We start from the raw sequence: 57,671 nt of genomic DNA, 5'->3' as shown, positions 1-57,671 counted from the left end.
CTCTTTCATTGTCCGATGTTGTATGCTGATCGGTAAAGAAAGATTAAGGCTGAGTTGCCGTACGTTGTGGGCTGGCATGAATGTTCGACTGCGACATTCTTAGATGAAAAAAGCATAGCAATACTATTTATCATAAAAGGATCAAAATACATGACGCGTGTCGTTTCATATAATATCCTCGCTGGAGGCTATAGTCTAAGAGAAAATGGTGCGAAAAGAACCGAGCAACTATTAAAGATCATTCGCTCGGCTAATCCTGAGGTGGTGGCTATAGCTGAGGGGATTAACCCTCAGATGGGCGGTTCGATGGTAGTACAAGAACTGGCCGATGAGTTGGGTATGCAGTTGATTAAGGGTGGTGAAACAGGGAGTAGCCGGGATTACCAGACGGCGTTGATGACGAGTTTGCCTGTAGTTTCCGTCCGTAATCATGCTCGTCCCGGTATTCTGGCGCGTCCTCTCCTGGAAGTATGTGTAGAGGAGAAAGATGGCCAGCAGCTGACAATCTTTGTCATCCATCTATCTGCGTCCTTTAATCGGCGTCGGGCCGGTGGTCATATTCGGATGCGTGAGATGCAGGAGATTCTGCGTATTATGGCTCCGTTGCGTGCCGAGGGGAAGCCACATATGCTGATGGGTGACTTTAACTCTTTGGCCCCGAAGGATGCTTTTACGGCCAGCGCGTTGCTACGCTATGTGGTGCGGCTGGATACGCGGCGTAAGAATATTACCCTCAATGATGGCCATCCCCATCTCAACTCGGTCGTGCCACGAAAACTACGTGTCTTGAATCCTGTATTACGCTTTGTAGCCCAGAGCGATCTCCTCTGTAAGCTGTTTGATCTGGCGGCCTACTTCTACGCGCCGCGCGGCTGTATCCAGCTCCTCAATGAAGAATACACCGACTGTTTCCGCTATCTACATCCTCTCGAACAGGGCTTCACCTGTCCCGCCGGGGCTCCGGCTGGTCGGATCGACTATATCTTTGCCGATTCAGTCATGGCTAAACGCTTATCTACGTGTCGCGTGTTAGTCAGTGGCGAAGATGGTTTTCCCGGGGATCACGCGAGCGACCATCTGGCCTTGACCGCCGAGTTTGGGGCCGGTGTTATCTCGCAGGTTCCACCAACCCCTCCCGTTGATAATGCCGTTTCACGCCCATAACTCAGAACATGATGTAAGCACATAAAAGCGCGGCCCGCATAAAAAAAATTCTTTACGCGGGCCACGCTTTTGTCTATGTCACTAATACCTCTATTTGACAGCGGTTAAATCCAGGGCGGCCATGTATTGTGTCTCTACATAGGTCTGGCTTGCACCAGCCGAGCCTGGTGTGGATTTTGGCGAGGTATCTGGTGGGATGGTGCGTCCCTTGTAGGAATAGTCAGCCAGCTGCTTTAGTTGTAGCGCGGCTGCATGATTTTTCGCATCGGTCAGGTTGGTGGCTTTAAGGAGCTGGACATCATTGTCGCGCATCTTTTGTAGCCACTGGCGTAGGTCGGTCAGGCCAGCTTTCGCATTCTGGATACGCATCTGCAGATTCGCATTGTTGCCTGCGTTGGCCTTCAACGCATCCAGATGTTTGTCCAGAATATCTATATAGCCTGGTTGATTGGGTGACGAGAGCAGGCCAATGGGTGTTTTGATCTGGCCAGGAAGAGTATTTGGCAGGTCTCCACTGCTTCGCGCATAATTAGAGCCATCGATCAGCTCGATGATACGTGTAGCCTGACGCTTGACCAGTCCATAATCCTTGGTTTGATCCAATGAATCGACAATACTGGCGGCCTTATCATTCAAGGATTTGATGGTTTCAAACATATTGCTGACTGCCGACTGCCCCTTTGGAAGTCCTGGTGTGGAGTCAAGAATATTTTGGATTTCAGGCAGTGTGGCTTGCGCAAAGGCTGCCCGATAGACAACTTTTTTGCCGGGCGTCGTTGGATTGTTACCAGTGTCTTCAAGGGTGATCTGGATACCGCTGGTATAGTTAATCAAATTAGTATGGTTGGCGTCTCCAGCATACATAAAATCTATCTGTTTATTTTGAGCTTGCATTGCGCCCAGGGGCACAAATTTTTGTGTATTTGTCTGTAGCCAGGCATAATAGACTTTTCCTTGAGCAGGATCAGGAATATCCTTCATGGTAATACGTAGCTGATCGTTACGGCCAAGAGCATCATCTTGAAAGAAGACGATGCCCGGTCCCTGGGGCGTGGGTAGCGGGTTTTTTGTGGTTACGGCTGGAGCTGGCTGTCCGGCCTTATCATTTGGTTTGAGTGCATTGCTGAGACCTATACTGGCAGCTATAACTGCTATGAGCACGAGAGCTGCAATGAGTATAAAATATTTGTTTTTATAGACCGCTGGCCTGGTCGGAGGTGGGACCGCTAAAGGCGGTGGCGTTTGTGGTATCTGTGGAGCGGCCTGTTGTTGATATGCCCTATATGCCGCAGGATCTGGTTGTTGTGGATATGGCCTGACTGGTTCAGCCTGAACGTAATCGGGTCTGACCTGACTCTGCTGCGTTGCGGATAAGTCCGGACTGGATGGTGTTGATGGTAGCGAAAATTGCAATCCGGGTTTGTCTGGTCCTACCACAGGTATACGCGTGAGGGATGTCTGCCGAAGCTGGAATTGTTTGCCAGATGCGCCAGACAACGGTCCCGAGGTTGCTCCAGATGGTGGTACTGATGCCGGCCCGGACTGTGGAAAGCCACTTGCCGGTGCTGTGGATGGTAGCGAGGCTGGACCTGGGTTCTTTTGGATGGTAACCGAGGATAATGGACCCGAGTTTGGAAAGACGGCGGCAGCCGAGACATTAGGATTGGCATTGAGCGAGATCGGCTGCTCCTGTCCAGCCTGCGATTGTTGGCGCGTTGCCATGTCAATTAATGGCCGCATAAACACCGGTGATGCTGGTGTTAGCGGCTGAGAAACGCCCAGGATAGATTGCTGGTTGTTCTGAGCTGGATTGGATGATGTCTGTGCTTGCTGGCTCCGCGTGGCGATCTGTCGCACCGCTGGATGGGTTGGTTGTACCGAACAGGCTTCCGCAATGGCATAGGCAAATTGGGCCCCTTCACTAAAACGTGCTCCGGGATCCTTTGATAGTGCTCGTAAGATGACCTGGGCCAGGTCAGGGGGAATATTGGCATTCAGTAGTGTCGGCGGTGTGGGTAATGTATTGATATGTTGTGATATAACCGCAAACGAATTATCACCACGGAATGGAGTAGCCCCGGTACATAGTTCATAGAGAATAATGCCCAGAGCGTAAATATCACTCTCTTTTTTCGCCGACTGACCTTGAGCCTGCTCAGGAGATAAATAATGAGGAGCTCCAAGATAGCTATCATTGCCGGCAATCTGGGTGATGCCTACATCAGTGAGCATGGGCTCACCGGCGTTAAAGCGCGTGCGCTGCTGTTTATTGAGCAGAATATTGCTGGGCTTGATATCGCCATGGGCGATCCCTTGCTGATGGATATAATCCACCACGGCTCCCAGGCAAGAGAAAAGATACACGATATCTGTGGTTGCTGGAAAGATACCGCGCTGGGCTGTTGCTTTCAAATAATCGCTAATTGTGTATCCTTCAATGTAATCCATTACAATGAAGGTCGTTGTCTCACGGGCCTCATTGGGACGTGAAACTCTAGCATCATAGACGCTGACCAGATTGTCATGGCGCAGGTTTGTTATGGCCTTGCCACCATTGGTCAGACGATTCAAGAAATTCGGATCCGCTTGTAAGTCATTATGTAATATTTTAACCGCAACATCGCGACGTTGGGCCAGATCATGTGCTTTCCAAACTTCTCCTACATGTCCATTGCCAATTTGCTGTAAGAGCTCATACTGTCCAATGCGGCGTGGAGATGTGCTCATGGCCTCCTCCTGTTCACCGACAAATTTTTTATCGGCCAAGTCTGTACTATCCCATTGCTACCATAACAGAGTTAAAGCCGACACTCAATTGTTTAGGATATCTATCCTACACACGCCGCTTGATCCCTGTCGCTAAAAATTAAGTACTGGACAGATCCTGTTTTCTTATCTGTATGTACCGCTACTACTATACTACGTGTTGGCATTGATAGGTAGTAGGCAGAGCAAAAGAGCAGGTCTTGCGCCCAATACTTTTCGGTTAGGGGGAGCCTGACTCTATGGTGTGGAGTCGTGTACGTGGAGTGAGCGCCACACGCGAGGCCCAATACATCTCATGTAGCAACCTTTCAGACCCAACGTGGTCATGCTCAGGAACCTTCACATGGAGGGAGGTGACGGCCCACGGCCGCAAGGGGATTGCCCTACAATAATCATTTCCAGGTCATTTTATCGTAGGTTTATGGTATAAAGGTTCTCTTCATCTTTATGCAACTTAACAAGAAAAAAGACAGATGTAGGGCAATCCCCTTGCGGCCGTGGGCCGTCACCTCGCCCCACGTCAAGGTTCCTGTCGACGATCATGATCGCCGTCACCTCGCCACGTTGTTTATTTCTGAGATTGATTCTGTCTCCCTCCTTCATCTGTTACCTTGATTTGAACCATGCCAGAACATATGCTGCCTGGCTGATTTCCGTTTTTGTGGAGCTGTTTTGGAACGTGTTGTTTTAGCCACCGGCCAGGTTGTCTATGGCGGTGACAGCACCGCTATAATAGGGATTGCAGGATGTCGTTTTTAGGGAGGAGCTATGTGTGCGTTTTAGTTTACAAGATGTCAAGAAATCGGTGCAGCGACGTGGGGGCAGTCTGGGAGTCTCACTGCACTTCTTGCGCGGTGGTGAGCTTGATGAGGAGATTGCTCGTTTGATTGCTTATCATGAGCGCTTGCTTACCCAGCCTCAACGCATGTTTGCGCTGGATGAGGCGCGGGCGTATGTTGGTGAATACCGGATGGCTATTTGTTTGCTGGCAACCTTAAGTAATTGGTATAGCTGGCGACAACGTGACTGGGGCGAAGTGGTAGCTGCACTGGGTGGAAATGACGAACTGCTACAGTTGGCATCTGCGACCCATCTGCGCCTGGCTCTCTATAGCTATGTCAATGAGCACCATCATGGCTTTTTGGGCACCCAACAACGCGAACAGGTGTTGCAAGAATTCGCGGTGCGCTATGGTGTAGCGGCCCGCGACCTGGATTATCTCCTGGTGCTGGATAATGAGGATGAGGCGCTATTGACGCGGGAGGCGGCCACTCCTCCCACCGTTCAGGAGGTCGCGACCCTCTATAATCAATGGGCGTTTGAGGCGGCCCTTTTCAATGCTTCAAGTGTACACTTCGTGATAGATTATATGGCCTTCAGTCGCTCTGAGAGCATCCAGACAGCCCCTCAAACGCCCGTAGCTGGCATTGGGGCAGTCATCAAACGCCTGTGCTTTCTGGCGCGTCGTCTGGGTGTGTATTACGATTTAGAGTATGAGCAGGAATCTGCTTCAGCGTCCAGTGGACAATCTGTGCCACCTTTGTTGCATCTGACCCTCTATGGTCCACAGGATGTAACTGGTGCGCCACAGCAATATGGTTTACGGCTGGCGCGCCTGTGTCGGTTTTTATTGGGTTATGGTCAGAAGACAGGTCAGAAGAAACCACAGTTAACCGCTGGCATCGTCGAGGCTGAGGCACGGGTCCATTTCTTGCAACGCGCCTATACTTTTGCCATGGATGCCAGGGTACTACAACTTTTGCCGGCCTTGAGTGAGGCGCAACAGGGCTTAACCCCGGCTGATACTTCGTTGCTGTTTGATAGTAGTATTGAGCAGCACTTTTCAGAGGCATTTTTCTCACTGGCCAGAAATCAGGGTGTTGACGGCTGGCAACTGGAGCGCGAGCAGGAACCATTGTTGTTAGATAAAGGCATCTTTCTACCGGATTTTGCTCTTATTCGTGGCAAGCGTCGCATCTACTTTGAGATTCTGGGATTCTGGACGCCTGCGTATCGTGAGCGTAAGATTCAGAAATTACATTATTTGCGTGGCCGTAAGGATCTGGTACTGGCCATTCCAATGGAAGCAAAAGAGGCCTTTAGCGCTATCGCAGCAGATTTTCCGGTGGTCTATTATCAAGGTCAGCTTTCGGTGATGGATGTTTTGCAGGTATTGCAACAGCGCTATGATGATTTCTCAGAACGTCTGGCCCACTTAAACCTCCAGTCCATTCGTGAACAGGTTGAGCAGCAGGGATTTGTGGCAGAGCGCCAGTGCTATGCGTTGCTGAATTGTTATCGTCGTTCTGAGCTGCAGCAAGCCGCCGGACGTGTGTGTGCTGATAGTTCGACCGCCATTGCGTTTGTTCCCGGACTGGGTTTGTATCATGCGCACTGGTTAGAACAGATGCGGCAGGCTTTCCAGAACTGGTTAGAACAAAAAGGTGATCAGCGCGCTGCCTGGTCAGAAGCCCTGCAAGAATTGCGCCGCTTGTATCCCGATTTGCAGTCCTGTGAAGATGCGACACTGGAAACGCTGGTTGGTCTCTGGCCCGATGTGACTGTCCAGCGGGCCTCGATCTTTGAGGTGACCATTGAATTGCTGACCCCACAGCATGCGTCAACTCTGCCGCCGGTGCAGGTAGAAGCAACGGAATTAGAACAGGAACCACAAAAAGTAGTACGTGAGCGCCGCTCGCCAACCAAAAAACGTACCAGTCCTATACCCAAAGTAGTACAAGGAGATCTATGGGGATGACGCTCGACGGAGCCATCCCCGACGTTTTTTTATACTCCCATCCCGCCTCCCACCTGCCCTTAGCCTCGGCAAGTAAACGGCTTTTCCGGTTTTTACCGTACGTGTTTACATCTGGATTTTTGTAACTACTCAGATAGGCTATGCAGTTGCGGAAAGAGGAGGAGAAAAGGTAGACTAAGAACATGAAATCAGAAGAAGAGTTGGAGCACCTTAGAGCAGAAAACGCAGTGCTGCGACAGCAGGTCAGCGCCTTAGAGGACCTGGTGAGCATCTTGCAAGAGCAGGTGCAGCAGTTGCGCGATCAACTGGCCAAGGATAGCCATAACAGTGGACTGCCTCCCTCCTCCAATCGCTTCCAAAGACAGCCACCTAAGAGCCTGCGACAAAAGAGTGGCAAGAAGCCAGGAGGGCAACCAGGACACCAGGGCCGGCATCTGCAGATGGTGGCCGAGCCCGACGAAATCCTGGTGCATGAAGTGACACGCTGTGAGTGGTGTGGGAACGATCTTGAGGGTATGAACGCCTCTCTTGGCGAACGGAGGCAAGTGGTGGAGCTGCCCAGGAAGCGGCTGCATATCCGAGAACATCGGGTGCAAGAAAAAACGTGCCCCTCGTGTTGGTGTGTGACACGAGCCTGCTTTCCCGAGCTGGTGCGTGGCCCAGTCAGTTATGGCAGCAGCATTGGTGCCCTGGCGGTCTATCTGGTGCAGTATCAACTCTTGCCTCTGGCTCGAGCAAGTGAGCTGTTGGAGGATCTGCTGGGGGTCAGCCTCAGTGAAGCAACCATCCAAAGCCTGATCCAACGGACCGCCGCCCCGTTAGAACTGGTGGAAGAGCACCTCAAGACGGCTCTGGTGCAACAGCCGGTGATCCATCAAGATGAGACGAGCTTGTATGTTGGTGGCAAGCCACATTGGGTGCATGTGTGCAGCACCGCAACCCTGACCCATTACGGAGCGCATCGCAAACGTGGGCAAGAAGCGATGGATGCCATCGGCATTGCCCCACAGTTTACGGGAACCAGTGTGCACGATGGGTTGCTCTCCTACCAGAAGTACGGCTTCACTCATGCGGCTTGCAACGCCCATTACTTGCGCGAGCTCACCTTTATCGAGGAGCAGTATCAACATCCTTGGGCACGAAAAATGAAGGATCTGTTGCTGGCAGGCAAACGGCTAGTGCAGCACGCTCGTGAGGTGGGCCAGACGAGTTTGGACGTTTCGCTCTTGGCCCGCCTGCGCTTCCAGTATGACATGCTGGTCACTGACGGACTCTTGCTGGTTCCGGCCAGCCCCCATCGGCCCCCGAGGACCGGGGTGCAATCGTGAACACCCTGCCCGCAAGCTCTTATCACGGTTGTACACTTATCGCGAGCAAATACTGCGCTTCCTGCACGATTTTGCCGTGCCCTTTGACAACAACCAGGCCGAGCGGGATCTGCGCATGCTCAAAGTGCAACAAAAAATCTCTGGCGGCTTTCGCCACGAGAAAGGTATCGTGCTGTTTTGCCGCATCCGCAGTTACCTCTCGACCTTGCGTAAGCAGGGGTTGCCCTTGCTGGCTGCCTTAGAGCAAACGCTTCAGGGTCATCCTCTCTTGCCCGTTTTCTCCACCCCCATCTGAGTAGTTACGGATTTTTTATGGTATAGTAATTTTGTTCCAAAAGTTGTTGACAGGTTTGGTTGTTTCAGGTACTATGAAAGAGGTTAGAACAAAAGTTCCTGTCCCGGTAAAAATCTTATAGAGAGGACGGTAGCAATGTGGAGCAGAATTCGTATGTTCGTACAACCAGACGCGTGCCACCCCAACAGGGACCGGCCATCCCTGATATTTTTGATGAGGAATATGATGATATCTGGCCGACATCCCGTTTAGCGAGTAGTAGCATAAGGCGCTACACTAGCGACGTACAAATGGAGACTGGACGTCCCCATGCTGATGAACAATGGTCTGCTTACACTGAGCCTGGTTCCTCGCGCTTAACAGGAAAACATGCGGTCCCTCAGCGGCGTACCGCTACCCAACCTCCGGTTAATCGACAGCGGATCGATACCGAGGATGTTGTGCCGCAGCGTCATCAGCGGCCGCAGCGCACATCCGGCTATACACGGCTACACTGGACTGTCTATGTAGGTCTGGCCGCGATCAGTATGTTGTTGGGGTGGATGCTTGTCAGTGGGGTTGCTCACTGGTGGCAGGGTGTAGAGGACGATTGGCATTATGGTCGTCCCAGAACGTTTCAAATGGATCAAGTCGTGGGCCATAGTGACTCAGCCACCAATCCCAGTCATTTTATTGCTTTAAACCTTAATCGTCATATTCAGGTAATCGAGTTACAAGGCGGAGATGCCGCCAAATCCAGAGTATATCTAGGACCTGATCTAGTGGGGACCGATCAAGACCTTGCGCCTGTGACGCTGACCTTTAAAGATGTCAACCATGATGGTAAGGTAGATATGATCGTGAATGTGCAGGATAGTCATTTCGCTTATATCAATGACGCTGGCCAATTTCGCACTCCTCATCCAGGAGAACATGTACAGTTCTAATTCCCAAACGTAAAAAAATATCCTTCCTACATGCTGCGTGGCAGCTTCCTGACCCTTCTTTTTACTCTCTCGGTTACACAACTGGCACCAACCTATCCAACGCGTGGATGTAAGGTTGGTGCCATCTTTTGTGTTTATATACAGCGTATTATCTGACGGACTGCTCCAGAACCGCTTCTTTCGCGGACAACTCAGCATGGATTGCCTCCATTGACCTTACTTTAGGGAGCTGTGTTGGTACTGCTTTGTTCATGGCTGGGGTTGATTTTTGCTGCGGTACTACAGGTGAGATTCTTGCCTCCGCTACTGGCTCTGGAGCTCGTCTTAGTGCAAGGTATGCGAAAACGATCATCCATCCCATTAGAAAAACAAGGAGAACAGATAGTAAAAATTCAGTAGGCGTGATTGCCACTTGTATACCCACGGGCACATCCTCTTTCAAGTTGCTTCCTGGTGAAGCAAGGTTATGATTACCAATTTGTAATAAACAACAAAAGTAATGTTATGACGTATTTACTGTACAATGCTCCCACTATTTGGGCGTGCTTTATCCGCTCCTGTAAGTGGATAAAAGCGAAATAGTAAGGACATTCCGCGACCTGCGGAAAAGCTTACCAGGCTCATGTGAACCTTTTTCTGTAGAGCTATCCCTTTTGTTAGCTGAGCAATGTGCGTTGTACGCTCCTAAGGAAATGACGACATATAAATAAATAAAGTTTCAACATATACATATGTTCCCAGAAATAGGTCTCTGCTCTACATTGTTTCTCGAATGGGGGTCATTTGGCAACACAACCATACTTTCTGGCTGTTTTTGTATCTTTATGGTGTGCTATTTGGTATGTTCCTCTTCTCATTCGTATTAATAAATGTATCCCCACTTTAAGATGAATATCTGGTAATATTTCCTTGCATTTTTATGAGTATGATTTCATCTTAGTACTTTATTTAAGTTTGTTCGCGGGCAGTTCGCCCGCTACGCGGGCGGGAGGAGAGGGATGGTGGGGCACAGCCCCCGATCCCCCAGTCAAGGGGCTCGCCGCCCCTTGCATCCCCGCTTTATGGGTCGGTGCCTGTTACGCGGGCGGGAGGAGAGGGATGGTGGGGGCACAGCCCCCGATCCCCCAGTCAAGGGGCTCGCCGCCCCTTGCATCCCCGCTTTATGGGTTGGTGCCTGTTACGCGGGCGAGAGGAGAGGGATGGTGGGGGCACAGCCCTCGATCCCCCAGTCAAGGGCTCGCCGCCCCTTGCATCCCCGCTTTGCATCCGAACTGGGTCAGACCACTAGTACTATTGTATACGGACAATAAGCAATTTTTTATGGTATTCCTTACTTAGTGTTTGTTTCTCACTCTCATTGTGGAGCGTGCAGCTAGCCGCACTCGGGCCCTTTAGGGCCCACCCTTTTTTTACGTGTGGTGTCAAATGTTGCGCATCGCGCAACATTTGACACCACACGTAAAACCATTAGAGCGCCAAAGGCGCGAAAAAAACGATAATGGGGCATGGATTTCATAGGAAGCAAACATTATCTTACCCAGTGGTTGATTCCCAGGCCAATGATGGTTTGGCTCTGACAAATATAATTTATTCAGCTCTTATAAGGACTAAAATCATATGGATCATATCAATTGGCAGCGGACGCGTGACATCGTCTTAAGCATCGTTGGCCTGGGAATCATATTCTGGGCCACCTGGAGTCTGTTGGGCCAGTTTGTAGAGGCGATTGTTGTTCTTTTATTATCTATGGCTGTCGCGTTTCTGCTGACACCTCTTGTCAACTTCATTAGTAAATATGGCGTGCCGCGTGTGGTTGCGGCCGCGATTACTTATATTGTGGTGTTTGGCGCTATTATCGCTATAGCTTACCAGCTAGTTTTTTCGCTGGTGGAGCAAGTTAACACTTTTTCTGCGACCATCTCAAATTTTGCGTTTTCGTTGCCTGATACCTTCAGAAGTTCCATCCAGGCGTTAGAAAAGGTGGGGGTATCTCAAACGCAGATCCAGGCTGCGATCGGGCAGGTGCAGGGTCAGGTGTATGACTTTGCTTCATCGATACCAGGAAATGTCATTGCGCTTGTGACCAATGGTGTCAGCGTCTTTCTAAATATCCTGCTGGTAACTGTCCTGAGTTTCTATCTGACATTGGACGGGAAGCGTATTCGTGATAGTCTGGTGAGCCTCTCGCCGAAGTCCTGGCTCCCAAATGTGTTGTTGTTTGAGGATGCGCTGAGCCGGGTGGTGGGAAATTATATTCGCGGCCAATTGACGCTGGCCCTGATCATCGGAGTTGGTACCAGCGTGATCTGTCTGGTTTCGGGGCTGGGCAGTTATGCCTTGATCTGTGGCGTGCTGGCCTTTCTCTTTGAGACCATACCCATGGTTGGTCCTGCCCTGGCATCTATCACGCCAATCCTGCTCTCGCTGCTGCTGGGCGATCCAGATCTGGTGCGACGAACCTTAATTATTGTGGTCTTATTTATCATTATGCAGGCTTTAGAGAGCAATATCCTGGGTCCGCGTATTGTGGGACAGGCGGTGGGACTCCACCCTGTGGCGGCGATTCTCTCGCTACTGGTGGGTGCCAAGTTGTTTGGTGTCTTTGGGGCCTTGATTGCTACGCCGATTGTCGCGGCAGCCTGGGTTGTTGTGGCCAGCATCTATCGTTCGGCGCGAGGTGAAAGTGCCGACCAGATCCTATCGCGTAATAAGCGGGCGCCCTGGACAATACGGCGTCCGAATGCGATATTAGCGGGAGGAATAAACGAGCATACCAAGGATGAATTGCGCTCGCGTGTAAGTGTGGATGAGCGTTTAGACGATGAGCCAATGGGCTAAGTTTGGCTGCTATTTCGCCGCTGGGAGCAAATGACCCTGGTCATCTGCTCCTACCGTGTTGATAAAGCTCTATGCGTTGCCAAAGGTACGGCGCAGTTCTTCTTCGCCTTCACGATTGACCAGGGCATAAATCTCATCATTGGCTTCAAGTGTCACATCGGCATTCGGGATCACAGGCTCACCACCACGAATAATCAAGGCCAGATTACTACGGCGGGGAAGATTGATCTGATTCAGCTGTTTACCCACGACCGGTGACAATGATGGTACCACAATCTGAATGATTTCGAGTCCCGCGCGCTTAAGGTTCATTAACAGCACAAAGCGCTGGCCTGGGAGCTCGGATTCAATCAAGGAGAGAATCGCCTTGGTGGGGCTGACAGTAACATCAATGCCTAAACGTTGAAAGAGATCTTCATGTTTGGGATTATTCAGACGTGCGATCGTGCGGGCAACGCTGAAACGTTCTTTCGCCATCTGGCAGATGACCAGATTATCTTCATCCTCACCGGTTACCGCGATTACTGCGTCGGCGCGACGTGCCCCCGCCTCTTCCATGGTCCTGGCTTCACAGGCATCACCTTTCAAGACTGACTGGCCCAATTCTTCTGACAGCGTCTGAAAGCGTCCATTCTCTTTCTCTAGCAGCAAAATCTCATGACCTTGTTGGAGCAGATACCGTGTGAGGTAGTAGCCGACATCGCCACCGCCCCCGACAATAATATACATGTGTGTGCCTCTCTCCTACACTCTTATTGTATGGATGGGAAAATATATCACGCACCATTACATCTGTCTTATAAGATGTAATGGGACGTTATCATAGATAATCAAATCTCACTTTGTTTTTGTAGTGGGTGTTGTTGAAACGTTGCCAGTGAGTGCATCGGCGACCATACCTGAGATGATGGTGGTGGGGCAGATTGTCTCAAGTCCAAGACCTTTAAACGTCTGTTCTCGTAGAGGATCGTAAATGCGGCAAACAACTTTTTTTGTATTGAATATCTCTTTGGCGATCTGACTGGCCATAATATTGCGATTATCACCATTGGTGACGGCGGCAAAGGCATCTGCATCCTCTAAGCCTGCGCGTCGCAGGACCTCTTCGTCTACGCCATTACCAACAATTTTCTCCCCCGAGAATTTTGGGGGAAGGCGCTGAAAAGCGTCGCTACTACTGTCAATGACAGTTACTGTATGTCCTGCATTATCCATTTGTGCGGCAAGTGTTGCTCCAACACGGCCACAACCCAGGATCACTACTTTCACGGATAGCCTCCTATCGGTCAAAGGACCGGTTCTCAGGATAGTTAGGTTGTAACTCGAACATTATAGCATGCTAATCAATCGAGTGAGCGCGGCTAGCCATGATCGGCCTCACTATTTTGAGGGACTTTTTTTGCGTGTAGGGAGATGTTGTGTTAGCCTTATTCAAGGCATAATAATAGCGTTGTCTCTCTGTTTAGCTGATCTTTGCTAGAGTCTGTATAGATGTTCGTACTACAATAGATATACTATGAAGAAAGAGTCGAGTCGATTTTATGGTAACAGATGCTAAACCGCACGCGACACCAGATAGTTTACAGTCTGTTTTACGGGCTGTACCTGTGGATCAGCGTGAGGAGTGGGATACTTTTGTGGCGGGCCACCGCTATGGTCATTTTCTCCAGAGCTGGGATTGGGGGGAGCTGAAGGCTACGGCTGGCTGGTCTCCTTTGAGGCTGGCTTTGTATGTGGACGGTAAGATTGTGGCGGCCGCTCAAGTTTTACGCAAGACGGCCCCCCATGTTCCGCTGGCCCTGGGTCACCTGGCGTATGTTCCGCGTGGCCCTGTGCTGGATTGGTTGCAGCCAGGCTTGTGTGAGCAATTTTTTACGCAGCTGGACCGTTATTTGCGCCGGCGTGGAGCCATCGCTTTACGTTGGGAGCCAGATGTGGATCAGGAATCTCCTGAGGGCGAACTGCTGGCGCGTTTTGCCGCTGCACGTCGTGCGGGCCTGGTGCCGACGGTGCAGCCTCAGCGCACGATTGTGCTGGACCTGGAGGCTAATGAGGAGCGTTTGCTGGCCCAGATGAAGGAGAAGTGGCGCTACAATGTCCGCCTGGGCCTGCGCAAAGGTGTCCAGATTCGCGTGGCGAGCTCGCCGGCGGATGTGGAGGCATGGTATGCGCTATTGCAGACGACGGGTGAGCGTGATCAGTTTGGCATTCATAGCCTGACCTATTATCAGCAGGCATGGAAGGTGTTTGCGCCGGATGATCGCCTGCGTCTCTTGCTGGCCGAGTATGATGGTCAGTTGCTGGCTGGCATCGTGGTGGTTGTGCTAGCGGGTCAGGCTATTTATCTTTATGGAGCCTCTAGTAATGCGCAGCGGCAATTGATGCCCAATTACGTCTTGCAATGGGAAGCTATCCGTTGGGCCAAACAGCGTGGAGCGCGGCTGTACGATTTCTGGGGTATTCCAGCTACTGATGCCGAGGATGAAGCGATGGCCGGCGTCTATCGTTTCAAGCGCGGCTGGGGTGGACGTGTCGTACACTATGCTGGCGGCTATGAACATACCTATAGACCCCTCTTAATGCGAGTGGCACGTCGTTTCTTCTAAACGTCCCAGCAGCACCAACTACCACACACATTCCCCACTTCCATGCCACCTCCGATTCTGCCATAAGTCCCGCCGTAACGAGCTAGCCAGCTCATGGACAAGCGGGGATGCAAGGGGCGGCGAGCCCCTTGACTGGGGGGTGTCGGGGGGCTGTGGCCCCGGCATCTCCCCTCATCCCGCCCGCGTAGTGGGCGCAGAGCCATCACATGAAGTAGGTCAGTCCACTAACTGGACTCCCCCTGTTGTGCTTTATTGTTCAGTCGATTGGGATTACCAGACTAATCTCAATATGTATTGAGCTGTTTAGCAATTCTCCTACTTATGAAATACAGTGCATTATCTACTGAACATATGCAGAACCAGGAATGTTCATGAAAAGAAAAATTCTTTGGCCTTTTCTGATATTGTGCATCGTGACAGTGCTTGTTGGAGGTTTTACCGCGTGGAAACTCTATCCGCAATTTATGGGTCCTCCAGAGGTGACTTCAAATGCCTATATCTACTACACAATTAAAGATGCGCGTGGTTTTGTGCTGGCGCGTTCACCAAAAGGGGTGGATGGACAGCCGCTTAAAAGTCCGCAGCCGCTCATTGCGCTGGGAAACGATTTTGGGCGCGTAAGCTCTGATGCCGTCCTGACATTGCAGTTATCGCCAGATAACCGTTATGTGGTGATAGATGGCAATCGTGATCACGGTGAGCAGGTGTGGATGTATGATGTGCAAGCGGGAAAGATTACTTTTAAGCCAGAGGCGGTAATGGGTAACTTTTTGCGCTGGCTACCGGGTAGCAATGGTCACACCTTTCTGTACCGTCCTATGTTCCCACTGGGTCCTTCAGCTCCCATGGATGGGGATAGTTGGAATCCCGGCCTCTGGTCTGTCGATGCGGCTACGGGCGCGCATGCCAATATCAATATTGGTACCGCCTCAGCCAAACTGATTGATGCCGTCCCGTCGCCAGATGGCACACGGATCGTGTATTCGACTACTGAAGGACTCGGCCTGGGTAGTGATACCTATGTTATGCAGAGTGATGGGAGTCGGCGAACCCATCTATTCGCGACAACTGGACTGGAGTCGGTTGCCGGGCTATTTGCCTGGTCACCAGATGGGAAGCAGATCGCCTACGAACGTCTGGCTGATAGTCCCGCTCCCTTCCTCACCGCAGGACTCTGGAGCATGGATAGCAGCGGTGGACGCCAGCAGCGTCTGGCAAGTGTGGATGGGGGGCACGGCTATATGCCGTCCTGGTCACCAGATGGGCAGAAGTTAGCGTATGTGGTACGCATGAATACCGGGGATCATCGTGCTGATACCTCGCAGCAGGCGCTACAAAGTGCGATTGGTGTCTTTAATCTGCATACCCATCAAGCCCACCTGATCGCCACCTCAGCCCAGACGGGGCAGCAGTGGAATATTAACCCCAGCTGGTCCGCCCAAAGTGATCGCGTCATTTTTGCCGCCCTCAGTCCTGCGAATACTGTTTTAGGTGGCATGCCACGTTACTGGTCCGCCCAGCTTAATGTAGGAGCAAATGGTGAGACACAAGTTGTCCCTATCTCACCCGTACTGTCACATATAGTTGCTTCAGGCTAGGATTATGCATGCCTGGCTCGTATACATGGATTGCTCCTCCCAATTTTAGTGCTGTAGGAACTATGTCCAGATGTGTTTCCCTGGTGGAAAGAAGATAGATAGCTATGAAGTTTGTATGGTTTCGACGACAGTTCCGACTCTGGTTTTTGTTGCTGCTATTGGCTGGCTTCTCTGTCCTGATTTCATGGGAGGGAAATGTGGACTGGCTGGCCCCAACTGGTACTGTGTCGGCGGCCCCTTCTATTGTGCAGCAACGCCAGGCGTCTTCATTTATGCATCGGCCTTACTATGGTAATCGAACAATTATGCAGCGCACCGTTTCGTTTTTTGATCATGATAAGCCCTGGTATGACAATGATGGCTGGTTTGTCCGTTTTGATGGTGTAAGTGGGGGGGCCTCCGTCAATGATTGTGTGGCACGCCTGAGTTGCTATGATGGGCATAACGGCTATGATCTGGATATGGCCTTTGAGCCTGTATTGAGCGTGGCTTCAGGGCAGGTTATTCGGGCTGGCTGGTATAACTCGGTGAACCATAACTCCTCTTTTGGATTATGGGTGGCAATCGATCATGGTAATGGTCTGGTGAGTGCGTATGGCCACCTGAGCGCGGTCCTGGTGGCGGATGGTGATCGAATTGGTCCGCAATGGCAAATAGGCACGAGTGGCACAACCGGTGCTTCGACTGGTCCACACTTGCATATGTCGATCTATTACCTGCCTAACTGGCATGCTACCGATCCCTTTGGTTGGAGTGGTCGCAACCGGGATCCAAATATTGTAAGGGATCGCTACCTCTGGGTTGACCGCCCCTCCACACACACGGTTGTGCCATACCTGGGTGGAGGCCGTATATATCCCGGTGCCATTGTGATTGATGATGGTAGTGCAGGCTGGCACTCAACAGGTTACTGGCGCTCAGACTACTTCCGTACCAATATTCATGGTGACCTGCATTGGGCCACAACCGGGGGGGCACGTGCGACCGCAGTTTGGCGACCAAACATTCCAGCGGATGGCTATTATGAGGTCGGTGTTTATGTCAACGATACCCATGCCACCAGTAGCTGGGTTCCATATACCGTTTATAGTGCCAACCCCAGTAATCCCGCATTTCAGATAGCCCACACGGTTCGTGTTGATGAGTCCCATATCGGTATCTTTGGTGGGCCCTTTGGCACCGTCAACACTGGTACGCGCTGGGTGAGTATCGGAACCTACTACTTCCGCCGTGGTACGGCTGGCTGTGTAATGCTCAGCAACGCAACGGGTGAGTCGGGAACAGAGATTGCGGCAGATGCGCTCGAATTTGTACGGGCGTCCGGTGGCTATACTGTTTCTGGCAACGGCGCCTATATTGGTGGCGACCTCAATGCGCAACCATAAATATAACAGGTGTGATAGACAGTATCTTTACACCCTGAGTGTAGGATATCCCAGCACACAGAAGTTACCCGATAAGCGGCCTCTGGTTAATGGAGGCTGCTTCTCTTTATGATGGAATTACACATTCTCATAAGTATGTAGCAGATGAAGTACGTAAATACGAGAGATATTAAACCCTATTATGCGCGTTCTGTAGACTATAAATAAGTAAAAATAAGGAGTAAAAATATGGGCAGAGACAGTAAAGAACTCCATCATGCAGCGCCACTGAATGGTCCTGTCCTTTCGATAGACAGTCAGGAACCAGATCAACTACCAGCGAGTGAAGCCGCACTGGCAGTTGAGCAGGAGGACAGGCGTATGCAAGAAGTGCTGGCATCTTTAGACGTGCTGGTTACCATCCTCTTGCAGCAATATCCGTCTCCCCCTGATACCCTGGTGGTTATATCGGAGGGAGCAGAAGTGGAAGAGGTTGAGTCAACAATTATGGCCCGTTGTGTTGAGTGTATTCGGCAACATTTAACCTGTCATGCTGCGATGCTGGCTGAATTTTCGCAAGAGGCGGAGATGGTCTCTCCATTAGCTTGTTCTGGCACGACAGCTTCCTATGTACAATATTGGGCTGATAGTATCAAGCTCAACACAATCCTGCAAAATCCTGAGCAGTTTCAGTGTTTATGTGCTGGTGAGATCCTTACGCTGGAACTTACCAGTGCTGTATTGAGTGATAATCATCCCGTCCATAGGATGATTATCCCTATTCTGCGGCAAACAACCTTGATTGGACTGCTATTTTTGGATTATGGTGTGGTGCAACTACCTTTGAAGTTGTCGGAGATCGCTGTCATCAAATCGTTAAGCGGTATGCTGGCATTGGCTATGCAGCGCGACCAGGAGCAGCGTGAGCACGCGCGTATAGTCAGTACTTTACAGGCAGCGAATGTTGAACTAACGCGTATGAACACGCTCAAAAATAACTTTATCTCCACTATCAATCATGAGTTTCGCGCCGTCCTATTAGAGATGCAGAAGTGTAGCGAACTGATGCGTGATGAGACATTGAGCCTGGATAGCTTAAAGGAATTCGCTGTTGATATCCATGCAGACACCAGGCGCTTGCTCTATATGATCAATGATCTGGCCCATTTAGAGCGTATTGAAGCGGATCAGATGGATATTTGTCTGGAATGGTTAAACATAAATGTATTAATTACGGTCGTGGTCAAGCGTATCCGTGCTATGTATCCTCACCATCATATCTTGCTGCGTTTGGCCATCGCTCTTCCCATCCTGCTAGGAGATCGAGAGAAGCTGACCATCGTGATCTCGAATCTGCTCCGGAGCATGATCGAATTTACTCCTGAGGGGGGGACAATCACTATCAATAGTCAGGTCCAGGAGAATAGCGTGCATGTAAGTATCCATAATCCAGGGCCAGGTATTTCGGCGAGTGGCTTAAAGCGCATCTTTGAGCGCTGTGCTGATACAGCCGATAGAGTTGTATCAGCTATGCATGAACGAAACCAGGAACTCTCTATGGCGCAGAAAATTGTACAGATGCATGGTGGTCAGGTCTGGGCCGAGAGCAGCATCCGTAACGGCTCAACCTTCCACTTTACCATTTGCTTTGCTTGAGCATAGAACACGGCTTCAGCCCGCTATTTGCAACAACTTATCATCTTTAACCGTATTATAACCAGCAGTAGCTTAAGATATTGCTATACAATCAGAAATATAAAATCCTGAAGATCTATTGTTCATAAATAAATAAGGAGATAAAAATCATGTCTGGTAGTCGAGGCTGTGCCACAAACTCCATTCTGTTTTTAATAATCGTGTTTTTGCCAGTAATTGGCCATATCATTGAAACAGTTTTCATTCTTGAGGATGATCATTCGTCCCTTGGAAAAATACTCTGGCTGTTAATCATCTGGTGCCTGCCATTCATTGGACCATTCCTGTACCTGATCTTTGGTCAGCGTCCGGTGAATCGTAGCCGTGTCATGTTTGGCCAGGCCAGTTATGCTCCTGATGACTATCAAAATAACCCTTATCAGCGCTAATAGGGCATAGACGTCAAAAAAGGATGCTATTCATGCAAATAGAATAGTATCCTTTTTTGTGTTTTTTCTATGGTTACCTATGACTTTGAGACTAACCACTATGGCTAGATTTACGGGGAGCATTTGTAGAGAACGTAAAAATATGCTACAAAATTAGGTGAAGTTATTTGTATCAACATATAAATTGCCGCCTCTTGAAAGACAGTTAGACTACCTTCAGGTTTGGTGTGATGAAAACTATTGGATAATAGTACATCTTCCCGGAAGATGAAATACGCATGAAGTCTTTTCTCAAGAGAGATGTCTGTTCTCTGTACTAGCTAAACTGAAAGGTGCAAATATATACATGAATGTATCTATTGGGGGTGAGGGGTCCGCACAACAAACAGGTGCTGATCATTCAGTTGAGAGCAAACAAGAAGAGCCGCGTACAGTCACACCAAGAGTTGAGCCAAGAAAAAATATCGCCGTTCTTGATGGGATACGAGCCTGTGCGATCCTTCTGGTGATGTCTTTCCATGTGGACTTGAAGACGCTGAATGCTTTATGGAACCAGCCGCGCCACCTTTATGCCAGTGCTCTGGCTAATTTTGGGGCATCTGGTGTGAATCTCTTTTTTCTGTTATCTGGATTTTTGCTTTTCTTACCTTATGCGAAATCTTTGTTATTTCAAGCACCCTGGCCCTCGGCTCGTCAGTTTTATGTGAAGCGCGTCTTGCGTATTGTTCCTGCCTATTATGTAACTTTATTTGCAGTTATTCTGATTTTTGATCAATCATATTTACAACCTCGTCGTTGGAATGAACTTGGTATCTTCCTGAGTTTCTTCATGGATTCCTCCTGGCTGACATTTCGGCAACTGGATGGCCCTTTCTGGACACTGGCGATTGAGTGGCAATTTTATATGATCCTGCCCCTGCTGGCACTTGGATTCTTGCTGGTCGCAAAACGCCTACCGACGGCGCCAGCACGACGTTTGTTGGTGATGATCGGCTGTTGCGGGGTGCTTATCATCTGGGGAATGTTATTACGGGTCTGGGGTGCTTCGCCTATGGCCCAACATCCATCTGATATTGTAACCAGAGTTCTTGTTGTTTTGCTGTATGGTATTACTGGCAAATACATTGAAGAATTTGCAATTGGTATGATTATCTGTCTGTGTTGTACCTATGCCTGGCATCCTGTCTATGGAGCCCTGACGCGTCGGCGTTTTGAACGCTCAAGCCTGTTCGTTGGAGCGATTGGATTGATAATCCTCGTTTTTATGGCGATCTGGCATTTCGATTATGCCCATATGCGTGTACCTACATTCTCATTTATGGATCGATTCAATCCCGAGTATGATCTGATTAACGAATTAATCATCTCCTTTGGTTATGGTGCATTTATGTTCTCGGTTCTATTTGGTCCGCATTGGCTACAGCGTATTTTTTCGTTGAAGCCATTGATCTGGATTGGACTGATTTCTTACGGCCTGTACATGTGGCATATGCCGTTTATCACGATGTTCCGTGGGCAAGTATTGCCGCATCTGGCAATACAGGGACCGATTCGCTATTTTGCTCACTGGCTCTGGCTCCTGCTGACTGCTGTCCCGGTTGCTTTTCTGTCATATCAATTCATTGAGAAACCCGGCACCAGATTGGGCGCACGCCTGACGAAACGGATGCAAGAGAAACGCCTGGCTCGTGCTCAAAGAGCAAAGATCGTAGAACCTGGAAGTGTAGAAACGAGAAGTGTAGAAGCATAGCCGTCACAGTTTCCCATATTCTGGCGAAACTACAAAGAGCGCGCAGGAATATCTTGTTCCTGCGCGCTCTTTGTGACTTACTTATCGTAGGTGGCGTGTATTTCAAGAATGAGGTTATACTGCAATCTAGCAGTTTGAAGCCTGAGGAGGAATGGCGATGACATCGGGTTATACGCAGCGAGAAGCTGTCATTGTGGAAGCTTTACGTACACCAGTTGGTCGCCGTGGTGGACAGCTACGGGATTGGCATCCAGTTGATTTGTTAGCCCATGTATTCTCGAACCTGATTGAACGTACGCGACTAGATCCAGCTTTGATTGATGATGTGATCGTTGGTTGTGTCAGCCAGGTAGGTGAGCAGAGTCAAAATATTGCGCGTAATGCCGTACTGGCCGCCGGTTTTCCCGAATCTGTACCAGGGACGACCGTGGACCGTCAATGTGGATCCAGCCAGCAGGCGATCCATTTTGCCGCGCAAGGCGTGATCAGCGGTGCTTATGATATTGTGATCGCTGGTGGCGTCGAATCTATGACGCGTGTCCCAATGGGATCAAACGTGCAGGGGGTGGCCTCACCCTTTGGTTCGCGTATGGAACAGCGCTATGCCGGTCAACTGGTGCCTCAGGGTATCAGTGCTGAATTGATCGCTAAAAAGTGGGAATTAGATCGGACCGCGCTGGATACTTTTAGTCTGGAGAGTCATCGGCGGGCTGGCCAGGCGACCGTCGAAGGTCGCTTTTCATCTCAGATTATACCAGTACCAGTGATAGCCGCTGATGGTAGTACTGTCATGTTCGAGCGCGATGAGGGTATTCGGGTCGATAGCAGTCTGGAGAAACTGGCTAATCTCAAGCCAGCCTTTCAAGTGGATGGCGTGGTGACCGCTGGCAATTCTTCACAGATCAGTGATGGCGCGGCCGCGACCTTAATTATGGAACGTAGAACAGCCGAGCGGCTCGGCCTGCGACCACGGGCTCGCTTTATCTCCTTTGCCCTGGCCGGTGATGATCCCATTTTCATGTTGACCGCGCCTATTCCTGCTACCAGGAAAGCGCTGGATAAAGCTGGTTTGACACTAGACCAGATTGATCTTGTTGAAATCAACGAGGCCTTTGCCAGTGTGGTCCTGGCCTGGCAACATGAGTTTCAAGCCGACCTGAGCCGCGTCAATGTCAACGGTGGTGCTATTGCCCTTGGACATCCTCTTGGCGCCTCTGGTGCCCGCCTGATGGCCGTCTTGCTCCATGAGCTTGAGCGACAGGGTGGACGCTATGGCCTGCAAACTATGTGCGAGGGTGGCGGTCTCTCCAACGCCCTGATCATTGAACGCCTCACAGTCTGAGCGTATCGTATCAAATAAGCGCCACCAGATAGGTTTACTGGTGGCGCTTAATGTTAGTGTGTTGGTACTGACCAGATGGCAAGACTGGGATTTGAAAAGCTATAATGATTAATTTCTATCTGAGTACGCTCGACCTTTGAAATCGCTATATAAGCCCCATTAGGAGACCAGAGGATAGTCTGTACTTCTCCCTTGAACTTGTTATACGTCGTGATATCCTGGCCGTTCTGAGGGTCCCACAACTGTACCTGCGTATCCTGATAGGTGCTGGCAATAGATTTGCTATTGGGTGACCAGATGAGCGTAAAGCTATTTGGTCCCATCTTTCCCTTATGTGTAGCAACCTTACGACCAGTGTTGATCTCCCAGATATCGATCTGCTGATTATCTGGACTTGCGACCGCTATATCACGTCCATCAGGTGATAGCACGCTTGCTGCCTGGGCTGAGGATGGTTTCTCAAACATCTTTTTGTCATGGGCAATATCCCAGACGGTGGTCGTAATCTTGTTCTCACCGTCTCCATTTGTAAATACGATCATATAATGGCTATCCTTTGACCAGGATAGATTGCCATCTTTCTGATAGGAAATCGTGAGCGAATGGTCGACAACTTTGCCTGATTGTGTATCTAAAATCGACAGTGTGTTGCCAAAATCCCCGGCAGCCGCATAGCGACCATCAGGCGACACGCTCACTGTTTGTACAGTACTGGCGACGAGACCAGAGCCGACTAATTTTTCGGTGAGCGTATTCCAGATTTCCAGATAGCCATTCGTCGTAGCCAGGGCCAGTGTTTTGTTATCCTGTGACCAGGCAATCTTCTCAACTGTACCGTTGGTACTGGTAGGTGATTGGGCATGCAAGAACTCAATTGTAACGTGGGTACTGGTAGGTGAGAAGATTCGTTGAGCTGTTTGGGCATGCCAGATGAGCACGTTTCCCTTACCATCTATCGTCGCCATACTTTCATTATCTTTTGACCACAAAAGTATCGGACTTGAGATGCTGGTGTGGGAGCTATCTGTTTGTGGCAGATCTGCTGGTTGACTATATGGATGGCTGGCCAGTAGTTGTCCAGTTTTGCTATCCCATATATACAAACTGCCAGTTTTTTTTGTGTTTCCTGCATTTCCTGCGTCGATACCAACCCGGTATTTTCCTCCTGGAGAAACATTGCTGGTCATGATTTGACTATGATCTGCCTGCATTTGCGTTCCTGTATCAACCTCAGGATAGGTGTCCAGTTGGTGGGTTACCATATTGTAGGTGTTTAACTGATTTTGTTGAGCCGTAAAAGAGATCTGTGAACTATCTGTGCTCCATGCGATATTATCATTTAACGTTGCATCTGTGTATGTCCAGCGTGGAGTTGTGTTATCTTGAGCTGTTTGTACGCCGGGCAGATAAACGATGGCAAACCAGGATCCAAGCAGGCTAAAGAGCAAGATTGCTGCTACCAATGTGCCCAGTAGACGCCAACGCTTCTTGCTTTTGGAGACAGAACCGAGGGTGGCTTTGCCCCTGAGCGGGATAATCTCACTGTTATTGTTGGTTGTTGCTGGATTGTCCAACTCAAAACTGTTCTCTATCGCTTCCTCATCAGTACGTACATATTCTGTCCGACTCTCCGCCACTCTTTTTTGTTGTAATGTGTAGAGAGGGGGTGTCTCGTTGTAGTGTGATGCCGGTGGTGTCTGTTGTGTCAACATCTGGAGCGCGGCCTCACGAACAATGGGACTGGGATCAAATTGTGCCGCTGTGATAGGTTGCCATACTTTTTCATTATCCAGAGTACCCAGTGTAAAAATGGCAGCCTCACGGACCAATGACGATTGATCCTGTAAACAGGTCAGCAATTGTTGTACGGGTGCCTCTTCACCCCAACTTGCACAGACCTGGACGGCGGCTACACGTACTGATTCGTCCTGATCAGTGAAGGCTGGCATGAGTGCGGACACATCTTTCTTTTCACCCAATGCGTGGATGGCCTGGACCCGTGCCTGCCAGCCAGCCTGTCTTGCCTCAGCCAGTTGGAGTCGCTGTAAAAGTGTTGGTAAGAGCGTTTCAGGTGCTTTAATATGTTCTCCCATCAGCGGACCTCCCTGATATGGGTATTGAGCAACTGGTGTAAGAGTTTTGTGCCGCGATGTATATTTGACTTGACGGTGCCAACTGGCTGACCAATACGGTCAGCGATCTCGCGGGCACTACAATGCTCAAAGTAGTAGAGCTGAATAGCCGTTTGATAATTTGTGGGTAATTGTTTGATGCCCTGTTCAAGTTCCTGGCGATCTTCGTTATAGCAAGCCACTTCCTCGGGAGTAATATCAGGATCTTCCAGATAGGCTCCAAAGCTGGCCTCGGTCGTATCCAGTGAAATTGAGGGCAATCTGTTTTCACGTGCCCGCAGGTCACGCAGATAATTACTGGCTATATTGCGTGTAATTTCAAACAGCCAGGCTCCGAGTTTGAGCAATGAGATCCGCTGTGGTGGATATCCCTTGAGGGCATAATATGCGCGCTCAAGTGCAAGCAGGACAACTTCCTCAGCTGCATGAGCATTGCGTACTCGACTCAAGGCAAATGCATAGAGCCGGTCTTGATAGGCCAGCACGAGTTGTTCGAAATGCATATTGATATCTTGCGTTAACAAACGCGTGAGCATTTCATCATTATCTTCCATATCATCCTTTTAGCTGCTTGTCAATTTTTCATCATAGACAATCAGCAGCGCCATTTCTCATGATTTGTTCTAAATGGCTTATGATCTTATAGGACATAACACGGCAAGAAGCGAAAGGGTTGCAAAAGGTGATGGTGTTTTATACTCGACAAGCTTCTGGAATTAGCTGTGCTTGTTTGTTGCTTAAACTAGCGATTTCAGGGTATAGTATTCTTAATAACAATAAGTACGTGTAAGCTTGCATGCTTTTATTGTAGATGGTGTAGGAGGGGAGTCTCAGATGTTAAATCCGCAGGACAAATATACTCTAGAAGAGTATTGGAAGCTCGCTGAAACCTTTCCTGAGCGAAAATATGAGTACGTTGACGGCTATATTCGGATGATGACCGGTGGCTCTCCAGCGCATGGTCAAATTGCAGTAAACATTTCACATTTGCTGGTCTCGGCTTTGAGTTCTAGTGATTGTAATGTATATAGCTCTGATGTAGCTATACAATTAACAAATGATAAATGTTATTATCCTGACATTTCTGTGTCATGTGATCCCAGGGATTGGACCAGGAAGAAGGCTTTAGAATCTCCATCCGTTGTAGTAGAGGTGCTATCACCTACTACTGAGCGGATCGATAAAATAGAAAAACTACAAGCTTACCAGTATTATCCAACCATTCAAGAAATTTTGTTTGTGGATTCCCGTAAATGTTATGTTGAGCATCATCATCGCGTAGGTTCGTTCCAATGGTCTGTTTCACTCTATAAAAATAGAGATGATGTTGTTGCACTTTCAAGTATTGAGGTTCATTTTACTGTGCGTGAAATTTATCATAAGGTATATTTAGAGTTAGAAGAAGATTAGTTGTGTCTCCTGCCATACTCGAATCCGGTAATATGGATAGTTTGCACACCTCTACTCATGGTTGTGCCCTTGACAGTCGAGAACAGACTTGGGTATACTACTTATTAACGTAAATGATACAAAAGTAACGGCAATGTTACGAAATTTAATGCACACGTTCAAATGAACATACCATAACTGAATATTTTGCAGTAGTAACTGCTCTCATCAAGAGAGGTGGAGGGATACGGCCCTGTGAAGCCCGGCAACCCGCTTTGCAATGTAGCAAGCAGGGTGCCAATTCCGGTGAAACATGTTTTTACGTGTTTTGCAAGATGAGGGGAACAGCAATGTAGCGGCCCCCCCTGAGAGGGGCTTTTTTGTTACCTGTTTCCTGGAATCCGGTGCACTTTACAATTTAAAAAAAGAGAATTGCGTTGAAGAGGAAGAGTAAATGTATAGGGCGGCTACAGAGAGTTGACGGAGATGAGATGTCAGCACCGTACCGGCATTGAAGATGGCCTCTGAGTTGCAGGTTGAACTCCCTAGTAAGGATTAGTAGACTGAGCCGTGGGCTACGTTATAGCTGTAGTGTGATCTTGTTGCCTGGATGATGGGACATTGGGTGGCCGAGGTAGCAAAAAGATGACACTCGTAAAGGCTGATGTCGTGAGGTATCAGCAAACCAGGGTGGTACCGCGAAGACGTTTACCCCTCGCCCCTGTAGGGTGAGGGTTTTTTTTGTTCCTTTTTCCAGGAAGGAGTATACCGTGGTAGCACAATTAGAATATGTTCAGCGAGCGCAGACGCAGCAGGTACAGACAGAGAATGAAGTGTTGATATTCACTTTTGACCAACTTTTGTTGCAGCGTGGTGGGCGTCTGGGTCCGGTGACCCTGGCTTATGAGACATGGGGAGAGTTGAATGCAACTGGTGATAATGCGATTTTGATTACGCATGCTTTAACCGGTAGCTCACATGCCCACGATCCAGCCGATCCAGAGAATCCGAAGGCGGCCTGGTGGAATCCTTTGATTGGTCCTGGCAAGTATTTTGATACTTCGCGCTACTTTGTGATCTGCGCCAATGTGATCGGGGGCTGCGCTGGTAGTACGGGACCTTCTTCGAAAAATCCTTTAACTGATCGACCCTTTGGCATGCGTTTTCCCGTAATTACTATCAGGGATATGGTGCGTGCTCAACATAAATTGATCAAGCATCTAGGCGTACGGCGTCTGGCGATGGTGGCCGGTGGCTCGATTGGTGGACAGCAGGCGCTCGAGTGGGCGGTGATGTATCCACAACTGGTTGAGAAGGTGGCGGTTATCGCGGCCTCGGCTGCGGTTTCTGCCCAGGCTATCTCCTTCAATGAAGTGGCGCGCCAGTCAATTATGGCTGATCCAGCCTGGCTGTGTGGCGATTACTTGCCCGGCCATGGACCTGCTACCGGTCTTTCAATTGCGCGTATGCTCGCTATGATTACCTATCAAAGTGAAGAGTCGATGGAGATGCGCTTCTCACGCAACCCGGTCCAGCGTGAAGCGGCGACGGCTCCAACCTTTTCACCTGAACTGGGTGGTCGCTTCGATGTGGAAAATTACCTGTACTATCAGGGTGATCAGTTAGCCCGGCGCTTTGATGCCAATAGCTATCTTTACATCAGTCGGGCCATGGATCTCTATGATGTAAGTGAAGGCTACGCCTCACTTGAAGAGGCTTTAGGTCGTATTCGTAGTCAGATGATATTTGTCGGTATCCGTTCCGATTTTCTCTTTCCCGCGTCACATGTACGCTGGCTCGCCGATAAAGTACAGATGGTAGGAGGTAATGCGCGTTATGTGGAGCTAGATTCTCCACATGGTCATGATGCATTTTTGAAAGAGTGGGATCAATTAACTGAAGCTCTTCGTCAGTTCTAATTGTCATTTTCATCGTTAAAAGGGGAAATAACTCTCATGGCATTGAACAATAATCGCAGCTATGGTTTTGAAACATTATCTTTACATGCTGGACAAGAGACCGCTGATAGCGCGACTGGAGCCCGCGCAGTACCTATTTATCAGACTTCATCATATGTTTTTGATAGCCCGGAGCATGCAGCTAATTTGTTTGCGCTCAAGCAGTTTGGCAATATCTATACCCGTATTATGAATCCAACCCAGGATGCGTTTGAGCGCCGCGTGGCTGCTCTAGAGGGTGGTGTTGGCGCGCTGGCCGTCGCTTCAGGTCAGGCTGCGGAATCGCTGGCTCTCTTTAATATTGCTGGCGCGGGTGATGAGATTATTTCTTCTGCCAGTCTCTATGGCGGCACCTATAATCTTTTCCATTATACCTTTGAGAAACTGGGTATCAAGGTTCATTTCGTAGATAGCCGCGATCCAGAGAATTTCCGGCCTCTGATCAATGAGCGCACCAAGGCTATCTATGCCGAGACGGTTGGTAATCCTCGCCTGGATACGCTGGATATTCAAGCGGTGGCTGATATTGCGCATGAGCATGGCTTACCATTGATTGTGGACAATACGATTCCGACTCCCTATCTGTTGCAGCCTTTGAAGCATGGGGCCGATATTGTTGTCCATTCGGCAACCAAGTTTATTGGTGGCCACGGTACCTCAATTGGTGGTGTCATTGTTGATGGTGGTAAGTTTGACTGGGCGGCCAGCGGTCGCTTCCCCAGTCTGACTGAGCCCGATCCTTCCTATCATGGCGTACGTTATGTTGAGGCGGTAGGTCCACTGGCCTATATCATCAAAGCCCGCGTACAGCTGTTGCGTGACCTGGGTCCTGCGACGACTCCCTTCAATTCCTGGCTCTTCCTTCAGGGACTTGAGACCCTGCCACTGCGCCTGGAGCGCCATAGTCAAAATGCCCTGCGTCTCGCCGAATTCCTGGAGCAGCATCCAGCCGTTAGCTGGGTCGTGTATCCTGGTCTAAAGAGTCATCCGCAGCATGACCTGGCACAAAAATACTTCACCCATGGCGGTTACGGTGCCATCATTGGCTTTGGTATTAAAGGTGGTCTCGAAGCTGGTAAGCAGCTGATCCGCCATATTGAGCTTTTCTCACATCTGGCAAATATTGGTGATGCCAAGTCGCTGATCATCCATCCTGCCAGTACAACCCATGCCCAGTTAACACCTGAAGAACAGGTCGAAACGGGTGTAACGCCAGACTTTATCCGACTCTCGGTTGGTCTGGAGACAGTTGACGATCTGATCGATGATCTCGATCAAGCTTTGAAAGCGGCGGTCGCTGATGTTGGTGTCGCCCTGGATGTGTAGCTAAATCCTCTTTGGGACCTGTCGCCTGTTTTCTTGGTTTGAAAAGGTTACAGGTCCTGAAGTCAATCGATGAATAGTGGTGGTTTGCTATGGAACAATCTGTCTGTGTTTTGAAATTTGGTGGAACTTCAGTTGGGAATGGTGAGCGCATTCGTCGTGTGGCATCAATCATAACTGATACTTTGCATGATCCGACAACTCCGTTTCCTGTCGTGGTGGTTTCGGCGATGTCTGGGGTCACTGACCAGTTATTGCGTATTGCCCGTCACGCGTGTTCTAGTGAAGAGGAGGCCTGTGATAAAGAGCTGCTCGCGCTACGCCAGAAACATATTGAAACTGCGGCGCAGGTCACGCCGATTGGTGATGAGCGCAACACGTTGCTGCACGAGCTTGAGGCTGCATTAGCTCAGTTGAGTGAGGATGTAGGTATCTTACGTCAGGCGGCCCCCGTTGGAGATATGGTGCACCTGCGTACCGCGGCGGTCGCATCCTGGGGTGAGCGCCTCTCGATCCTGCTGGTCTCAGCGGCTACCAGAGCTCATGGTGTCAAGGCCGAACCAGTACGTAAAGAAGTTATTATTACCAGTCATCCTCCGCATGATTCCTCCCAGCCATTTGGTGTGGTTGAGGGTGCTGATCCCCTGAACGATGAGACGCGTGCCAACGCGCACACATTGATTTATCCGTTGGTGCAGGCTGGCATCGTTCCGATCGCGGCCGGATTCCTTGGACGCACAATTACGGGTTTTGTTACCACCCTCGGGCGTAATGGTTCAGATTATTCTGCCACCACGATTGGTGCCGCCCTTGATTGCGTTGATGTTTCTATCTACACAGACGTTGACGGTGTGCTGACAGCCGATCCCAGGCTGGTAGCCAACACCAGATTGTTGCCAAACCTCTCGTATGCAGAAGCGGCTCGGCTCTCATGGTTTGGAGCCAAAGTCCTGCATCCGCGTACCTTGATTCCGATTGCCCTGCGCAACATTCCAGTGCGTGTGCGTAATTCTTTCCGTCCACATATTCGTGGAACGGTTATTGGTCCGGTAGATCATACATCCAGTGGCGCGGGCGCGATCTCTACACGCCGCAAACTGGCTATGATTACTGTGGAGAGCACGGACCTCTTTGGAGCGCCTGAGAATGCTGGACAGGTGTTTGTGCTGGCCGCCAAAGCAGGCGCGGCACCAGTCGCTATCTGTTCTTCATCCGGTCATCATTTGTCCTTCTTAGTCGATGAAAAAGCTATTGACTCGGTCGTAAAGTTACTGCATCATGACATGGATGCCGCTCTCTGGCGCGTCTCGGTGCGCCGTGGCCTGGCTGCCTGTGCCTGTATCGGTTCTGGTTTTACGAATGATCCTATGAGCTCGGCCCGTGCGATTACCGCCCTGGCCAGCGAGCGTATTCCAGTTATTTCGCAGGGAGCATCTGAGCAAGGCATCACCTTGATTGTGGAGGATCGTTCAAGTGAGCGCGCCCTACGCTGCCTACACCGGGACCTGATCGCGCCGGTGATCCCATTGGTGCGTCATCCAGCCGAACGCAAAGGAGAGCGCCGTCAAGCTTGATAGCGTCTCCCCCCGTAACGGCAGGGCTTGCCCCTGCCCCGGTTCACGTACGACCATGCACAGGCCAGAGGCTGTACGTGCTTCGTTCAACACGAATACGTGTTTGAGGGACATTTCTTACGTGAGCTGGAGCAGGGGCAAGCCCTGCCGTTACGTGAGCTGGTAGCAGGGGCAAGCCTTGCTGCTACGTGGGTGGTGGGGATCGATGGAAGTAAGTGTATCGGACACCAACTGTCCCATTAGAAGATAGAAGACAAAAGACTATGGAGAGACAGCATAAGAAGATTCCTGTTGGCGTGTTAGGGGCAACCGGCATGGTTGGTCAGCGCTTTATCGAGTTGTTGCAGAATCATCCCTGGTTTGAAGTAGTTGCTCTGGCTGCATCGGGTAAGCATAATGGTCGCTCATATGCCGAGTCAACGGTCTGGCGTTTATCGGGTAGTGATATGCCAGCCACGGCGGCTGCTTTGCCCGTGGTTGCCTGCCGTCCTGAAGAGATGCCGGACGTAAAGATCGTGTTTTCTGCTTTGCCTGGAGAAATCGCGGGCGAGATTGAGATCGCCTTTGCCCAGGCTGGTGTGGCGGTATTCAGTAACGCAAAAAATCATCGCATGGCAGCAGATGTCCCGTTATTGATTCCAGAAGTTAATGCGGACCATATTGCTGCCGTGGCGCAACAGCAACGTCAGCGAGGTTGGTCTGGTTTTATTATCACCAATGCCAATTGCTCATCTACGCCGCTGGTTATGGCTCTCAAACCCTTACAGCAGGCCTTTGGTGTGAGTAAGGTCCTGGTGACTACTTTGCAGTCTATTTCCGGGGCTGGCTATCCAGGACTCCCTTCGTACGATATTATTGATAACGCGATCCCATATATCAGTGGCGAAGAGGAAAAGGTTGAAAGCGAAACGCTGAAGATGCTGGGAGACTGGCGGGAGGGTCAGGGTTTTGCGGATGCTCCGCTGGTGGTAAGTGCCCATTGTAACCGGGTCGCTACACGTGAGGGACATTTAGAGTGCGCCAGTATTGAACTGGAGCGTGATGCCAGTCCTGAAGAGATTATTGCCACCTGGGAAAATTATGTTCCAGAGCCGCAGTCGGTCCAGTTGCCCAGTGCGCCAGTGCACGCTTTACATTATCGTCATGAACATGATCGGCCCCAAACCCTGCGTGATCGTGATGCGGGAAATGGTATGACCGTGACGCTGGGTCGCCTGCGCCGTTGTCCAATCCTTAGCTATAAGTTTGTTATGCTTGGACATAATACTATTCGCGGTGCCGCCGGTGGCTCCATCTTAAATGCTGAATGGTGTGTCCACAAAGGCCTGCTGTAATCTTGCTACATAAACAAGGAGCTGACCGTTTATAAGATCAGCTCCTTCTTATAGTTTTTAATATGTTTAGCCAGCGCTACTTGAACCACCGCCGGCCCCGCCACTGCCGCCACCAAAACCGCCGCCACCAAAGCTCGATCCACCGAAGTCTGCGGAACTTCCCGCGCCATAATTGCTGACAGGGGGTGGGGTATGGACCATGACGATCATAGGTGATAGAGGTTGATAGTATTGAACATCCTCATCATCGTTATATTGCGGTTTACGCGCCATGAACCAGGATGGGAAGACCGTGATCCCCATCTGCTGGAAACTCTCAATCCACGTCTGTCCCCAGCCGAAACTGGTGGCATAGGGCAAGTAACGCACAAAAATGCTTTGTTTATGGTCCATACTGCTGGCTTTAAACTCCTCATCATGTATGAGGCTGTTCAGATATTTATTGAATGCTCTACACTCGGCGATCGCCTGTTGTCCTTGTTCAGAGTAGTAGCGACCGGAGCTGCGCATGATCAGGATAACGATACCAGCCACGAGCAATCCCAATGGCAGTAACCCCAATGGCCACATATGCAGGCTACTGGCGATAAACAGGCCAATGATAGTTCCAAACACGCCCAATACCAGTAGCAAGACAGCCAGAAAGCCAAGGGTCTTACGCAGCGGCTGATATGAGTTAGCCAGAAAGCCATAGTCTTTTAATTCCTGGCGCACCGGTGAGCTGAATTGAGGAGCATGCATTTGATAGAGGGCTTCAAGCGTAGAAAATGGCACAGATGTTGGATCTTGCTGATCATTTCTGAAGAAGGTGCTCAACAAGCCGGCTTCATGTAAGGCTGGCTGCGTTGGCATGTTGACTAATTCAACATTCAGATCTTCCTTGCTCTGTTCTTCTTGCTCAGCGGATCGCTCGTTCTCTACGATGGTTACCACGCCTTGATTGGCCAGATCAAAGAGGGTCCCAAGTGCCTGCTTAAAGCCGGCTTCTTCATGCCTGGATAGGTTAATCAGTGTTCCGGCGATTCCAGGCTTTAAGCCATATGGTGGCTCGCTAAGTATGTGTCGTTCAATAGATGGTTTCACAAGTTTGGGTTGACGACCGCGTTTATAAAAGAAAGCGACCAGGCTGACCAGAATACCAATACCGAGCGCCCCCAACCAGCCAACAGGTGAATAGGTATCTGTTTCTTGCTGCCGGGCCTGCCAGGCCGGTGGCGCTTGAATCAAGCTGCCGGGCTTAAATTGTAGTCCAATCTCCATCGGTGAGTCAGGCGCAATATTTTTACCCTCGTAGACCACCGATCCTGGTGTTGCTGGTTGCTTGAGTACGGCATCGCCCTGTATCAGTGTGGGAGTAGTCAAAAGCTGTGCGGGATCAGCATAGTTGACGGTGATGGTGGTAGCTTGAATGGGATAGCTATAGGATTTTGGGAGGGCATACCAATCCAGTAGATCCGCTTGCTGTGTTTTTTGGATGACACCTTGAACACGATAGGTGAGCCGATACGTATGGCTGGTGTCACTTTGTGCCTTGAAATGCCAGGTTAGCTTGACTGGATTACTGCTATTATCGACCTCATACTGTCCATTATCGGTGCCTTGACTCATAGTTTTGTCATCCACACTGGCACTGACAATCGAGAGATTATCGGTCTGATCGGTGGGGATTTCGCGATTGACAAAACTGAAATCGCCGCCCGTAAAATGAAAGGTTACGGCCTCGGTCACAATAAGTGTATTATTTTTTTGTACGTTGATTGTTGAGTTATAGAGCTCCGCCGTATACTCTTTCTGAGTGGGTGCGGCCAAAGCCTGCGACGCGCCCGTAATACATAAGAGCAGGAAGAGTGGTATTACCAGATATAATTTTCGGATCATGCTATGGGCTCCTCATATAAAATTTGCGCAGAGTAGGATATAGATATACTCATATATAGCATGACGCTATAATATGAAAAGATTCAAACCTGAGGAGAAGATCAAAGAATATGGGGGCACACGCTACTGTGTGCCCCCATATCTTAATATGGGTGAGGAATTAGCTTGATGGCTAGTGTATTTCTTTGATTAATGCGGGTACCAGGATTTCAGCATTGGGGGTGCCCAATCCTGTTACTGCATCCCAGCCTTCTACTGCATTAAACCCTTTGACTTTGGCGGTTGGATTGTCATTATTCCCGATGGTTACATCATGGAAAGCCTGTGGATAGGCGCCAGAAGTGGCTATTTTGTACAATGCTGGATTGATGAAGCCGAGAGGATGGCCCGCCTTTTGATTGGCCATGGCTGTAATGGCGCTCCAGACCGGGGCACTGGCACTTGTTCCACCAGCCTGTGTCCAGCTACCAGCAATATAGACGGCCAGACCCGTAAATGGATCCGCTACAGCTGAGACATCGGGTACGCCACGGCGATCCTTGAATTGTGCCAGGGTGCCGGCCGGTAAGAGCTTCTGATAGGATGGGGTAGGATAGAATGAGCTGAAACCGCCACCACTACCTGACCAGGCTTTTTCTTGAAAGCTACCGTTCTTTGTTTCCAGGGTTGTACCACCCACACTGGTTACCCATGGTGAATCGGCCGCGAAACTGGTTGTGGGTACATCAGCGATCTTTTTGGCATCCATGTCCGCAAAATCAGTGGCACCGTTGTCGCCAGAAGAAGAGAAGTAGGTCATACCCTGCTGGGTGGTCCCTTTCTGGAGCAATGTATTCCACAGCTTCAGTTCGTCCTGTCCCTTTTGATCTTTAAAGGTCAACTCGGATGCACCCCAACTGTGAGAAACAATGTTGCCGAGCTTGTTGTCAATCGTATATTGCTCAAGCTTGCGGAACTCTGGTAGACCAATCGTGCCTTCGGTTTCAGCGACCGGACTGACCAGCACCACTATCTTGGCGTCTGGCGCCAGCGCATGGATGATCTGTACATCTAGCGTTGTTTCAGCCGCCCAGCCGCTTTTGTCATGGTGAGGATCATATTCGGGAACACTGAGAGGAGAGATTATCTGAAGATTTACTGGTGGCAGATTAAAGGTCTTGTCGAAGACCTCCATATCTTTTTGCAGGGTCGGGCTACCGAAGGAGACGATGTCAACGACCGTCTGTCCTTTTCCCGTGAAACCTTGTTTATGTAGTGCATCTATGCCGTAAGCCTTACGCATTGCATTGGGTGTCAGGCAGGTTGGTAATTGTCTAATAATGGCGGGACAGGCATCTGTACTGGCCGCACGCGTGGGTTGGGGGGTGGGGGTAGGTTGTCCGTCCGTTCCTACTGCTAAGACTGGACCACACGATGGTAGCATCAGGAAGATAAGCAGCAAAGGGACAAGAAGACGCAGAGTGCGTTTCATTTTAGCTCCTAACAACACTAGCTTCTAAATTACTATCCTTAATGGGCACTTGACTGTTCTCGCCTGCTTCCTTCATCTCTCTAGCGTAGCGTCCAGGGACATGTGAGAGCGATGGCGTGGAAGTTTTTACCTTAACCTCATCAGGCTGAGGTTATTTGTCTTACACTTCTTAAGAACCGCTATCATATCCTATCATGGATGACGCTAGTTTTGTAGTAATCAGGTAAGCCTCTCAAGGCCCCTAACTCTTTGGTTTGACTGTATAACGCTGATATCACGTGCGTAAGATACAAGATATGACATATACGATACGGGTTACAATATCCATTTTATATGATTTATCAGGTAGGAATATATTCCTATCGAATACACGCTTATTTGACCTGGGGACCTGATTTGGTTACAGTTATGATGAGAAGTTGAGTACATCTGGTGTTGGGTCGTTTTGTAGTAGTGCAGCTCAGCTGAATTGTGAAGGTATTTACGGATGTTGTCTTCAGATCGTTATCGTAAGCGAAAGAATATATATCGGCAGCGTAATCGTATTGCCCCACTGGCTCATGAAGCCGCAGGAACGAATATGCCGATTGAACAGTTGCCGTTTCCTAAAAGTGAGCACTTTTTTTCTTATGATGTTGTTCATACTCCTCCATTGTTTCCGCCTGTAGCTTCCAACGAATATATTTTGACTGCTCAACCCTTACCTAATGTCTTTCCAGATGGTGGCTGCCAATTTCCAGCCTCCCAGTTACCTGTGACCACGATCCCACAATTTTTACCGGTTCCTCCTGGTCAAGCACTGCCTCAGCCGCATCTGGCAGGCGCGCAAAGAGCAGAGACAATTGTCAGATCCGCTGTTCCGCGACCAATAGGCAGACCTCCTATTTTGATTCCAGCGACACAGAAGAGGAGACCCGCTCCGGCGACCCCCTTACAGGGACGGCGCTTGATCGTGCATGGTGCTCTGAGTATTTTATCAATATTTATCGCCGTGGGAGGTGTGATGGCACTGGTACCCGTCGATAAAAGTGAACACATTTATAGTACATTGTCCTTTCCCTTTTATACGACCGCGGTCAGAAAAAATGACACAGCCTTGATTCAAGCTCAGGCGGCTACCGCCACTGCTGTCACCGTTGATGGCTTTGATCCTGGTGGTGGACGTGTCTACGCAGGGGTTAAAGCTGCTCCCTTAGATGTGCATGTTTCTGCAATAGATTCTGGAAGCTTGCGCCGTTTCTTTTATGGGCAATGTACCTATTGGGCTAACCAGCGCTATCACGAGGAGACCGGTCATTGGATACCCTGGTTAGGGAACGCTTATCAATGGGCCTATCAAGCTCCCGCCTATGGTTGGAATATCTCCAGTACCCCCAATCCTCATGGAAGTTCCATTATGGTGTTTGGTCCATATGCTGAGGGCGCGGGCGCTTATGGGCATGTAGCTGTTGTTGAAAGAGTCAATGGCGATGGCAGTGTCCTCACCAGTAATTGGAATTGGAATGGAGATTGGGCCACCCTCACCTGGCATACCTTTTATCCTGGTCGTGGCATCAGTTTTCTCTGGTATCCAGATTAACCCAGCATACACGCTCTGAAATTTTCTTTGGTAAGATCCTCAAATCCCGAAGAAAATTTCAGAATAACCTATCTTCATCATGCGAATAATACGAGCGATGTGCCTTGTAAGACAAACATTGTGGTATTTTTAAAAGCTTTACATTCAAATGCACGATAGTTATATAGTCCTACGAAAAGTTTGATTAATTGACTGAGTCCCCAGTACTTAGGTAAAGTCAAGTTAAGTATTTGAGTAGGCCTATTTGAAACGTCGTATCTGATGCACCTGCGTAAGATTGAAGGTAATGTGTATGTTATTTCGTGACCGTTCTCGTACTGCTGATGCTGAACACCCACATCCCTCTACACAACGAATGGGTGGTGGAGCTCCAGGCATGTTAATAGATCAGGATGCGTTTCCTGACGCCGCTCCTATTATGCCAGCCCCCGGTGATGCACAATCTCCTCTTGTTCCGTTGCCATTAGATGCTACCATGATGCCAACCACAGTACAGACCCAGAATACGACAAAGTCATTGCGTGAACCTGTATTTATTCCCAGCACTGGCAAAAAAAGTACCGGTACTTTGCGCCCTCCCCAGGGCAGGCGTACAGTGGTTCACGTCGGTGTGGCGCTCGTCTTAATTGTGATTTTATTTGGTACGCTACTGGCTGTACTTCCGACAGGTAATGGTGAGGCAAGCGGCAAGCTGGCACAATTATTTAATCCTAGCACAAACTCGACAACATCCAGGAAAAACGATACAGCCTTGATCGCAGCCGAGGCCGCAACCGCTACGGCGGTGACGCAAGATGGTTATGACGCAGGTAACCAGGTCTATGCTGGTGTGCAGACGGCCGCCCCCGCTAATAATATTCCGGCCGAGGATCAAGGAAGTTTGAGTCGCTTCTTCTATGGACAATGTACGTATTGGGCGAATATGCGCTATCACCAATTGACTGGCCACTGGGTACCCTGGCTTGGTAACGCTGGCGATTGGGCCTATCAGGCGCCTGCCTATGGTTGGAAAACCTCCCCAGTCCCTAACCCGAATGGACCTTCGATTATCGTGTTAGGCCCCTATACGCAAGGCGCTGGCTCCTATGGCCATGTTGCAGTTGTAGAGACCGGAGTATCAAACCCATATAATGGCGTCTCAACCAGTAACTGGAACTGGAATGGTGGTTGGGCCACCACGAGTTGGGTTACCTTCTATCCTGGCCCTGGAGTAACCTTTGTCTGGTTCCCAGGCTAAGCACTCAACGCGCATGTCAGGCTGATTGCTAAGCGCATAGAAACGGAGATAGAAAGCTCTATCTCCGTTTGACTTTTTCTGCAGCTTAAATATAGAAAAATATAAAAAAGGTATAGCTACATAGTCCTAATAAGTGTTGATAAATTGACGCATATAGGCGTAATTAGATAAATTGTGGTCGGAGGCTTGCAGAAATGCAATTGATTGCCGGCTCATAAGAGAATAATTCTATCGAACTAAAGGTTAGTATACATGTTTTCAAATGAATACACTGATACGTCCACTGGCGTAGAACAATTGGATTTTGAGAGGCCCACCCCGCAAAAGGGTGGTGTTGCAACATCCTCATCCTCTGCTGAGCAGATGTCAATCGTCAAGAAGGAGCCACAAACCGGAGATGTTGATCAGGTTGCTGTTGCTAAGGCGACAAAGGATCTAACTCCAGCACGACGTGACCCCTTATTGATTCCAGCGACCGGGAAGAAAAGCGCGGGTACGTTACGTCCTCCCAAAGGTAGGCGGACCGTTATAAATATTGGTGCTACTATTGTGCTGGTAGTGATAATCATTGGTGTATTGGCAGCTGTGGTCCCGATGGGTCCCGGTTCGGCCAATGGCCTGAGTAAGATATTTAATCCTGCCGTCAGTTCAACCAATGCTCGTCAGAACACGACCGCTTTGATTGCGGCCCAGGCCGCAACCGCTACGGCGGTGACGCAGGATGGTTTTGAGCTCAATGGGGCCGGTGGTAAATATAGCTTTGCTGGCGTCCAGAATAATTTTACCTTGCCAGATGGTACGCAGACGAATAATGTGCCACAGCAACCGGCTCAACCGCAGCAGCCAGCGCAACCACAACAACCCTCTGCTCCTGGCTCGACCGGTACGACCGGCGGTATTTCGTCAAGCACTGGCACAATTGCCGATGGCAGTTTCTATAATCCATTTACGGCCGGACAATGTACCTATTGGGCGGATTATGAATATCATAAGCTCACTGGCTATGCCGTACCATGGACTGGTAATGCTGGCGATTGGGCTGCTAATGCCTATGGGTATAGTGGCTGGAATGTTTCGTCTACCCCGCATCTACCTTCGATTATCGTGTTGCAGCCCGGTACCCAGTATGCTGGCGGTGCCGGCCACGTAGCCGTGGTTGAGAAGATTAACGCCGACGGCTCCGTAGAGACGACTAACTGGAATGTAATTGGCTGGGGACAATTCTCCTGGGCCCACTACACACCCGGACCTGGCGTCCAATTTGTCTGGCATTCGTAAGCCAGCATGTGGGCATGTTAGAATGGGAGAAGATGCAAACCTCATCTTCTCTCATTTTATTATGCCCCAGCGCTCCAATAGCACGTTGTAGTGGTCGATCATTGCCTGATGATATTCCTTCTCGTCTAAGGAGCATGATTTTAGTTGTTGCTGATGATAATCCAGTAGCGCCTGGGCAGCAGCGCTTGATTTGGGGGAGACACGGGCGCGTTTAATGCATTCGGCTGGAAGTGGTTGCCAGTTAGGATTGTTTCGCCAGTTAATATATGGACAATTGCGGCACTTGTTGGAACAACAGTAGCCACGGCGTATCAGATATCCCCTCGTTGCCACGTATAATCCGTTTGCCGTAACCTCCCAATCCTCTTCTTCCTTCCTCGAATACATGATTGAACCTTTCCCTATGCCGTTTGATTGCAGTTTTTTGATACTGCTGTGCTTCATTGGTGATATATTTTAATATATTGTAGAGTATTGTAGCTGAAAAAATCAGGACAAGACAAGGTGGGCAGATATATAGTAGCTATCAACCGGGAGGTTGTCCTGCTCTTTTCTGTTTATGTGGTCAGATTGGATTTATGGCTGCCATCTGGCTAAAATGCGCTCATTGGTCCGTGTGGTGACCGCGATTTCACGGATCCCTCGACGGTCCAGAATGCCGTTTTCGCTGATCACGTGGGTGACCAGACGATAAAGGGTATGGTCAAAATAAAAGTTGCGCACTTCAATACCAGATGGTGCTTCGGCAAAAACTTCGCTGGCCTCTTTCTCTTCAAGCAGGTCGAAGTTACTGGCCTGACGGGCCGGATCATGTTCATACCAGCGGTTGGGCGAGATTTTCAGCGTTTCGCTTAAAACATAGAAGGGGATATTCCGTCCATGGGCCGCCCAGGCGAGCAGGGCGGTACCAGCCTTATTCAAGATGTCGCCATTAACGAGAATACTATCGGCCCCTACGACAACGCCCTGGCACAGTGGTAGAAAGATATCCGCCTGGGCATCTGTAATCAAAGTAACGGCTATTCCTTTCGCCTGTAGTGCCCTCGCCATTTCGCGTCCTTCATACCGTGGTCGCCCCTCAAGGACCGTGACACGCTCGATCTGATCTTTGTGAGCCAGCAGGACATCCAGGACGGTGCCAGAGATGCTACAGGTCATAAGATGTCCCTTTAAGTAAGGTTGCGCATGTTCCGCGATCTGTTGGGTGGCGCTTTCATAGGTCGTGAGCAATTGTTGGGCTTCATGCGCGATGGCTTCAACCCCTTCATCATGGACATGGACCACCCGGGCAACGGCACTGGCAAGTGCTCCCATGGCTGGCCTGGCCCCCGCCAATTGTCTGGCACTACTGGCCAGTAATTGCAGGCGTTGCGGCTCTGATAATTGGGTATCTTGTGCCAGATCCTTGAGAATAGAGATCGCTTCCTTCACAAGCCAGCGGGATCCGTGTTCTCGATCTGAGCATATCTGTTGAATACGCTGTTCTAATGACTCCATAAATACTATTTTACATCCCAAATCTACAAAGAATCAATTTTAATACTGCTTGTTCTGGTTCGTCTTTTCAGTAAGCTAGACGATGCGGTTTAGTGGACCACAACTTTCAGCCCCCTGAATACGCTAGACTGAATCGCATCACTAAGCCTGCCTGTTTTTTTCCACTTTCTCCATTTGGACTGCTTATTGCCTTCACAATTGGCCCTTGTTCTTACGCTATTGGATTGGTTACACTGGATAGTAATAGCAACCAATAGGGGGATATTTATGGGGCAGAACAGACCAAATCACCAGCCATTACCATTTTTTACGGCATCAATTAGCTCACTTGTACAGCTTGAGCGTGCGAACGGCATCCCTCTCTATCGTCAGATCAGCCTGGGATTACGTGAGGCTATTCTGTCTGGTGCTTTGCCTGAAGGGACGCGCCTGCCGCCCGAGCGTTCTCTCGCGCAGGAACTGGGGGTGAATCGCACGACGATTATGAATGCCTATAATGACCTGTCGAGTGAAGGATTGATTGAAGGTCATGTAGGACGAGGTACGCTGGTAAAGCGTAGCAGTTTGCAGATAGATGATGATTATTTTGAGCAGGCCACACCCTCCTGGCTCCTGGGCCTGTCAGCCAGTGAAGATGCCCTGCTGGGTCCGGATGCTCGCTTCTTGAGTGAGATCTCGTCAATGGAGGAGCGGCAGGAGATTATCTCATTGGCTCAGGGCACGCCGCCTCCTGATATGTTACCGGCAGAGGTGATCCAATCGCTGATGGCAAACAATCTGGCGAACGCCCGTCAGAGCGCGTTAGGCTATTGTCCGATGGATGGGTTATTGAGCCTGCGACGTGGTATCGCAGCCCGGATGCGCCAACGCGGCGTCCAGGTTGATGTCCAGAATATTTTGATCCTGTCCGGCTCTACACAGGGACTAGGCTTGATTGGGCGCTTTCTATTGACACCGGGTGATGAGGTTGTCGTCGAGGTGCCAACGTATCTGGGGGCGATCCAGATGTTCCGCGCGCTTGGTGCCCGTATCATTGGTATTCCAACCGATAATGAAGGGATGCGTGTTGACCTGTTAGAGGCAATACTGGCTCGTCGTCAGCCACGCTTTATCTACACGTTACCAACTTTTCAGAATCCCACCGGGGCCGTTATGTCCCTTGCGCGCCGTCGCCGTCTGCTCCAATTGGCCAGGCGTTACCAGGTTCCGATTGTTGAGGACGATGCCTATGGCGAGATCTACTTTGGGGACAAGGCACCCGAGCCACTCAAGGCCCTGGATACCTATGGCAATGTGTTGTATCTGAGCACCTATTCCAAGATGCTGGCACCTGGACTACGGGTAGCCTGGCTGACGGCTCCTGTACCAATGATTGAGCGCTTGAGTTTATACAAGCAGACATTTGATCTGAATACCAATGCGATTGGTCAGTGGATTATCTCTGAGATGATTCGGCGCAATCTGCTAGATGAACATCTACAATTGGCACGTCAATGCTATCAACAGAAATTGGCATTGATGTTAGAGGCTATTGAAACCTATTGGCCGGCAGGTGGACGTGTCCATCCACCGACTGGAGGCATGCATCTCTGGTATCGCCTTCCCGGTGATATGCGTGCGCGCCACCTGTTGCGCGAAGCTGTCCATGAACAGGTTGCCTTTGTCATGGGAGAATTATTTCATGTCGATGGGGGCGGCCATCACTACCTACGCCTCAGCTTTGCTGCGCCTGAAGAAAAGCACATTACCGAAGGCATACGCCGTATCGGTATCGCTATGAGACGTTTACTGGCACGTAGAACGCCTTCGGGGGAGCAAGACTCACCCATAGAACGCTTACCAATAGTTTGACCTGGTAGAGATTTGGAGCCTTGTAATTGGTTGCTCTTTAGCATTTTGGCGGTACATATTAAATCTGGTTCCTTCCCCCATTAGTCCTAGTGATTTGGTAGACATGGGCAATATGAGTATCTTAGCATGATAGAAGCTGTAATTTTGATTGGTCTGGTGGGTAATGGAATGGAAGGAGTGTGTACAATCAAGATGGAGCCAAAACCGCAGCAACCGCAGTTTGATGAAGCGCAACAAAAGTCAAAAAATGAAGTAACATCAGAAGCTGTCGAGCAACAAGAACAGACGAGCGAAGAGGTCGTTCCTGGTGTACCCATTGTGCGTAGTAATACCCCACGTCCGCTTTCTTATGAAATGATGATTTCTTCGGGGGGACAGTATCAAGGTATCGCCCAGCAGGATTCCGCCCCGATTCCAACCTTTCCCGCTAAAGCTCCCTCGGCTCCACCGGTACCTGAAGAGTTTGGCGAGCGCGTCCCTGAGAAGTCGTTGATCTCGTCGGCGACCACGGGACAAGTTAAGTCCGCTGAAGATACGCAAGAATTTATCTGGCTCTTCGAATACGGTCTAGAGATGGATGCCGCGATCCTGAATAGTCCTGAACGGCTGGCCGGTATGGCTTTGCTTTATGGTCCGGCAGTCCTGAAGGGCTATTCTTTAATCGTGGGGGCGCAGCGCATCCATGGCAGTACAGGACCTACGATTGTGGCGATCAGTCCGAGTCAGGAACCCGATGCTGAAGTGTGGGGTGTGTTGTATCGTATTCCACGACGCCTGTCAGAGCCGACTGAGGATGATCCATCCTTACTAGATACTATCCATGCTGCGATAGTGCCGCAAAAATTTTTTAAGGGAGTTCCGGTCGTGGTGTATGAGACCTATCGGGAGCGTGAGTTAACCAGTGTGACCTATGTAGCGACGGAGATGGCTTATCAGCAGTTGCATTTTGCTCTGGCTGAGCATGGTACTGATGATCAGGCGTTTATGCACCGTCTGGCAACGATTGCGCAGAAGCAGAAGTTACCTGAACACTATATACAAAGTTGTCTTCAGCAGCGCCAGAGTGGTGAGCGAGAGAGTGTAGATAATGAAGCATTGATTGGCCAGCATTCGATACGCATGAGCGCGACGAATAGTTCTTTGGAGGAGCGTGCTCTGCATCAACATAGCTCGCCCGGCCAATATACCTTGCGCTCATCAGAGAGCGCGGATCGCCGTTCATCGCAGATCTCTGAAGTGCGTTCATCGCACATACCTCCGAGTATGTTGCCACTTCCCGCCAGTGAGATGGCGCTCAACAATGAACATAATACTGAGCCACTACCAGCCTTTAAAGAGCGTTTATTGCCATCGTCTGAGTTAGTGCCACGCCCATTCATTTCACAGCCATCCCCTTCTGCGCAACGCTGGTTCATTGCTTTTGCTGTCTATCTGGTATGCCTGTTACTGCTAGTTTTAATTTTTGCCGTCATTCAAGGACTTGGCGTCGTCAATACTATTTTCAATAACAATTTTACACCTCTGGGGGTGCCATGGTTGGTCATGACATATGGACTCCTGGGTGGCTGTATCAGTTGTATTTTGACACTGGGACGTTTACAGGTTGATCGTCCACCAACCTTTATTGTGATTACCTGGTTTACCCGTCCATTTATCGGTTCCATTCTCGCTGTTTTAAGCTATATTTTATTGACCAGTGGTATGTTTGCCTGGAGCCAACAGGGGAATGGCAATATTGCCTTCTTCTCACTGGTTGGAGCTCTGGCAGGATTATGCGAGGGCCGCGTCTTTTTTCATCGGTCTTGAGCGAAGGTTGAATAGCCATGTGGGGGATGTATGCCAACTTACATTAGTTTGGTGAACTTGTCTGAGCAGGGTGTGAAGGAGGCCCGGAATGCTCCTGAGCGGCTGCATAACTTTGAAGCGGCATTGGTAGAGGCAGGGGGGAAACTTCTTGGCTTTTATCTGGTGATGGGACAGTACGATTATATTGCGATTACGCAAGCGCCTGACGATCAGACCGCGGCCCATATCATTCTGAAAACGTTAGCACACGGAAGTTTACGTATTCAAACCTTGCGCGCTTTTCCCCGTGATGAATTCGAGTCAATTGCTCATGGTTTAAGCTTTTAATGGCCGGCGGGATAATGACTTGTGAAGGTTATCCCGCCAGTATCTCTTCTCTATTTAGTCTAAATCGGTACTGAAAATGGCATGCATGACGCGCTCTGGATCGTGACGAGCCAGAGAATCGCCTTCAAAGTTGAAGCGTCCGACCACTACACTGGGTACCATACGCTCTAGTTGGTCTCGGTCAATTGCTACCGGGTGACCACCTTTTTCCGCGTATGCCTTAAGCACCTCCGGCAGGAAAGTTCCGTCATTGAGTAGCACACGATCGACGCGTGCCCCTAAATAATGATGAATTGTATTGACGAAGTCCGATGCTTTGTAGTTATCTGTCTCGCCATGCTTGGTCATCAAGTTACAGATATATATCTTCTCCGCATCCGATTCACGGACTGCACGAGCAATTTCAGGCACCAGCAGATTGGGTAGCAGGCTGGTATACAGATCTCCAGGACCAATAATGATCGTATCGGCCCGACGAATCGCGCGTATAGCCTGTTGACAGCCAGGAGCATCCTCAGGCACCAGTCGTAGATGTTGGATTGGTGAGAGGGAGCCAGGCTGTTTCTCGCCACGTGTATCTATGTCGGTTTCGCTACAGACCGAGGTGCCATCCTCTAGATCCGCGCAGATGGTCGTTTGAGCCAGAGTGACCGGTACCACATTTCCCGCAGTATCCAGTAGTTCTTGCGCATCCTCAATGGCCAGCAAAAGATCTTCATTATTGATATCCTGCAAGCCCTTAAGAATCAAATTTCCCAGGCTGTGTCCACCGACACCATTGACTACCTGCTCATCCCTGCTTTCTTCCGCTTTCTCAAAGCGATGCATAAAAACTTCGCGCCAGAGAGCTCCGTTGCGCGCAAGTGCTACCAGTGACATACGAAGATCACCCAACGGCAACTGCCGTCGAAACTCATCCATCAGTCGACGGGAGCTACCACCGCTATCTGACATATTCACCACAGCCGTGATATTGAACTGATACTTCTTGATATGTGAAAGCAGTGAAAATGTTCCTGATCCTCCACCGATAGTTACAATACGGCGTCCTGCAAATTGATCTCCCGTGCGGTAATTCCTCTGCACCAGGTTTCTCCTTCGGCTGATTTCAGGTTCGTTATCCACAATATATTCCTCTACATAAAACACATATATATTCAAATGCGTGCACTGCTGTGCATAATTGCACTCAGCACATGCATCGTATATATACGTATAGGACTATCATTTTTCCTCTATACTTATCTGCTCAACAAATAAAAGATTGTTTTTCTATACCCTGCCACAGGTATATCCACACACCATCTGTTCGCAAGGATGAGTTTGCCCATCTATATTCCGGCTCACACTTCCTTGCCTGTTATAAACAATCGGAAAAAAGTAAATTTGCAATATCTATGCGTTTCCAGATAGCTATTTAGTTACTCTATAAGACTTCATGAGACAATAGCGCCCGCTACGCGGGCGGGAAAGGGGGATTAACCCAGGACGCAGCCCTGGAACCCAGTCAGAGGATGGCCATCCCCCTGCTCTTTACTATAGAGTAGAAAGAAACTGCTATAACGGTCCCCATCACCTGGTTTTCATATGTGGTGAGATCGAGGGCCGCCACAACCGCCCTCGATCTCACCACATATGAAAATACAGATGAGCGCCGCAGGCGCGAGGCATCAAAACAAAAGATGAATATCACGCCAGCTATAACCTTCCGACAGTTTATCACGGCAGTATACCCCATGCAAGAGCTATTCTTTACTATGCTCACTGTTTGCGCTTTTAAAGAATAGCTTCAGTTTACTGACTCCGAATCAATAATACTGATATACAATCTATGCTGTCTTTTAAACCGCTAATATATCTACCTGACAGCAATTCTTTTTCTCTAATCTATCATGTTTTTACTGACATAGGTACTGTCTTCTTGTGTAAGGAGCATAATTACGCTATACTTTTTGCAACGGGAATCTCTTGAGGCTTTGTGGGCGCGGCCTCGGGGCGCAAGAATCCCGTTCTATTTTTTGCAAAAACAACTCCTCGCCTTGCAAATCCCCCACTGATTCATGTACATTATTCATGTGCGTCCATTTATATTTATTACTTTTCTTGCGTAACTTATTCCACTAATAGGGAGAATGTTCTATTGTCCATGCAATGTAGGTACGTAGAATTTAATAATAATAACCCTTATTAGTCTTATCAAGTATCAACCATTCGCTAGAGACTACCCAAATACTTGCGATGGACAAAATCAGGTAATTTAGCAGTTATTTATATTTGATTACCCTATGCTTGAGGATTTGCTTCTCGTATACTTTAAATGTTATGTACACCCATAAAGGCAATTGTGCTATAATTGCTCTTACTTTTGTTAGGGAGGAATGTGCTTGTGACTCAGAATGCGGATAGCAAGATGATACTTTATCGAGCCAGGTTATTAGTGGAAGAGGGAAGATATGATGCAGCTCTTGAGGCGCTCACTACGATGCAGCTTGAAGACGAAAAGCAGCAACAAGATGTAGCATATCTGCTTGGCTGGTGTTATATCCTGCGTCAACAGTGGGAGGACGCGCTGGCTACACTTTCACCTTTGCTGGTGGGGTTGGATGAACGTCTGGACGTTGAGACCCCACAAGAACGCGAGCGTCATGCTATGGCCCTGTTACGGCTTGGTATCGCGGCCGTCAATCTTTCCACCTATGAGGATGCCTCTCTTCACTTTATACGCTGCCTGAAAGTTTTACATGATCGCCGCGTACATCTGCCAGTCGTAAGGATCCATGCCCGCTATTATCTGGCGATGACTTGCCTGATGCGTGGATTATATGGCCCTGCATTAGAGAATTATGAGGAGGCCATTCGTCTTTGTTCCCACTATGCTAATGATGCGGCTTTACCTGATATTTATTATGGTATCTGTGATGTCTATCGCAAGACGGATGAACTGGTAAAGTCTTATGAGGCCGGCCAGGAAGCGTTGCGCTTATATATGCAGCGCGAGAATCAACAGATGGCGGCTCGTATGCATAATTTGCTTGGCCAGGTATGCCTGCAAATGGGCGATTATCGTGAGGCGTCCGATCATTATACAGAGTCTCTAGCTATTGCCACCAGCTATCAGGGACCGACGCTGGCAATGCTGAATTGTGCCGCGATGGCCGAGGTGCGCCTGGCCGAGCAGCGTCTCCTGGAGGCAAAGCGTTATTGCCAGCTGGCCTTGAATACTATGGAGCAGATTGATGATAAACATATGGAAGGACGCGTTTATCATGTCATTGCTAAGGTAACTCATGCGGCAGCTGAGAAGGAAACGGGTGATCAGCAACGGAAGTTATTGGAAGAGACTGTTTCCTGGTATGAGAAAGCCAAAACATGTCTGGCCGCTACCCAGGCTTATGCCGATGAAGCTGAGATTTATGGTGGCTGGGCGCAGACCCTTGAGGAACTTGGTCGGGTGACAGAGGCGATAGAGTGCTGGCGCTCCGGCTATGTTGTTTTGCACCAATCCAAAGAGGATCCTAGATAAGCTTAATAAATAATACGGGGGGCAAAAAATGTGGCATGCCACATTTTTGCCCCCGTATTATTTATTAAGCCAGGTCCCCTTGCTTCTAATTTACCCATCTGTTCTTTGTGCTATGTCTGTATAGATTAGTACCGGTAATGTTATGTCCGCTGTATACAACGGAGATCTCTGACCGTGCGTATAACAAGCAGCATATTTGGTTTTATGAGGAGCGTAGCTTTTTTATGATTGGAACTGATCAACGTCAATTGGGCGCGACGGGAATTTCCGTACCTGCGCTGGGTATTGGTACCTGGAGTTGGGGCGATACTGGACTCTGGGGCTATGGTAAATCGTTTACACGTGATGATATCACGCAGGCATACAAGCTTTGTCTGGATAATGGTTTGAATTTTTTTGATACTGCCGAAATTTATGGTAAAGGTGAATCTGAGCGTATCCTGGGTGAGTGCAGGCGGCAGGATGGTCGTCCGATCCTGATTGCCAGTAAATTTGCTCCTTTGCCTAAACGTTTCTCGTCAAAGACGCTACTGGATGCGCTGGATGCTACCCTGGAGCGCCTTGGTGTCGAGCAGATCGACCTGTATCAGATCCACTGGCCTTATACTTTTCTGAGTATAAATGGGTTGATGGATGCGCTGGCTGAAGCTGTGCGAGCGGGTAAGGTGCGCGCGGTGGGTGTAAGTAATTATAGCGCCAAGCAGATGCAGCAGGCTCATGCCCGTCTGGCGCGCCACGATATTCCACTGGCCTCAAACCAGGTGGAGTATAGTCTGCTCCATCGTTCGCCCGAATCCAAGGGGGTATTGGAGGCTTGCCGAGAATTAGATGTGGCACTGATCGCCTATAGTCCGTTGGCTAAAGGCATTTTAACCGGCAAATATCGTCAGGGTAAGGAGCCGTTACCTTCATTTCAGCGGCGCTTAATGTCAAATTTTGGCCGTAAGCAGCAAGAAAAAATGGAGCCATTGTTTGTAGCGATGGAAGCGGCGGCCCAGGCTCATGATAAGACATTTGCCCAGGTGGCCCTCAACTGGCTGCTGTCCACCGACGCACATATCATCCCTATTCCTGGTGCCAAGACAATCCGCCAGGCACAGGAGAACGCTGGCGCGCTTGGATGGCAATTGAGCGATGCTGAATATACCAGTATCTCCAGAGCGATTCAACCGTAATTAAGCCGCACTCGGGCGCTAAAGCGCCCATGCTTTTTATAAATGTGGTGTGTGATCGTGTGCAAAGCACACGATCACACACCACATTTATAAGATAATTTTCACGATTTTGGAGCTCCAAAGGTTTTAAGTGTGCTATCAAAAAAATGAGTTTTTCTCACTTTTACAGCACGCTTAAAAGAATCGTGAGCGCTTTAACGTCTGCGTGTGGCAATTAAACACCATCTTATTAAAGCTTATGGCTCTGCTTTCAAGCGTACAAGTATAATACCCAGCCAGATAATCCAGCAGGCAAAAAGTAATGTTGCCAGGGTAGTCAGGGTACTTTGTCCGCTGCCCGCCGCGCTGGCTACCGCCACTGCACTGATACAGAGCATGGCACCAATAAAGAGCGATGCATACCCAAAGGCAACCCACACTCCCGGCCAGAGATTTTTTCCTGTGCGTGCAATCATGGCGCCAAAGAACAGGCAGCCGAGTCCGATCAAACCTGTCCCAATGACATTGGTAATCAGTGAGAAGATCGGAGATAGGGTCGTAACACTATTCTGTATGGCGCTTCCCGTACTGTTGGCTGCCAGAAAGAGATATGCGGTGTTGACCGTACTCCCGAGCAAATAAATGCTCAGCCCGATTACACCCAGCCAGGCTGCCAGGACCACAAAACCTTTGCCGCGCCATGGATGTTCCGGCAATCCATCATCTTCCTCCTCAACCTCTTCGTCTTCGGTCTCCTCGCCCTCCTGATCCTGGCGAGCCGCCTCTTCTCGTTCCTGCTGGTCCATCAACTCCTGAGCCACAATGATGCGATGCAGATTGAAAGGGAAGGTAATTAAGAGCAAGAAGGCACAAATAAGGAGTAACCGATAAATCAAGAATGAGATCGAATGTGTCCCGATCCAGGCCAGATAAGCTGTATAGCGGCCAGCACCTGTGGCTTCTAGCGCGTTGCTAAAGCCAGTCGGGCCTAGAATAATAACCTGATAAAGTGGTACTCCCAGCAGCAGGAGTAGGCCACCGATAATATAATAGCTTCCGTTTGTGCGGAGCCTGGCCAGTAAGCTACGTTTCATACCTAAAAACCTTTGTGCAAGTAATGATCAAAATAGATAGCATTTTATTTCCATTAGAGAGTATGGCAAAAGTAGGCAGGTTTATGCAAGGGGCTTACGTTTATTTTCTACTTTGTCCCTATCTTATAAAAAGCGAACGTGTAACTCTACAGGTGAGCTATGCGTATACAACGTATGGATTTAGATCCAGGATAATTGGGGAGGAATTAAATGCCGCGTTGGTTGTATTTCTTATTAGTCTTTTCTGGTATAGCTGTTGTTCTTGAATATGTGCCTCTACCTTTTCATGTTCCGCCGCTGGTGCTTTTTGTGATTGCTGCACTGGGCATTGTGCCGCTGGCTGCTTTGATCGGGCAATCGGTAGAAGAGGTGGCTGAACATACGGGTGAGCGTATTGGTGGATTGCTATTCGCAACATTCGGTAATGCGACTGAACTTATCATTGGCATTATCTCTCTTAGTAAGGGATTAGTGGATGTGGTAAGTGCCACCATTATTGGTACAGTGCTGGGCAATGTCTTGCTCGTAATGGGTGTATCGGTCTGTGTTGGTGGCTTCAAGCATGGTCGACTGGAATTTGATCGGCGTTCAGCCAGTCAGTATGCGTCTTTACTGGCGCTGTCGATTGGTGGACTATTGTTACCGACAATTGCGGAACTGTTTGCTACACGGGCGAATCAACCGCTGGTCGCTGAGCGAGGCATTTTGCTTTCGGATGTTATCGCGGTCGCCCTGTTGATTGGCTATGTGGCCTCAATCTTGTTTAGTGTCTTCCGTATTGGTGACAAGCCGGAGAATGACGAAACCGATATGGAGCCGCTGGTTGGTGCGCGTTCAGCGGCTGCTATCTTACGTTTGCTCTCATATCGCCAGCATGTGGCACAGAGCGCTGTGGCGGGCAAGAGTGGTGTATTGAAGCGTATTGACGGCACGGTAGATGCTATCGTTGCCCATGAGTCCAGGCAAAGCTCTGAAGCAGGTGGTGGGGTAGCTGTAAAGGCAGAAGCAGATGGCAATACTCCATCGCTGGATAATGTATTGTCTCATCCCGGGATGACCAGGCAGACTGAGAAGAAAGAGGCTGAGCATGAGGGTGCGAAGGTACCGCTCTGGCGCAGCCTGGTATTCCTGGCCCTGGCAACCGTGGGTGTCGCCATTATCTCCGAGATTCTGGTAGGAACGATTGAGCCAATGACCGCAGTTCTCCACTGGAATCCTGCCTTTGTTGGACTGGTCTTTATTCCCTTAATTGGTGGCTTGCCTGAATACTTCAATACCATTTCGATGGCGTTGGATAAACGTATTGGTATGGTCTTGTCCGCTTCGGCTGGTTCCTCGATCCAGATTGCTTTGTTGATGGCGCCGATTCTGGTGCTTGTCAGTTTGTTTATGCCGATGCGACTGGACCTGGTCTTTAGTCTGGTTGAGCTGGCGGTGCTGGCCCTGGCTACCTTCCTCTTCAGTGAAATTACCAAGGATGGGGAACTGGTCTGGCTGGAAGGATTATTGTTGATTTTGCTCTATGTGATGATGGGCAGTACCATTTTCTTATTTGGTGATGCACCAATAGTTCCTAAATAACGCCATGTGCAAGTTGTATCCCTCACACCTCGCGCCTACGGCGCTCGCTTGTTTTGAGGAGGAACATGGCGAGGCGGTCGCGACCGCCTCGCCATGTTCCTCCTCAAAAGAGTGGGTATGTGGAAAATTTGCACATGACGTTAAATAAATAAAGACAGTAGCACACTAATAAAAGGAGCAGGCAACCGAGATCGCCTGCTCCTTTTATTAGTGTGCTATAAGGGAATGGAAAGGACGTTGTGGCCTTCGCGTCCGCTCTGGACGAGGTGGGAGATGAAGAGCTCGATTACAAAGGGCTTTTCATACAGTGGATTGCGATTACTATCCATAAAGAAGATGTGCAGACGTTCACGGCGACCGCTGGGGCCGCTGCTCAATGGTTGCATGGGCATAGTGATCTCAGCAACGTAGCCTGCGGCTGGAATGTTGACATCAGCCTGCTGCACGATGTAGGCGTAATTTTGATACAGAGCGGAGCGCACTTCAATATGCACCGTTTCTTCTTCGCCCAGCGCACTTAAGCCTCCGGTCTCGGGATTGATGTTGGTTTTGGTTCGTCCCATAATGTTGACGCGGATTGAGTAGCTTTGATTGGGCTGGATGCGCATAGGTGTCTCAATCAATGCTGCGGCCGATGTGTTATGTTGTGGCTCTCCAAGGATGAAGCGCTGCATACGTTGGAGCAGTGAGTTATCTTTGCCGGCGCCATTTAATCCAGCTGTGGTGTCTTTAGGATGACGTAGTTTGGCTAAGCCTGGCAGGGAGCCACTGATGACATTTTTAAGGTGATCAAGCGATAAATCTCTTGAGCCCGAGGGCGTTTCTGGCTTATCATGTATAGCGCTATTTTTTTCCGCTTCGGTTACAGGTGGACCCGCAAGGGAGGTCTCGGATTGAGCGGCACGGGCCGCCAGGGCGGCTTCAAACGAGTCGCTTTTAATCAGGACGGTTGCCAGTTGGGCTATATCCTGCTGTGGAGCCACATTTGCTTGTTCTGGCTGCTTTTCCATCGGCGCTGCAAGAGGGGTTGGTTTTTCACTGTGAGCCAGTTCAGGTGCCTCTGTGTTTGACTGACTGACTGTATCTGTTTCAATAGGAGTCTGAGTCAGCGCCCGATCTTGATTTGAGTGAGGATATGGATTGCTGAGATCCTCCTGGACTTGCTTTTCCACCATCTCTGCATCGTTCTGTTTCTGATATGCCGACCCTTTTTCCACTATTGCCTCCCCGCTTAGTTGTGCTGGCAACCCTAATTTGCTGGTTTTAATCCTTGATAGATAACGTCGAGCCATCCGGGCCTGAAGTGGGACAATGGAAATGGTCATATCTTCAGAATCAGTGGCTTCATCATCTTCATTATCTCTATTATTGTTCTTATCGACCAGATTTGAAGATCCAGGTATGGCATTTTTGTCTTTGATCGCTGAGGTTTCGATTGGCGCTGTACGGTAACCGTCATGGGTTTGCGGCAAAAATTGCTGTAGCGCTTCTGAGAACTCACTGGCACTCTGATAACGCAATTCTCTTTGAAGGGATAACGCCTGCATTACCACCATATCTAAAGTACTATCGATATGTGGATTGCGGTCACGTAGAGAAGGTAGTGGCTGCTGGAGTCGTTTGTTGGCGTCATCGGGAGTGACTCCTACCAGGAGCAGATAAAGGATCGCGCCCAGACTATAGACATCTGAGCGGGGCTCTATATCGCCGCGTAATACCTCTGGTGCGGAAAATGGTGACGCATTGGCATGGTTCAATGGCTGCGGTACCAGTTCTCGCAGTAGATCCGGTAACCATGACACAATCAGGAGTGGCTCACCACTATAATTATGCTGACTCAGCAGTATCGTAGCTGGATCAATCTGGCCCAGTAGAATTTCCAGGTGGTGTATCTGTTCCAGGGCGCGGCTCAGACGATAGATCCAGTTAATGGCGACCTGTTCTTCAGGTAGCCCCAGGCCACTCTGGAGGATATCTTGCAAGGTTGAGATATGGTGATTAGGGCGACCGCTATGCTCTTCTTTCGCCAGGGCAAATGGCCAGCCAGCGATCACATACAAATGGCCATTGTAGTAGCGTAGATCGACCAGTGGCATAATCCCTGGGATCCGTTGCCGGCGTAGAAGATCGTATTCTGCTTGTACGGCCGCAATAGCTTGAGCCCGGTTCTCTTCATCTAACGTAGTAATATCTATATCATGAATAACCACCGGGCGTTGTTGTTGGGTATCAAGGGCCAGCAGTACCTGTGTCGGCGGTTGTCGCCGTAGCAATGAAGTGATACGATAACGGTCAGAGATATCAACGTTTTTTGGGGAAGATTTATCACCGCTATGTTTCTCGACCCGCTCACCACATTGTCCACAGAAGGTAGCCGAGGGAGGCAGCTCTGTGTTGCAACGAGTGCATCGTACTATTTCAGGTTGAGTTTGATCGAGAGATGTATGTGTTAAGCTCATGCCACAATTACGCCCTTTTTCATGAAACTATCTATGCTTAACACAAATTATAGCACACCCGATGTGTTCACGTGCCATCGAAATGCGATCGTGGACACCGCATACTCGCGGCTTGTGCAGTCGTTATAGCTCAGCAACTGTTAATTGATCAGCTCAATTATGCGCAAACGTTGCAACCTGCTAGACAACTGTACCTATAAGTATAAACGGTATGCCATAGGTCCTGGTGTGATAAGCAGAAGGTTGGAAAACTTGAACTTGATTGTATCTCTATTCTTTTTACGAAAGGCCAGAATAGCGCAAGAAACGGGTTTTTTAGGATGAGGCTGATCTGCAACTAATAGGTGGATCAATGGAACTTTTTTCCCCTTGTCACCTGACCTATGTTTTGTTAGAATCCCAATGGGACTATGCACGCATTCTATCCCCCCATGGAAGTAAGCAGGCTTAGCTTGTCATGTCCAGGCGTCATAGAATGAGATACAATACATTTAACAGAAATAAACCAATGTAAGGATGTGTAATCTTCTCCCTCTGGCTTTGAGTCTGAAATTACGATCCACTAATATCCGATATAATCCGGAGGTATGTTTTTTTATGGATTTAGCCGCCCTCTTATTCTGGATCTTTGCTGTGATCCTGGTGGGTGCCGCATTATTGGTGGTGGGGCTTCGCAATATTGTGCATAGCGCTCTGGCTCTCGTTATGGTTTTTGCCATGGCGGCCGGTATTTATGTTTTGCTCAGTGCATCATTTATCGCGATTGTACAAATCCTCATCTATGTAGGTGCGGTAACGATTTTGATTTTGTTTGCGCTGATGTTGACGCGCATCACCGGCCAGACGCAGACCAATCCATCCAACAAATTATGGCCTGTGGCTGCGTTTATCTGTGTCGTTGTTGGTGCAGCGATCGTCTACGCTGTTTCAACGAGCCAGATGGCCGTCAAAAATGTCGTCAATACGTCTGAGGTAGCTAAACAGTTACCTGATAACGTGGTGCGCATCGGCCAATTGCTGTACAGCCCCGCAGGTTACAGTTATGTGCTCCCCTTTGAAATTGCATCACTGGTATTGTTGGTTGCAATTGTTGGCGCAATTGTTATCGGCAGAGAGGATTAGTAAGGGATGCAACTCACACTCAATCATTTTCTTGTTTTAGGGGCCGTACTTTTTTGTATTGGCCTATATGGTGCTATCGTCAAACGCAATGCTATTGCCGTATTGATGGGCATTGAGATTATGCTGAACGCCGTCAACATTACGATGGTGGGTTTTTCGTACTTTAATACCGTCAAGAAATTCTCAGAACTCTTGACTGGACAGATCTTCGCTATTTTCATTATCACTGTTGCAGCGGCTGAGGCTGCGGTAGCCCTGGCGATGATTATTGCCATCTATCGCAAACGTGCTACGGTAGATGTTGGCGAGATCGATATGATGAAGTGGTGATTAGATGTTGTATCAATTATCCTGGACAATTTTGTTCGCACCGCTCCTCTCTTTCGCTGTAATCATCTTTGGTACACGTGTATGGGATATGCTGAGCCGTCCAAAGGTTGAGACCCATGCGACCCATGATGACCACCATGCTCTTGAAGAGCAGGGGACTCATGGAGATGAGCATGCTGGGCATGGCGAAGATGACGACGAAGATCCTAAGGTTCCTAGTCTTTCAGCCGGTGCAAAAGCGAGCGCTTATGTTGGATTGCTGATTATGGCAATCGCTTGTATCTATTCCTGGGTGCTGCTCTTCAGTTCAGCGACTTCTACTGAACTGGCGAAGTCTGGTATTCAGGTGTTTTCCTATAACTGGCTGACCGTTGGCAATCTGCATTATGATATTGCCTTCCATCTGGATCGCCTGGGAATTGCTATGCTGGTGGTGGTAACAACCATTGCTTTGCTGGTGAATTTTTATTCTCAAGGCTATATGGAAAACTCGGCGGGCTATGCGCGTTTTTATGCTTACCTGTCGTTGTTCGCCTTCTCGATGCTGCTGATTATCTTTGCACAGAACTTCCTGGTTATCTTCTGCGGCTGGGAACTGGTGGGTTTGAGTTCTTACTTGCTGATCGGTTTCTGGATCAATAAGCGTGCCAAACCTGCGGAACAGCGTCCCGCTCCTGCCAGTGCGAACGTACAATCCTTTGTAATGAACCGTATCGGTGACGTCGGCTTCATCCTCGGTATCATGATCCTTTTTGTCAACACAGGATCCTTCGATTTCGCACAGATTCAGGCACGCATTCCTGGTAGCGCCCTGGGAAATCATTCCACGCTGCTAGGCATCGCGATGCTGCTGATTTTCTGTGGTGCCATTGGTAAGTCGGCTCAGTTTCCTCTGCATACCTGGTTGCCTTCCGCCATGGAAGGTCCTACGCCGGTGAGCGCCTTGATCCATGCC

Annotated in this window: 43 protein-coding genes and 1 riboswitch (1 of these 44 running past the window's edge); of the genes, 31 read left to right on the top strand and 12 right to left on the bottom strand. The window is 49.4% G+C overall.

All coding sequences use genetic code 11. The features are described 5' to 3' along the window. The first annotated feature begins 150 nt into the window (after positions 1 to 150). Positions 151 to 1,164: an endonuclease/exonuclease/phosphatase family protein gene (locus EL633_RS05630; RefSeq protein ID WP_126626246.1), complete on the top strand. Its 1,014-nt coding sequence runs from the start codon at positions 151 to 153 to the stop codon at positions 1,162 to 1,164. Positions 1,165 to 1,254: 90 nt separating this feature from the next. Here the strand turns inward: EL633_RS05630 and EL633_RS05625 are convergent, their stop codons facing one another. Next, on the bottom strand, positions 1,255 to 3,891 hold the full coding sequence (locus EL633_RS05625) for a protein kinase domain-containing protein (protein ID WP_126626245.1): 2,637 nt from the start codon (positions 3,889 to 3,891) through the stop codon (positions 1,255 to 1,257). An 811-nt stretch (positions 3,892 to 4,702) separates the two neighbouring features. Between EL633_RS05625 and EL633_RS05620 the strand changes: the two genes are divergently transcribed. The 6 genes from EL633_RS05620 (at position 4,703) to EL633_RS05595 (ending at position 12,075) form a co-directional block, all read left to right on the top strand. Continuing rightward, positions 4,703 to 6,688, top strand: a complete 1,986-nt coding sequence (locus EL633_RS05620; RefSeq protein ID WP_126626244.1) for a DUF790 family protein — start codon at positions 4,703 to 4,705, stop codon at positions 6,686 to 6,688. A 182-nt stretch (positions 6,689 to 6,870) separates the two neighbouring features. Continuing rightward, positions 6,871 to 8,016 carry an IS66 family transposase gene (gene tnpC / locus EL633_RS05615; protein WP_126626243.1) on the top strand — a complete coding sequence of 382 codons (1,146 nt, stop codon included), beginning with the start codon at positions 6,871 to 6,873 and terminating at the stop codon, positions 8,014 to 8,016. Then, entirely contained in the window at positions 7,937 to 8,311 is a 375-nt protein-coding gene (locus EL633_RS38085; RefSeq protein WP_126626242.1) for an IS66 family transposase, read from the top strand. Before tnpC ends, EL633_RS38085 begins: the two co-directional genes overlap by 80 nt. 137 nt (positions 8,312 to 8,448) lie before the next feature. After that, entirely contained in the window at positions 8,449 to 9,237 is a 789-nt protein-coding gene (locus EL633_RS05605; RefSeq protein WP_126626241.1) for a hypothetical protein, read from the top strand. 998 nt (positions 9,238 to 10,235) lie between these two features. After that, positions 10,236 to 10,547 (top strand): hypothetical protein, encoded by a 312-nt coding sequence (locus EL633_RS05600; protein ID WP_126626240.1) that lies wholly within the window; start codon positions 10,236 to 10,238, stop codon positions 10,545 to 10,547. A 307-nt stretch (positions 10,548 to 10,854) separates the two neighbouring features. Beyond that, positions 10,855 to 12,075: an AI-2E family transporter gene (locus EL633_RS05595; protein ID WP_126626239.1), complete on the top strand. Its 1,221-nt coding sequence runs from the start codon at positions 10,855 to 10,857 to the stop codon at positions 12,073 to 12,075. 69 nt (positions 12,076 to 12,144) lie between these two features. Here EL633_RS05595 and EL633_RS05590 read toward each other — a convergent pair whose 3' ends face one another. Together EL633_RS05590 and EL633_RS05585 are read right to left on the bottom strand one after the other, a co-directional pair. Further along, positions 12,145 to 12,804 (bottom strand): potassium channel family protein, encoded by a 660-nt coding sequence (locus tag EL633_RS05590; RefSeq protein ID WP_126626238.1) that lies wholly within the window; start codon positions 12,802 to 12,804, stop codon positions 12,145 to 12,147. Positions 12,805 to 12,912: 108 nt separating this feature from the next. Next, entirely contained in the window at positions 12,913 to 13,344 is a 432-nt protein-coding gene (locus EL633_RS05585) for a potassium channel family protein (RefSeq protein WP_126626237.1), read from the bottom strand. 272 nt (positions 13,345 to 13,616) lie between these two features. Between EL633_RS05585 and EL633_RS05580 the strand changes: the two genes are divergently transcribed. The 7 genes from EL633_RS05580 (at position 13,617) to EL633_RS05550 (ending at position 22,819) form a co-directional block, all read left to right on the top strand. Then, a complete protein-coding gene (locus tag EL633_RS05580) occupies positions 13,617 to 14,681 on the top strand; it encodes a lipid II:glycine glycyltransferase FemX (protein ID WP_126626236.1) in 1,065 nt (354 codons plus the stop codon). Positions 14,682 to 15,052: 371 nt separating this feature from the next. Then, entirely contained in the window at positions 15,053 to 16,279 is a 1,227-nt protein-coding gene (locus EL633_RS05575) for a TolB family protein (RefSeq protein WP_161981971.1), read from the top strand. 104 nt (positions 16,280 to 16,383) lie between these two features. Next, on the top strand, positions 16,384 to 17,664 hold the full coding sequence (locus EL633_RS05570; protein WP_126626234.1) for a peptidoglycan DD-metalloendopeptidase family protein: 1,281 nt from the start codon (positions 16,384 to 16,386) through the stop codon (positions 17,662 to 17,664). A 228-nt stretch (positions 17,665 to 17,892) separates the two neighbouring features. Further along, complete coding sequence (locus EL633_RS05565; RefSeq protein ID WP_126626233.1) at positions 17,893 to 19,299, top strand: sensor histidine kinase; 1,407 nt, start codon at positions 17,893 to 17,895, stop codon at positions 19,297 to 19,299. Positions 19,300 to 19,448: 149 nt separating this feature from the next. Continuing rightward, positions 19,449 to 19,727 carry a PLDc N-terminal domain-containing protein gene (locus tag EL633_RS05560; RefSeq protein ID WP_126626232.1) on the top strand — a complete coding sequence of 93 codons (279 nt, stop codon included), beginning with the start codon at positions 19,449 to 19,451 and terminating at the stop codon, positions 19,725 to 19,727. 346 nt (positions 19,728 to 20,073) lie between these two features. Next, a complete protein-coding gene (locus EL633_RS05555; RefSeq protein ID WP_126626231.1) occupies positions 20,074 to 21,477 on the top strand; it encodes an acyltransferase family protein in 1,404 nt (467 codons plus the stop codon). A gap of 157 nt (positions 21,478 to 21,634) precedes the next feature. Further along, positions 21,635 to 22,819, top strand: coding sequence for a thiolase family protein (locus EL633_RS05550; protein ID WP_126626230.1), 1,185 nt, complete (start codon positions 21,635 to 21,637; stop codon positions 22,817 to 22,819). Positions 22,820 to 22,872: 53 nt separating this feature from the next. On the opposite strand, the gene EL633_RS05545 is transcribed toward EL633_RS05550, so the two are convergent. Both EL633_RS05545 and EL633_RS05540 read right to left on the bottom strand, forming a co-directional pair. Beyond that, entirely contained in the window at positions 22,873 to 24,912 is a 2,040-nt protein-coding gene (locus EL633_RS05545; RefSeq protein ID WP_126626229.1) for a HEAT repeat domain-containing protein, read from the bottom strand. Next, complete coding sequence (locus tag EL633_RS05540; protein WP_126626228.1) at positions 24,912 to 25,505, bottom strand: RNA polymerase sigma factor; 594 nt, start codon at positions 25,503 to 25,505, stop codon at positions 24,912 to 24,914. The genes EL633_RS05545 and EL633_RS05540 overlap by 1 nt, the downstream gene beginning before the upstream one ends. A gap of 280 nt (positions 25,506 to 25,785) precedes the next feature. Between EL633_RS05540 and EL633_RS05535 the strand changes: the two genes are divergently transcribed. The 5 genes from EL633_RS05535 to asd all read left to right on the top strand — a co-directional run bounded on the left by EL633_RS05535 (position 25,786) and on the right by asd (position 32,529). Further along, positions 25,786 to 26,361: a Uma2 family endonuclease gene (locus EL633_RS05535; RefSeq protein ID WP_126626227.1), complete on the top strand. Its 576-nt coding sequence runs from the start codon at positions 25,786 to 25,788 to the stop codon at positions 26,359 to 26,361. A 201-nt stretch (positions 26,362 to 26,562) separates the two neighbouring features. Beyond that, positions 26,563 to 26,682: riboswitch (SAM riboswitch) on the top strand. Between the two features lie 428 nt (positions 26,683 to 27,110). Beyond that, entirely contained in the window at positions 27,111 to 28,259 is a 1,149-nt protein-coding gene (gene metX, locus EL633_RS05530; RefSeq protein ID WP_126626226.1) for a homoserine O-acetyltransferase MetX, read from the top strand. A 36-nt stretch (positions 28,260 to 28,295) separates the two neighbouring features. Beyond that, the gene (locus EL633_RS05525; RefSeq protein ID WP_126626225.1) at positions 28,296 to 29,624 is read left to right on the top strand and encodes a homocysteine synthase; all 1,329 of its coding nucleotides are present in this window, start codon (positions 28,296 to 28,298) and stop codon (positions 29,622 to 29,624) included. A gap of 89 nt (positions 29,625 to 29,713) precedes the next feature. After that, the gene (locus EL633_RS05520; protein WP_126626224.1) at positions 29,714 to 31,195 is read left to right on the top strand and encodes an aspartate kinase; all 1,482 of its coding nucleotides are present in this window, start codon (positions 29,714 to 29,716) and stop codon (positions 31,193 to 31,195) included. A gap of 263 nt (positions 31,196 to 31,458) precedes the next feature. Then, positions 31,459 to 32,529 carry an aspartate-semialdehyde dehydrogenase gene (asd, locus tag EL633_RS05515; protein ID WP_126626223.1) on the top strand — a complete coding sequence of 357 codons (1,071 nt, stop codon included), beginning with the start codon at positions 31,459 to 31,461 and terminating at the stop codon, positions 32,527 to 32,529. Between the two features lie 66 nt (positions 32,530 to 32,595). Here asd and EL633_RS05510 read toward each other — a convergent pair whose 3' ends face one another. Continuing rightward, positions 32,596 to 34,407: a DUF2207 domain-containing protein gene (locus EL633_RS05510; RefSeq protein WP_126626222.1), complete on the bottom strand. Its 1,812-nt coding sequence runs from the start codon at positions 34,405 to 34,407 to the stop codon at positions 32,596 to 32,598. Between the two features lie 172 nt (positions 34,408 to 34,579). Further along, positions 34,580 to 35,878, bottom strand: coding sequence for a S53 family peptidase (locus EL633_RS05505; protein WP_126626221.1), 1,299 nt, complete (start codon positions 35,876 to 35,878; stop codon positions 34,580 to 34,582). Between the two features lie 487 nt (positions 35,879 to 36,365). On the opposite strand from EL633_RS05505, the gene EL633_RS37795 reads away from it, so the two are divergent. From EL633_RS37795 to EL633_RS05490, 3 genes are all read left to right on the top strand, one after another. Continuing rightward, a complete protein-coding gene (locus EL633_RS37795) occupies positions 36,366 to 37,457 on the top strand; it encodes a CHAP domain-containing protein (RefSeq protein ID WP_126626220.1) in 1,092 nt (363 codons plus the stop codon). Between the two features lie 292 nt (positions 37,458 to 37,749). Further along, on the top strand, positions 37,750 to 38,694 hold the full coding sequence (locus EL633_RS05495; RefSeq protein ID WP_174845159.1) for a CHAP domain-containing protein: 945 nt from the start codon (positions 37,750 to 37,752) through the stop codon (positions 38,692 to 38,694). Between the two features lie 252 nt (positions 38,695 to 38,946). Next, positions 38,947 to 39,972 (top strand): CHAP domain-containing protein, encoded by a 1,026-nt coding sequence (locus EL633_RS05490; protein ID WP_126626219.1) that lies wholly within the window; start codon positions 38,947 to 38,949, stop codon positions 39,970 to 39,972. A 51-nt stretch (positions 39,973 to 40,023) separates the two neighbouring features. On the opposite strand, the gene EL633_RS05485 is transcribed toward EL633_RS05490, so the two are convergent. Together EL633_RS05485 and EL633_RS05480 are read right to left on the bottom strand one after the other, a co-directional pair. Continuing rightward, entirely contained in the window at positions 40,024 to 40,359 is a 336-nt protein-coding gene (locus EL633_RS05485) for a DUF5522 domain-containing protein (protein WP_126626218.1), read from the bottom strand. Between the two features lie 189 nt (positions 40,360 to 40,548). Continuing rightward, complete coding sequence (locus EL633_RS05480) at positions 40,549 to 41,469, bottom strand: eIF2B alpha/beta/delta subunit family protein (RefSeq protein ID WP_126626217.1); 921 nt, start codon at positions 41,467 to 41,469, stop codon at positions 40,549 to 40,551. A 267-nt stretch (positions 41,470 to 41,736) separates the two neighbouring features. Here EL633_RS05480 and pdxR point away from each other — a divergent pair, with 267 nt between their 5' ends. The 3 genes from pdxR to EL633_RS05465 all read left to right on the top strand — a co-directional run bounded on the left by pdxR (position 41,737) and on the right by EL633_RS05465 (position 45,453). Beyond that, positions 41,737 to 43,320: a MocR-like pyridoxine biosynthesis transcription factor PdxR gene (gene pdxR / locus EL633_RS05475; protein WP_126626216.1), complete on the top strand. Its 1,584-nt coding sequence runs from the start codon at positions 41,737 to 41,739 to the stop codon at positions 43,318 to 43,320. Between the two features lie 192 nt (positions 43,321 to 43,512). After that, positions 43,513 to 45,126, top strand: a complete 1,614-nt coding sequence (locus EL633_RS05470; protein ID WP_126626215.1) for a gamma-glutamylcyclotransferase family protein — start codon at positions 43,513 to 43,515, stop codon at positions 45,124 to 45,126. Between the two features lie 30 nt (positions 45,127 to 45,156). Next, positions 45,157 to 45,453: a GYD domain-containing protein gene (locus tag EL633_RS05465; protein ID WP_126626214.1), complete on the top strand. Its 297-nt coding sequence runs from the start codon at positions 45,157 to 45,159 to the stop codon at positions 45,451 to 45,453. A 54-nt stretch (positions 45,454 to 45,507) separates the two neighbouring features. Here the strand turns inward: EL633_RS05465 and EL633_RS05460 are convergent, their stop codons facing one another. After that, positions 45,508 to 46,539: a gluconeogenesis factor YvcK family protein gene (locus EL633_RS05460; RefSeq protein WP_126626213.1), complete on the bottom strand. Its 1,032-nt coding sequence runs from the start codon at positions 46,537 to 46,539 to the stop codon at positions 45,508 to 45,510. Positions 46,540 to 47,839: 1,300 nt separating this feature from the next. On the opposite strand from EL633_RS05460, the gene EL633_RS05455 reads away from it, so the two are divergent. Together EL633_RS05455 and EL633_RS05450 are read left to right on the top strand one after the other, a co-directional pair. Then, entirely contained in the window at positions 47,840 to 48,976 is a 1,137-nt protein-coding gene (locus EL633_RS05455) for a tetratricopeptide repeat protein (RefSeq protein WP_126626212.1), read from the top strand. Between the two features lie 224 nt (positions 48,977 to 49,200). Next, positions 49,201 to 50,151, top strand: a complete 951-nt coding sequence (locus EL633_RS05450; RefSeq protein WP_126626211.1) for an aldo/keto reductase — start codon at positions 49,201 to 49,203, stop codon at positions 50,149 to 50,151. A gap of 236 nt (positions 50,152 to 50,387) precedes the next feature. On the opposite strand, the gene EL633_RS05445 is transcribed toward EL633_RS05450, so the two are convergent. Further along, complete coding sequence (locus tag EL633_RS05445) at positions 50,388 to 51,224, bottom strand: hypothetical protein (protein WP_126626210.1); 837 nt, start codon at positions 51,222 to 51,224, stop codon at positions 50,388 to 50,390. Positions 51,225 to 51,434: 210 nt separating this feature from the next. Here EL633_RS05445 and EL633_RS05440 point away from each other — a divergent pair, with 210 nt between their 5' ends. Further along, positions 51,435 to 52,805, top strand: a complete 1,371-nt coding sequence (locus EL633_RS05440) for a calcium:cation antiporter (protein WP_126626209.1) — start codon at positions 51,435 to 51,437, stop codon at positions 52,803 to 52,805. Between the two features lie 215 nt (positions 52,806 to 53,020). Here the strand turns inward: EL633_RS05440 and EL633_RS05435 are convergent, their stop codons facing one another. After that, positions 53,021 to 55,264 carry an inactive serine/threonine-protein kinase VRK3 gene (locus tag EL633_RS05435; RefSeq protein WP_126629350.1) on the bottom strand — a complete coding sequence of 748 codons (2,244 nt, stop codon included), beginning with the start codon at positions 55,262 to 55,264 and terminating at the stop codon, positions 53,021 to 53,023. A gap of 597 nt (positions 55,265 to 55,861) precedes the next feature. Between EL633_RS05435 and EL633_RS05430 the strand changes: the two genes are divergently transcribed. The 3 genes in view from EL633_RS05430 to nuoL are tightly spaced (at most 6 nt apart) and all read left to right on the top strand, a layout consistent with a single transcriptional unit that may run on beyond the window. Continuing rightward, positions 55,862 to 56,386 (top strand): NADH-quinone oxidoreductase subunit J family protein, encoded by a 525-nt coding sequence (locus tag EL633_RS05430; RefSeq protein ID WP_161981970.1) that lies wholly within the window; start codon positions 55,862 to 55,864, stop codon positions 56,384 to 56,386. Between the two features lie 6 nt (positions 56,387 to 56,392). After that, a complete protein-coding gene (gene nuoK, locus EL633_RS05425; RefSeq protein ID WP_126626207.1) occupies positions 56,393 to 56,716 on the top strand; it encodes an NADH-quinone oxidoreductase subunit NuoK in 324 nt (107 codons plus the stop codon). A 4-nt stretch (positions 56,717 to 56,720) separates the two neighbouring features. Next, positions 56,721 to 57,671: the beginning of an NADH-quinone oxidoreductase subunit L gene (gene nuoL / locus EL633_RS05420; protein ID WP_126626206.1), read on the top strand. The gene runs 1,185 nt beyond the window's last position; only the first 951 of its 2,136 coding nucleotides appear in the window; its start codon is at positions 56,721 to 56,723; the stop codon falls past the right edge of the window.

This window comes from Dictyobacter alpinus, assembly GCF_003967575.1.
Classification (GTDB): domain Bacteria; phylum Chloroflexota; class Ktedonobacteria; order Ktedonobacterales; family Ktedonobacteraceae; genus Dictyobacter; species Dictyobacter alpinus.
This window is presented reverse-complemented; position numbering and strand designations above follow the sequence as displayed.

What these genes read in the sequence shown, in the direction of transcription:
- EL633_RS05630 (WP_126626246.1), top strand. Translation starts at nt 151, where the DNA reads ATGACGCGTGTCGTTTCATATAATATCCTCGCTGGAGGCTATAGTCTA.
- EL633_RS05625 (WP_126626245.1), bottom strand. Translation starts at nt 3,891, where the DNA reads ATGAGCACATCTCCACGCCGCATTGGACAGTATGAGCTCTTACAGCAA.
- tnpC (WP_126626243.1), top strand. Translation starts at nt 6,871, where the DNA reads ATGAAATCAGAAGAAGAGTTGGAGCACCTTAGAGCAGAAAACGCAGTG.
- EL633_RS38085 (WP_126626242.1), top strand. Translation starts at nt 7,937, where the DNA reads ATGACATGCTGGTCACTGACGGACTCTTGCTGGTTCCGGCCAGCCCCC.
- EL633_RS05600 (WP_126626240.1), top strand. Translation starts at nt 10,236, where the DNA reads ATGGTGGGGCACAGCCCCCGATCCCCCAGTCAAGGGGCTCGCCGCCCC.
- EL633_RS05595 (WP_126626239.1), top strand. Translation starts at nt 10,855, where the DNA reads ATGGATCATATCAATTGGCAGCGGACGCGTGACATCGTCTTAAGCATC.
- EL633_RS05590 (WP_126626238.1), bottom strand. Translation starts at nt 12,804, where the DNA reads ATGTATATTATTGTCGGGGGCGGTGGCGATGTCGGCTACTACCTCACA.
- EL633_RS05580 (WP_126626236.1), top strand. Translation starts at nt 13,617, where the DNA reads ATGGTAACAGATGCTAAACCGCACGCGACACCAGATAGTTTACAGTCT.
- EL633_RS05575 (WP_161981971.1), top strand. Translation starts at nt 15,053, where the DNA reads ATGAAAAGAAAAATTCTTTGGCCTTTTCTGATATTGTGCATCGTGACA.
- EL633_RS05570 (WP_126626234.1), top strand. Translation starts at nt 16,384, where the DNA reads ATGAAGTTTGTATGGTTTCGACGACAGTTCCGACTCTGGTTTTTGTTG.
- EL633_RS05565 (WP_126626233.1), top strand. Translation starts at nt 17,893, where the DNA reads ATGGGCAGAGACAGTAAAGAACTCCATCATGCAGCGCCACTGAATGGT.
- EL633_RS05560 (WP_126626232.1), top strand. Translation starts at nt 19,449, where the DNA reads ATGTCTGGTAGTCGAGGCTGTGCCACAAACTCCATTCTGTTTTTAATA.
- EL633_RS05555 (WP_126626231.1), top strand. Translation starts at nt 20,074, where the DNA reads ATGAATGTATCTATTGGGGGTGAGGGGTCCGCACAACAAACAGGTGCT.
- EL633_RS05550 (WP_126626230.1), top strand. Translation starts at nt 21,635, where the DNA reads ATGACATCGGGTTATACGCAGCGAGAAGCTGTCATTGTGGAAGCTTTA.
- EL633_RS05545 (WP_126626229.1), bottom strand. Translation starts at nt 24,912, where the DNA reads ATGGGAGAACATATTAAAGCACCTGAAACGCTCTTACCAACACTTTTA.
- EL633_RS05540 (WP_126626228.1), bottom strand. Translation starts at nt 25,505, where the DNA reads ATGGAAGATAATGATGAAATGCTCACGCGTTTGTTAACGCAAGATATC.
- EL633_RS05535 (WP_126626227.1), top strand. Translation starts at nt 25,786, where the DNA reads ATGTTAAATCCGCAGGACAAATATACTCTAGAAGAGTATTGGAAGCTC.
- EL633_RS05525 (WP_126626225.1), top strand. Translation starts at nt 28,296, where the DNA reads ATGGCATTGAACAATAATCGCAGCTATGGTTTTGAAACATTATCTTTA.
- EL633_RS05520 (WP_126626224.1), top strand. Translation starts at nt 29,714, where the DNA reads ATGGAACAATCTGTCTGTGTTTTGAAATTTGGTGGAACTTCAGTTGGG.
- asd (WP_126626223.1), top strand. Translation starts at nt 31,459, where the DNA reads ATGGAGAGACAGCATAAGAAGATTCCTGTTGGCGTGTTAGGGGCAACC.
- EL633_RS05510 (WP_126626222.1), bottom strand. Translation starts at nt 34,407, where the DNA reads ATGATCCGAAAATTATATCTGGTAATACCACTCTTCCTGCTCTTATGT.
- EL633_RS05505 (WP_126626221.1), bottom strand. Translation starts at nt 35,878, where the DNA reads ATGAAACGCACTCTGCGTCTTCTTGTCCCTTTGCTGCTTATCTTCCTG.
- EL633_RS37795 (WP_126626220.1), top strand. Translation starts at nt 36,366, where the DNA reads ATGTTGTCTTCAGATCGTTATCGTAAGCGAAAGAATATATATCGGCAG.
- EL633_RS05495 (WP_174845159.1), top strand. Translation starts at nt 37,750, where the DNA reads ATGTTATTTCGTGACCGTTCTCGTACTGCTGATGCTGAACACCCACAT.
- EL633_RS05490 (WP_126626219.1), top strand. Translation starts at nt 38,947, where the DNA reads ATGTTTTCAAATGAATACACTGATACGTCCACTGGCGTAGAACAATTG.
- EL633_RS05485 (WP_126626218.1), bottom strand. Translation starts at nt 40,359, where the DNA reads ATGTATTCGAGGAAGGAAGAAGAGGATTGGGAGGTTACGGCAAACGGA.
- EL633_RS05480 (WP_126626217.1), bottom strand. Translation starts at nt 41,469, where the DNA reads ATGGAGTCATTAGAACAGCGTATTCAACAGATATGCTCAGATCGAGAA.
- pdxR (WP_126626216.1), top strand. Translation starts at nt 41,737, where the DNA reads ATGGGGCAGAACAGACCAAATCACCAGCCATTACCATTTTTTACGGCA.
- EL633_RS05470 (WP_126626215.1), top strand. Translation starts at nt 43,513, where the DNA reads ATGGAGCCAAAACCGCAGCAACCGCAGTTTGATGAAGCGCAACAAAAG.
- EL633_RS05465 (WP_126626214.1), top strand. Translation starts at nt 45,157, where the DNA reads ATGCCAACTTACATTAGTTTGGTGAACTTGTCTGAGCAGGGTGTGAAG.
- EL633_RS05450 (WP_126626211.1), top strand. Translation starts at nt 49,201, where the DNA reads ATGATTGGAACTGATCAACGTCAATTGGGCGCGACGGGAATTTCCGTA.
- EL633_RS05445 (WP_126626210.1), bottom strand. Translation starts at nt 51,224, where the DNA reads ATGAAACGTAGCTTACTGGCCAGGCTCCGCACAAACGGAAGCTATTAT.
- EL633_RS05440 (WP_126626209.1), top strand. Translation starts at nt 51,435, where the DNA reads ATGCCGCGTTGGTTGTATTTCTTATTAGTCTTTTCTGGTATAGCTGTT.
- EL633_RS05435 (WP_126629350.1), bottom strand. Translation starts at nt 55,264, where the DNA reads ATGAGCTTAACACATACATCTCTCGATCAAACTCAACCTGAAATAGTA.
- EL633_RS05430 (WP_161981970.1), top strand. Translation starts at nt 55,862, where the DNA reads ATGGATTTAGCCGCCCTCTTATTCTGGATCTTTGCTGTGATCCTGGTG.
- nuoK (WP_126626207.1), top strand. Translation starts at nt 56,393, where the DNA reads ATGCAACTCACACTCAATCATTTTCTTGTTTTAGGGGCCGTACTTTTT.